This window comes from Streptomyces sp. NPDC057136, assembly GCF_042670885.1.
GTDB lineage: Bacteria > Actinomycetota > Actinomycetes > Streptomycetales > Streptomycetaceae > Streptomyces.
Genome location: NZ_JBHUUV010000008.1, coordinates 65,593 through 121,894 on the forward strand (window position 1 = coordinate 65,593; position 56,302 = coordinate 121,894).

A 56,302-nucleotide genomic window follows, 5' to 3' on the forward strand; every position below is an offset into this window, starting at 1 on the left:
GGGCGGGGGGGGGGGGGCCCCCGTTAACGGGTGCATAACGCCGTACATTGCGGGGGGGGGGGGGGGGGGGGGGCCGCGGGGGGCCCCCTGCTGGTCGGGCGGGGGGCGGGGCCCCCGGGGGGGGGGGCCCCCGGCGCAGTCGGCCCAGCCTCTTGAACAGCTCGTAACCCTGGAGGTTCAGCCCAGCTTCTTGAGCAGTTCAGCCGCGAGCGGGGCCGAGGAGGCGGGGTTCTGGCCGGTGACCAGATTGCGGTCTACGATCACGTACGGGACCCACGGCTCGCCCTCCTGGAAGTCCCCGCCGAACTCGACCAGGCGGTCCTGGAGCAGCCACTTCGCCTTGTCCGCGAATCCGGCTTGCATCTCTTCGGCGTTGGTGAAACCCGTCAGCCGGTATCCGGCGAACGGATTCGTGCCGTCCTCCTTTTGCGCCGCGAGCAGCGCGGCCGGGCCGTGACAGACCACGCCGAGGGGCTTGCCGGACTCCAGCGCCCGCGTCAGCAGACCGCCGGAGACCGGATCGACGGCCAGGTCCTCCATGGGGCCGTGTCCGCCGGGACAGAAGACCGCGGCGTAGTCGTCCAGATCCACGTCGCCCAGCGAGATCGGGCGCTGGAGCTCGGTGAAGGACTCGAGGGCACCCGCGACCCGGTCGGCGCCTTCCTGTCCGCCATTGAACTCGGGGGCCAGACTGCCCCGGTCCACGGTCGGTACGGTGCCGCCCGGGGTGGCGACGACGATCTCGTACCCCGCGGCCTTGAACGCCTCACACGGGGCCACGGCCTCCTCGGCCCAGAAGCCCGTCGGGTGCTTCGTGCCGTCCGCCAGGGTCCAGTGGTCCGCGCCCGTCACTACGAACAGAATCTTCGACATCTCACTCTTCTCCGAGGGGTGGGCCCGGCCGGGCCCGGAGGATGGTTCAGGTCCACCGGGCCCGGCCGGGCCCGGAGGATGGTTCAGGTCCACGATCACGGCCGCCAGTGCGGCGCTATGTCGACGGTAGGCCGATACCCCATACGCGACAAACCAGACATCGGCCGTTCGCCATCGGAAGCCTGAAACCGCCGCACAACCCTTATGCCCCCGGCGCGGTCAAACAGGACGCCAGGAAGGAACGGGCCCTTTCCGGCCACCCCCGCACTCGCCCGGCCATCCTTCGTCAGAGGAGCCGCTCGTGCGTACTCGTCGTTCGGCCGCCGTTGCCGCGGCCGCATTTCTCCTGCTGTCGGGAGCGGCCATCGCCGCTCCCTCCGCCTACGCCGGAACCTCCGGCGCAACCCACGCAATTGACCGCAACAGCGATTTCAACGACGACGGCTACGAGGACGTGCTCATCGGCGCGCCGGGCGGAACCGTCAACGGCAAGAAGGGCGCGGGGTACGTCACCGTGCAGTACGGCTCGTCGTCCGGGATCAGCACCAAGAGGTCCGCGGTCTTCAGCCAGTCCACCGCCGGCGTGGCCGGCGCGGCCGAGGCGGGCGACGGCTTCGGCCGGGCCGTGGCCACCGGCGACCTCAACGGCGACGGGTACGACGACGCGATCGTCGGCGTCCCGGGAGAGGACATCGGGACGGCGGTCGACGCGGGCGGCGTCACCGTGCTGTGGGGCGGGTCGACGGGTCTGTACGGGGCGAACAGCGTCTGGCTCGAGAACGAGGAGCCCGTGGCTTACGAGAAGTTCGGCAGCGCCCTGACCGCGGGCCATTTCAGCCCCGACAGCCCGGGGGACCAACTGGCGGTCCTCGACCGCGACTTCGTTCAGCTGTTCATGTACGACACCTCCCCCCGATTGCAGTCCGCGCCCCTGGAGCGCACCTCTCGCAGTCGCCTGTCCGCGGTCGCGGAGGAACGCGACATCCGGCCCGAGTCCCTGACCACGGGCGACTACGACAACAACGGCCTCGCCGATCTGATCGTCTCGGGCGTCACGGCGGGCGAGGAGCCCGGCCACGGCTGGTCGTCCTTCTTCTCCGGCCAGGTCGAGGGACTCGTGTACGAGCGCGATATGCGCGGCGGCCCGGTCGTGGCGTCCGGTGACATCAACGGCGACGGCTACGACGACCTCGTGACGGGTGAGCCGAAGAGTCCCGACGACGGTGGCGAGACGACGACCGGTGGTCTGGTCGGCGTCTACTACGGCAGCGCTGACGGGCCGCTCGGCGTCGACGGTGCGGACAGTCCGCCGCAGTGGTGGACGCAGGGCACGGCCGGGGTCCCCGGGGCGCCCGAGCGCGGTGACGGCTGGGGCACCGATCTCTCCGTCGCGGACACCAACGGCGACGGATACGCGGACGTGGCGATCGGAGCAGCCGGCGAGGACATCGGCACTGTCACGGACGCGGGCGCGGTGTGGGTGCTGCGCGGCGCGGCCGGCGGGCTGACGGCCACCGGCGTCAGGTCGTGGGACCAGAACTCCACGAATGTGCCGGGTTCCGCGGAGGCGGGCGACCGCTGGGGCGGTCAGGTCAAGCTGACCGACCCGAACAGGGACGGCCGCTACGGCCTGCTGGCCTCGGCGCCGGGCGAGAACACGAGCGACGGCGTCGTGTGGGTGCTCTCGGCCGGTTCGGGCGGGGTCACGGCCACCGGCTCGTGGACGTACGGCGGCGGCTCGCTCGGCGCTCCGGCGACGGACGCGGCGTACGGGGCATCGATCGACGAGTAGTCGGGAAGGGGCGCACCGCGGCAGGCCGACACGCCTGCCGCGGTGCGCTGTTCGTATGCCCTCGCGCACGGTCCGGACAGTTCATCAGGGCCGCTTTGCCACCCATACGGTGCGAGTCGTGCGCACGGTGAGGTCCTGGCGCCGCAGCAGGACCAGCTGGTGGAGTCCGTCGACGACGGGGACGTCGTGATCCGGCCGCATCAGGATGAGGCGCGCGGAACGACCACCTGGCTGCTGAGCCGCGAGGGCGGGCCGCAGGGCATGACCGTCGCCAAGATGCGCATCACCCACCAGGCCGACGCGAAGGGTGGTGACGAGTTGGGGGTGCATCCCGGAACGGACTGGTTCACCGTCCTGTCCGGAACGGTCCTCCTGCTCCTCGGGGAGCGGCGCATTCTCGTCGAGGCACTCTACTGAACATGATTGTCATAATGCTAGGGTCGCCGCATCGGCTTCACCCACCTTTCGCATCCCGTTGGGGACACCCTTGCGCCTGCTCGAAAACTCCCGCATACCCCGTCGGGGCCTCCTGTCCACGATCGGTCTGAGTACGGCGGCGGCGCTGCTCACGGGCTGCTTCGCCGCGGCCGACCCCTCCCCCGGCGGCGGTGACGCCCGCTTGCGCGTCGCGATGATGCAGCCGCCGCGCGCGGGCCTTTCACCACTGACGGACGACGCGTTCAAGCTGTCCCGCTGGTCCACCGCCGAGACCCTGACCCGTCTGGACACCGACGGCAACGCCCGGCCCGCCCTCGCCACCGCCTGGCAACAGCGCGGCAAGGACTGGACGTTCACCCTCCGCGAGGGCGTCACGTTCCACGACGGCACCGACCTCACCGCGCGGTCCGTCGTGAAGTCCCTGACCACGGCCGCCACCGCTTCGCCCAAGCCACGCATCCTCGACGGCGTCTCGCTCACCGTCCGCGCCACCGGCCCCCGCACGGTCACGGTCACCACCGCCACGGCCGATCCGCTGGTCCCCCAGCGACTCAGCTCCCCGCAGCTGTCGATCCTCGCCGCCAAGGCGTACCGGGGCAGGACCGTCAGCCCGGTGGGCGCGGGCACGGGCCCGTTCGAACTCGTCGCGGTGGGCGGTACGACCACGGCGACGCTCGACCGCTACGACCGCTACTGGGGCGGCCGGGCGAAGGCGACCGGTATCGACGTGAGGTTCGTCCCCGACGGCACCGCACGGGCCGCCGCGCTGCGCAGCGGCGAGGCCGACATCGTCGAGGCGGTACCCGTATCACAGGCACGACTCCTGGACGCGAAACTGATCCACGAGGTACCGATGCCGCGCACCAACACCCTTTATCTCAACACTGAGATGGGGCCGTTCAAGGACGCGCGCGTACGGGCGGCGGCACGCGCGGCCGTCGACGCGGAGCAGATCGTGAACAGTGTGTACGAGGACAGGGCCGATGTCGCCGAAGGGCTCCTCGGGCCGGCTCTTCCCTGGGCCGCGAAGCTGCGCGAGAAGCCCCTGCGGACCGCGGCGGGTGATCCGGAGGGCGCCGAGATCACGATCGGCACGTTCACCGACCGGGCCGAGCTGCCCGAGGTCGCCCAGATCCTGCAACAGCAGCTCCAGGCAGCGGGTTTCCGGGTGAAGCTGGAGGTCCGGGAGTACGCCAACATCGAAGCGGACGCCCTCGCGGGGAAGTTCGACGCGTTCATTCTCTCGCGGGCCACGATCCTGGACTCCGGGGACCCGGCGGCGTACCTGTACAGCGACTTCGCGGGCGAGGGCTCCTTCAACATCGCGCAGCTCGCCGACCCAGGCGTCGACAAGGCGCTGGCCAGCGCTTCGCGGACCGAGGCCGGTGATGCCCGGCGCAAGGCGGTCATGGCCGCCGAGGCAGCCGTACTCGCCACGGACGCCGCCGTGCCGATGCTGCACGAGCGGGTCATCCAGGGCGACGCGGCGGGCGTCACGGGCGCCGCCCACGACCCGCGCGAGCGCGAACTCGTCACGATCCACACGCACATCAAGTGAGGACGGCCCTCACACGGGCGGCCGGGCTGGCCGCCGTACTCGCTCTCGTCGGACTGCTGCCCTGGCTGTCCGGCAAGGACCCGGCGCTCAGTCTGCTGCGGGCCAGATCGGCGGAGCAGGAGCCGACCGCCGAGGCGCTGAACGCCATCCGCGACGACCTCGGGCTCGACGCGGGGCCGCTGGGGCTGCTGGGGCACTGGGCGGCCGGGCTGATCCGCGGCGACCTCGGTGTCTCGTGGGTGTCCGGCTCGGAGGTCCTGCCCTCGGTGACGGCCGGTCTCCAGGTGTCGCTGGCGCTGATGGGCGCGTCCCTCGCCGTCGCTCTCCTGGTGGGAACCGCTCTGGCCCTGCCGGTTCTGGTACGCGGCCGGGGCACCGCCGGGGCATTCGGCGCGATGCTCGCCGCCGTCCCCGAGTATCTGGTCGCGCTGATGCTTCTCGTTGTCGCCGGGGTGTGGCTGGGCTGGTTTCCGACCTCCGGCTGGGGCGGGCCCGCGCATATGGTCCTGCCCGCGCTCGCGCTCGGCATTCCGGCCGGCGCGCTCCTCGGCCGGCTGGTCGCCGACGCGCTGCCGGACGCGCTCGACGAACGCTGGGTGGAGCTGTGGCGCGGCGCGGGCGTCGGCCGGCGGACCATCACCGCTGCCGCTCTGCGTCGCGTTCTCCCGCCGCTGGTCCCGCAGTTCGGCATGGCCGCGGTCGGTCTGACCGGCGGCGCGGTCGCCGTCGAGACGGTCTTCGCGGTGCCGGGACTCGGCCGCACCGCCCTCGGCGCGGCCAGGTCCCAGGATCTGCCGCTGCTTCAGGGAGCGGTCCTGGCCCTGCTGGCACTCGGGCTCCTGGTGGGCGTGGTGTCGGCCGCCGTACGCGCACAGCTGCTCGGTCCGGCGCTGCGCGACGCGGCTCTGACCCTGCCCGCCGCCCGTCCGGTACGGGTCTCCCCCGCCGTACCGGTCGCGCTGGGCATGCTGCTGACCGGAGTGACCGGCTGGGGTCTGCTGCGTGATCCGTATGTCATCGACACCGCCGCCCGGCTGAGCGCGCCGTCCTGGTCGCACCCCCTGGGGACCGACGCCCTCGGCCGTGACGTACTGGCGCGGCTGGGGCACGGCGCCGGCTCGACGGTCGGCACGGCAGCGGCGGTCTGCCTCCTCGGCCTGGTCATCGGGCTCGCCCTCGGGTTCCTGCCGAACGCCGCGACCGGCCTGGCCGATATCGCCAACGCGCTTCCGCCGGTGATCGTCGGCATTCTGGTGGCAGAGTCGACGGGCCCCGGCGCAGGGGGCGCCGCGCTCGCCGTCGCCCTGATCTCCTGGCCGCCGCTGGCCGCGCACGCCGCCGCGCTCACCCAGGAGGTACGTGCCTCGTCGTTCCTGTCGGCGCAGAAGGCGATCGGGGCGAGCCCGGCCCGGATCATGGTCCGCCATGTCCTGCCTTCGGTGGCCGCCCCGGTCGCCCGGCACGCGGTCCTGCGTCTGCCCGGCATCGCGCTGGCCCTCGCCTCGCTCGGATTCCTCGGGCTTGGCGCCCAGCCGCCGTCACCCGACTGGGGTCTCCTGCTCGACGAGTCCGCCGACTACATCGAGCGGGCTCCTGTAGCGGCGCTCGCCCCCGCGGTCACGCTGGCGCTCCTCGCCGCGCTCGCCGTGTCCCTGTCGGCGTACACCCAGCGCGGCAGGGCACGCCGCGCACCCGTCCGGAAGGAAGCGGTTCCCGTTGCAGCCTGATCCTCTGCTGCCCGATCCCCTGCTGGCGGTCCGCGGTCTGAGCGTGGACTTCAGCGGCGTACCGGCCCTGAGCGACCTCTCGTTCGATGTCGGACCCGGTGAAGTCCTTGCCCTGGTGGGCGAGTCGGGGGCCGGGAAGTCGGTGACCGCTCGCGCCCTGCTCGGCATGACTCCGCGCGGGGCCACGGTCTCCGGGAGTGTGCTGCTGCACGGCGCACCGGTCACCGCGGCCGACTGGGGCCGGCGTATCGCGCTCGTCCCCCAGGACGCGTTGTCCGCGCTCTCGCCGGTCCACCCGGTCGGTGAGCAACTGGCCCTGGCCGTACGGTCCGTACAGGGTCTGTCCCGGAAGGACGCGCGGCTGCGGGCCCGTTCCGCCCTCGAGGAGGTCGGCATCCCGGCCGCCCAGTCGTCCGCCCACTCCCATGAGTTCTCGGGCGGCATGCGCCAACGTGCCGTGATCGCGATGGCCATGGTCAACCGTCCGGAACTGGTCGTCGCCGACGAACCGACAACGGCCCTCGATCCGGAGACACAGGACAAGATCCTCACGATCCTGCGCGAGCGGTGCGCGGCGACCGGAGCGTCCCTCGTGCTGGTCACCCATGACCTCGGTGCGGTCGGGGCGCATGCCGACCGCATGGCCGTCATGTACGCGGGGCGACTGGCCGAGTACGGCCCGGTGGACCGCATTCTGGTCCGGCCACTCGCCCCGTACACCGAAGGCCTGCTCGCCTGCCTGCCCACCGCCGGCACACCGCACAAATCCCGGCTGCCCACCATCCCGGGGCGGCCACCCGCACCCGGCGCCGTTGCGGCGGGCTGCGCCTTCGCGCCCCGCTGCCGGTACGCCACCGGCCGCTGCCACACCGAACGGCCCGCGCCGCGTGCCGTCGACGGGCGCGAGGTGGCCTGTCACCTCGATCACCTGGAGTCCGTATGAGCCCGCTGCTCGACGTCCGCGAGCTGGTCGTGCGGTACGGAACGACCACCGCGGTCGACGGAGTCTCCTTCCAGGTGGACGCGGGCGAGACGGTGGGGCTGATCGGTCCGTCCGGCTGCGGCAAGTCGTCCACCGCCGCCGCCGTCCTGCAACTGCGCCGGCCCCACAGCGGTGAAATCCGTTTCGGGGGAACGGAGTTGACCTCGCTGAGCGAACGGGAGCTGCGCGCGGTCCGGCCCCGCATCCAGCCGGTGTTCCAGGACCCGTACGGTTCGCTCAGTCCGCGTCGGCGGATTCGCGACCAGGTCGCCGAACCGCTCCGTGCCCAGGGCCGCTGGTCGGCCGCCACAGGTCCCGGCCGGGTCGCCGAACTTCTCTCCCTGGTCGGTCTGGACGACGCACACGCCCGACGGCTCCCCCACGAACTGTCCGGCGGACAGTGCCAGCGGGCAGGGATCGCCCGCGCGCTGGCGAGCGATCCCGAGCTCCTGATCCTGGACGAGCCGGTGTCCGCACTCGATCCGTCGATGCGCGCCGGCATTCTCAATCTCCTGCTCGAACTGCAGGAGACACGGGGGCTCGGATACCTCTTCATCTGCCACGACATGGCGGCGGTAGGGCACTTCAGCGACCGGATTCTGACCATGCGCGAAGGCAGGCTGACCGCGTCGTGACGACGCTCATGGGTCCGGAGGCGTAGGCCCGGGGACCACTGGCTCCGTCCCAGGTGTGGCCCGTGTGCCGATGCCGTGCGGGCACTCCTCACGGCACCGTGGGGTGGTGATCGAAGTCAACGAACTGACGAAGCGATACGGCGCCACCACCGCCGTCGACGGCCTGACCTTCACCGTCCGCCCCGGCCATGTCACCGGGTTCCTCGGCCCGAACGGCGCCGGAAAGTCCACCACGCTGCGGATGATCCTCGGCCTCAACGACCCCAGCAGCGGCACCGTCACCGTGGACGGGCAGCCGTTCCGCGGACGCCGGCGCGGGCTGCGGCACGTCGGAGCGCTGCTCGACGCCCACGACGTGCACGGCGGTCGCAGCGCCCGGGCGCATCTGTCCGCGCTGTCCCACAGCAACGGACTTCCCCGGCGCCGGGTCGACGAGGTCCTGGAGGAGGTCGGACTGGCCACCGCTGCCCGGCGCCGCATCGCGGGGTTCTCGCTGGGGATGAAGCAGCGGCTCGGCATCGCCGCCGCTCTCCTCGGTGACCCACCGGTCCTGCTGTTCGACGAGCCGCTCAACGGGCTGGATCCGGAGGGTGTGCTGTGGGTGCGCGGCCTCTTCCGCCGACTGGCCGCCGAGGACCGTACGGTGCTGGTTTCCAGCCATCTGATGGGCGAGATGGAGCACACCGCACAGGAACTGATCGTCATCGGCCGGGGCGAACTGATCGCGGCGGAGAGCCTGTCGGAGTTCGCGGCGCGCGGCACCCGGCTCAGCGTGACCGTCCGTACGCCCGCCGTCGACCGGCTGACGTCCGTCCTCACCGAGGAGGGTGCGGCCGTCCGCCGCGAGGACAACGGCTCGTGCACGGTGACCGGTCTGGCGGCCGACCGTATCGGTGAACTCGCCTTCCACCACCGCGTCCTGCTGCACGAACTCGCCCCACGGGCCGCCTCCCTGGAAGAGGCGTTCATGGGGCTCACCGCCGACAGCGTCGAATACAGCGCGGGAGAGGTCCGATGACCACACAGACGGTGTCCGGGCCGAAGACGTACACGCCCGCCCTCGACTCCCCCGCCCGGTTCCGCGACCTCCTCACCGCCGAGTGGATCAAGCTGTGGTCGCTGCGCTCCACGTACTGGGTCCTCGGAATCGGCCCCCTGGCCGTGCTCGGGATCAATGTGAACTCCGCCCTGTCCAATGCCGACCGGCTTGCGCACCAGCCCGAACTGCCACCCCCTCCGCCGCCCGGATTCCCCGCCAAGCCCGCCATGCTGTTCGACGCCATGTCGACCGCTTTCGTCGACCCGGCGTGGCAGCTCCTCATGGTCCTCGCCGGAACCGTCGGTGCCCTCGCGGTCTTCGGCGAATACACCACCGGGCTGATCCGCACCACCTTCGCCGCGGTCCCGGCCCGGCGTGCGGTGGTGGCGGCCAAGGTGAGCGTCCTGGCGGTGGTCATGCTCGTCCTCGGCACGGTCGTCGCGGGCGCCTCGTTCGGGGTGACCCAGGCGATCCTGCGGGATCATCACGGCCTGTCCATCGGCGATCCCGGGGCCCTGCGGGCCGTCGTCGCGTCCGCGCTGCTCGCCCCGGTGTGCGCTCTCGTCGGTATGGCCTTCGGCGCCCTCGTACGGCACGCCGCGGGCGCCGTCGTCGCGGTCGTCGGCGTACTCCTGCTGTTGCCGGCGCTCTTCCAGGGCGAGACCTATCGGTGGGTCAAGGAGATCGGCAACGCGATGCCGCTCACCTCGTGGCAGGCCCTCGTCCAGAATCCGGCCCGGGACTACAACCCGGACACGTACCCGGTGCCGGTCACCGAGGCGTGGATCGTGTTCGGGTCCTGGTCGTTCGTCGCGGTGATCGTCGCCGTGGCCGTCGTGCATCGCCGTGACCTGTGAGCTGCCTTTGCCGTGCTCGGTGCGATTCAGCCTTCCACCTGACGGGATGCCGATCGCCTGTGCGAGTCTGAACGCATGAAGATCAGACCGGGAGCAGCGGCTGACGGACCATGGATTGCCACGCTCCACACGGAGAGCTGGCGGGCTGCCTACTCGGGCATCATGCCCACCAGCTACCTGGACGGGCCGCTGCGCGAAGAACACGCCCGCCTGTGGCGCACGCGGCTCCTCGTCGAAGGGCCAGCTGCCGGCGGTACTGCGGGGAAGGCCCATCTACTGGTCGTGGTCGACGGCGCTGCCCCGCAGTTGGGCGGATTCGCCTACCTGATCCGGCAGGATGACGGCCGCGTCCTCTTGGACAATCTCCACGTCGAACCAGGGCTCGTCGGGACCGGAGTCGGTTGGCGTCTCCTGCGCCGAGCCTTCGCGTGGGCCTCGGTCGAACACCCGGGCCAGCCCGTGTATCTGGAAGTCCTCAAGGACAATGTCCGTGCGACCGCCTTCTACTCCCGCCAGGGAGGCCGTCCCACCGCAGAACGCACAGAGCGATTCCCAGCCGGGTTCGAACTGGCCGAGGTCGAGTACACCTGGACAGCTGCGGACGTGGCCGACCTCTCCGACCACTCCGGGCGATAGGCCGCACAGTTCTGCGCAGACGCGCCGCCCGGAGCACTTCCGGACGGCGCGTCACCTCACCACGGGGCGATGGGTGCCGGAGTTGGCACTGGAAGCGTTCCGTGTGCTCGGCCACCCACTGCGCGAACGTGCGCGGCGGCCGTCCGGTCACCTGCTCGACGGTGTCGACGACGGTCCTGGAAGGGGCGTCGGAAGTGGCGTACCAGCCGACGACATACTCGGCGTCCGCCCGGGAAACACCGGTGGCCGTCAGCCTGTCGATGGCCTGTTCGTGCGTGATCGGGACGAAGGCGATGTCACGGCCGGTGGCCCGCGCCAGGATCGCGATGCGTTCGCTGGAGGTGAGCAATTCGGGCCCGGTGAGGTTGTATGCGCGTCCCGCATGGCCGTCGTCGAGCAGCGCGACCGCCGCCACTGCCCCGATGTCGGCCTCGTGGACGAGCGCGCTGGGAAAGTCGTACGGCTCGCGCACGATCCCCTCGGCCCGGATCGATTCGATCCAGCCCAGGGTGTTGGACATGAACTCCTGCGGTTCCAGGCGGGTCCACTCCACACCCGAGTCCGCCACCGCCTTCTCTACCGGCCCCACGCCACCGCCCCACACCACGGTGATGCGCCGCACACCCGCTCCGACGGCCCGCCGCACCAGCTCGGGCCCGGCCTCGGCGAGCCCCGCCGTCACCGTGATGTGTAAACGGCTGACGCCGTCGAAGACGGCGTCCAGATCTTCCGGTGCCGTGTGCGTGCCGGCCACCAGTTCCACCTCGGCCGGAAGCCTTCCCGCGGCCGCGGCCGGATTCCGGGTGAGCGCCCGGACGTGTTCTCCCCGGCGGACCAGTTCTGCCACTACGTGCCTGCCGGTGTTCCCGGTGGCGCCCGTAACCAATGTCGTCACAGTTGTGTTCCCTTCGTCGTCGAGGACCGTAGAAGCTCAACTCGACTTGAGGTCAACCATCTCGCCCTGTCGCCCCGGCCGACCCCCGGGCGAGGACGGCGGTGCCCACGGCGACGGTGTTGGCGGCGACGATGACGGCGATGGCCAGCCAGGACGACAGCGCGAGGTGCTGGCCGAGCACGATCAGGCCGACCAGTGCGGCGAACACCGGGTTGACGCTCATGAAGATCCCGAAGAAACCGGCAGGTATCCGGCGCAGCGCGAGCAGGTCGGCCAGGAACGGCACGGCGGACGAGAGCACGCCCGCCGCCAGGGCGCACAGCAGCGCACCGGCCGTGGGCGGGTGGAGCCACAGCGCGGCCGCGCCGATCGGCAGGTAGAGCAGGCCGGAGACGGCTGCGGCGGCGGCCGACCCCTGGAGGCCGGGCAGCCGTTCGCCCACGGTGCGGTTGAGCAGGATGTAGCAGCCCCAGCAGACGGCAGCCAGCAGGGCCAGACCGATGCCGGCGTAGTCGGTGCTCGGCCGCGGGCGGGCAAGGACCACCACGGCCGCCGCTGCCGCGAGGGCGCAGATCAGATCGATGCGGCGGCGGGAGCCCGCCAGCGCCACGGTGAGGGGGCCGAGGAACTCCAGCGTGACCGCGAGGCCGAGGCCGACCCGGTCGATCGCGATGTAGAGCGACAGGTTCATGACCGCGAAGACCGCTGCCAGTCCCAGCACCGGACGCCACTGGGCCGTGGTGAACGAGCGCAGCCCGGGGCGGCCTGCGCCCAGCAGGACCGCGGCGGCCACCCATTGACGTACCGCCACCACCCCCACCGGTCCGATGACCGGGAAGGCGAGCGCGCCGACGGACGCCCCGACCTGGTTGGACAGGCCGCTGCCCACCATCAGCGCAGTCCCGGACCACCGGGCCGGCGTCCGGGCAGCGGTGGCTGTCGGCTCTGCGCGCACGTCGTTTGCCATCGCACGACCATCCGCCGGGCCCATCCATACGCAAAATGCATCCGATGGCGCACCTATACGCTGGACGCATGGATGGTCGTACGGAACTGGAGCTGCGGCACCTGCGCTGCCTGGTCGCGATCGTCGACACGGGCAGTTTCACCGATGCCGCGATCGAGCTGGGTCTCTCCCAGGCCTCGGTCTCGCGCACGCTGCTCGCGCTGGAGCGGATTCTCGGTGTGCGCGTGCTGCACCGCACCAGCCGCACCGTCACCCCCACCACCGCAGGTGTGCAGGTCCTCGCCCGCGCCCGCCACCTGCTCGCCGAGGCCGACGAGCTGGTCCACGAGGCGACGAGCGGGCACACCCGGCTGCGCATCGGCCATGCCTGGTCGGCGATGGGCCGGCACACCGCCGAGTTCCAGCGCCGCTGGCACACCCGTTACCCCGACATCGAACTCCATCTGATCCGGCACAACACCCCCACCGCCGGCCTGGCCGAGGGTCTGTGCGATCTGGCCGTGCTGCGCACCGCGGTCGACACCCGCCGCTACGCCCACGCCCTCGTCGGCAGTGAGCGCCGCTGCGTCGCACTCGCCTCCGACGACCCGTGGGCCCGGCGGCGCAGCATCCGCCTGGACGAACTCCGCACGCGCACCCTGGTCGTGGACCGTCGCACCGGCACCACCACGCCGGATCTGTGGCCCGAGGGCGTGCGCCCGGCCGTCGAGTACACCCATGACATCGACGACTGGCTCGCCGCCATCGCCACCGGTCGCTGCGTCGGCGTAACGCCGCAGGCCACGGCCACGCAGTACCGCCGCGACGGCATCACCTACCGCCCCCTGCGCGACGCCGACCCTGTCCCCGTCCACTTCATCTGGCGCCGTCCCGACCCGCACCCCGCAACCCACGCGGCCGTGGCCCTGCTCACCGAGCTCTACCGCGAAGGCACGTGAGGGCCCCGAGGACGCATCGTCACCGGCCCAGGAATGCCGAGATGGCATCCACGAAACGCTCGCCGTCGTCGAGCCAGGGGTAATGCCCTGTCTGTCGCTGCACGACGAGTGCGGCATCGGGGAACAGCCCCGCGAGTTCCGCCGTCGCGCGTGGCGGGCTGTTCAGGTCGAACTCTCCGGCGAGCACCAGCACAGGGGCCGCGCAGTCGCCGAGCGCCGCGCGGGTGGCCGCCGGGTCGAAGGCGCCGTCGGCGGCGAAGAGGGCGACGGCCTCCATGTTGTCCGGAGCGCTCGCGGCGTGGTGTGCCCGCGCCGCGTCGTCCCAACGACCGTAGAGGAAAGGCGCGATGGCGTCCCAGTCGCTGCCGGTGCCCTCGGTGATCGCCTTCAGGGCGGGGAACGCCCCGGGGAACCACGGCTCGTCGCGCCGCGCCTGCGCGAGTGCGCGGCGCGTCTCGCCGGTGATCTCGATGCCGACGGCGCGGGTGCCGGGGGCGATCAGGGCGAGCTTGGCGACACGGTCCGGGCAGCGGGCCGCGTACTGCGTCGCCAGGTTCGCGCCCGCGGAGTGCCCGAGCAGATCAAGCCGGGAAAGGCCGAGGTGGACGCGCAGTGCCTCGACGTCGCCGACCAGGCGGTCGCAGCGGTACGAGGAAGTGTCCTCGGGCACGGCGGAGCGGCCGGTGCCGCGCAGATCCAGGGCGATCAGCTGCCGGTGTTCCGAGAGACCACCGAGATCACCGAGGTACGCGGAGTCCGCGGGGCCTCCGGGGACGCAGACGACCGGAGGGCCTTCACCGGTGACGCGGTAGGCGAGCCGGGTTCCATCGGGTGCGGAGAAAGTAGGCATGCCCGGAACCATGCCAGTAATAACCGGGTTATACAACCCGGTTATGACAACAATCCGTGCCCGGGTGTATAACCGGGTCGTGGCAGGCGAAGAGCACGAGCACCCGAACCCCGACCCGCTGACCGAGGAGCAGGCCGAGCGGATGCTCGCCGGCATGAACGAGGTCATTCGCGCAGGCGAGGAGATGCGGAAGCTGCGCGCCGAGATGATCCAGGTGTTCGCCGGCCTCGGCTGGACCCAGGACCGGATCGCCCGGCTCACCGGGATGAGTCAGCCCGCCGTGTCCAAACAGGTGGCGAAGTACAGGGCGGGCGAGCTGTCACCCCCGATGGAACTCGCCCTCGACCAACAGGACATCCCGTGGCTCGAAGGCCGCTTGTGGGGTCTCGCGGAGGAGATCGCGGAGACCCTCGGCAACACCGCCCGGTGCGGCCACTACGTCTACACCCTCGCCAGGGGGCGGAAGCATTTCACGCCCCGGAACGTCGACGCACTGCGACGCCTCGTCGAAGAGGATCTGAGAGCGCACGCGACGACGCTTCCCGGCGCCTACCGGGATACGTACGACAGGATCAGCCGCGGCCTGGACCTCCCCGCAAAGGTCACCCTCACCGCAACGGCCTCCGTGCGCCGCACCCTCGCCTGCCGGCTCCAGCGCGCCCGGCTCCAGGGCGACGCAAACGAGAGGCCGCCGGACAGGCCCTAGGGTGAGAGGGCCAACGCGTGCCCTCAGTTCCGCATTACCTCGACCCTAAGGACAAGTCATGCACGAGCGCTTCGACGTCGTCGTACTCGGAGCCGGCCCCGGCGGCTACGTCGCCGCCATCCGCGCCGCCCAACTGGGCAAGCGGGTAGCGGTCGTCGAAGAGAAGTACTGGGGCGGTGTGTGCCTCAACGTCGGGTGCATCCCCACCAAGGCACTGCTGCGCAACGCCGAACTCGCCCACATCGTCAACCACGAGGCCAAGACCTTCGGCATCAAGGTCGACGGGACGATCTCGTTCGACTACGGCGAGGCGTTCCGCCGCAGCCGCACGGTCGCGGACGGCCGCGTCAAGGGCGTCCACTACCTGATGAAGAAGAACGGCATCACCGAGCTGGACGGGCGGGGCACGTTCCTCGACGCGAACACCCTCCAGGTGGCCGGGTCCGACGGCACCACGCAGACCATCACGTTCGACAACTGCGTCATCGCCACCGGCGCCACCCCGCGCCTGCTGCCCGGCACCGCCCGCAGCGAACGCGTGGTGACGTACGAGGAGCAGATTCTCGCGGACGGTGTGCCGCAGTCGATCGTCATCGCGGGCGCCGGCGCCATCGGCATCGAGTTCGCTTACGTCCTGCACAACTACGGCGTGAAGGTCACGATCGTCGAATTCCTGGACCGTGTCGCGCCGTTGGAGGACGAGGACGTCTCCAAGGAACTGGCGAAGCAGTACCGCAAGCTCGGCATCGAGGTCCTGACCTCCACCCGTGTCGAGGCGATCGACGAGTCGGGACCCCAGGTCCGCGTCACCGTCACCGGCAAGGACGGCTCGCAGAAGGTACTGGAGGCCGACAAGGTCCTCCAGGCCATCGGCTTCGCGCCGAACGTCACCGGTTACGGCCTGGAGGCGACCGGCGTCGCCCTCACCGAGCGCGGCGCGATCGACGTGGACGGCCGCTGCCGCACCAACGTGCCGCACATCTACGCCATCGGTGACGTGACCGCGAAGCTGATGCTCGCGCACGCCGCCGAGGCCATGGGGGTCATCGCCTCCGAAACCATCGCGGACGCCGAGACGATGGAGCTCGACTACACGATGATCCCCCGCGCCACGTACTGCCAGCCGCAGATCGCCAGCTTCGGCTGGACGGAGGCGCAGGCGCGGGAGCAGGGCTTCGACGTGAAGGTCGCCAAGTTCCCATTCACGGCGAACGGCAAGGCGCACGGCCTCGGCGACGCGACCGGCTTCGTGAAGATCCTCAGCGATGCGAGGTACGGCGAGATCATCGGCGCGCATCTGATCGGCCCCGATGTCACCGAGCTGCTGCCCGAGCTGACGCTGGCTCAGCAGTGGGACCTCACGGTCCACGAGGTGGCGCGGAACGTACACGCTCACCCGACCCTGGGCGAGGCCGTGAAGGAGGCCGTCCACGGTCTCGCCGGGCACATGATCAACTTCTGAGGCGGAGCGGGGCGGGGCGGGACGGGACGGAAGCGGGCTGAGGCGCGGGGGGCCGTGACGCGGCGGTCGGCTGATGCATCGTCAGGACCCGGGGTCTGGCCAAAGCCGGGCGTGTGCGCAATGATCACGCCCGCGCCACCCCCCGCTTCCGGCGTCACCCGCACCACAACGGGAGGATGTACATGGCTCGCCGCACACCCCGCGCGCTGATCGCCTCGGCCACCGCCATCGTGGCTCTGCTCACCACGGCAGGAGCGGCCTCGGCGGCCGGGGCGAACCCCGCCCCGGTCGCACCGCAGGCCAGCGTCTTCATGGTCAACCCCGTCCAGTCCTCGGGCGATCAGTCGCTCGCCGACGCCAAGGACTCGGCCGGCGCCGTGCCCGCCTCGGCCTATGCCTCGGCCGCGCTGCGCAATCTCGACGGCAGTGGCGGACTCTCCGGACGGTGGGCCTACATCAGGTCGGACACCGGCGCATCGGCGAAGACCGCCGACGCCGGCGCGTACACCCGGCAGGACGACCAGTTCGAGCAGGTCATGGCCTACTTCTGGACCAACGAGGCACAGGAGTACCTCCAGGGCCTCGGCTTCGGCAGCGAACTGCCCGGCGCCAACGACCGTGCGCAGCCGGTCCGTATCAACCAGTGGGGTGCGGACAACTCCTACTTCACCGACAAGAAGGCCGAAATCCGCTTCGGCAAGGGCGGGGTGGACGACGCCGAGGACGCCGAGGTGATCGTCCACGAGTACGGACACGCGGTGCACCACGCCCAGGTGCCCGGCTTCGGGACCTCGGTGGAGGCCGGGTCCATCGGTGAGGCGTTCGGTGACTACCTCGCGGTCGAGGTCGGCACCAACGCGGCCTCCCGGTACGGCTGGCCGCTGAAGGCCGACCCGGCCTGCGTGGCGGACTGGGACTCTGTCAGCTACAGCAGTGCTCCGCACTGTCTGCGCCGTATCGACCAGGACAAGGTGTACGGGGACCGGGTGGGCGAGGTGCACGCGGACGGCGAGATCTGGTCCCGCGCACTGCTCGACATCCGCAAGGCACTCGGGGCCCGGGTGGCCGACCGCATCATCATCAACGCCCAGTTCGGCTTCGCGCCCGACACCAGCTTCCAGGACGCGGCGCTGACGACGATCGCGACGGCGGAGCGCATGTACGGCAAGAACGCGGCGGACGCGGTCCGCGCCGGCTTCAAGGGGCGCGAGATCCCGGGCATCCAATAGCCGGAGGTCACGGGGACCGCCGCCGCGCGCGGGCGGTCCCCCTGTACCGGCCCGGAGTCCCGGAGCCTTCGGAGTGCCGCGCGAGCCACCATGGTGTCCGGGCAGCCGGATCGCGAGCAGCGCGATGTCGTCGCACGTCGCATGGGCCGGAGAGGTGAGAGCCGGGTCTGTCGCGGCCTCGTACCGCGGGTTTCGGTCACCGACCTGTTGCCCTGGTGTCCGCACCCCGCGGTACGGGGCAACGGAACCCGAGGAAGGAACGGCCATGGGACACGGCGGGAACGTGATCGCGGAGCTCACTGCCGACCATCGTGAGGTGGAGGAGATGTTCGCGCAGATCGAATCGCAGCCGGTGGGCCATCCGGAGCGGCGGCAGCTGGTCGACCAGCTGACCTCGGAGCTCGTACGGCATTCGGTGGCCGAGGAGATGCACCTGTACCCGTCCGTACGCAGGTACGTCCCGGACGGTGACGAGCTCGCGGACAAGGAGCTCGCCGACCACGGCAGGGTCGAGCGCATGCTCAAGAACCTCGAGGAGCGGGACGCCGGGGACCCGGAGTTCAACGACCTCGTCGCAAAGCTGAAATTCGAGGTGGCCTCCCACGTACGCGAGGAGGAGGCCGAGCTGTTCCCGAAGCTCACGGCCTCCTGCTCGCCCGAGGAGCTGGACACGCTCGGGCAGCTGGTCCGCCGGGCCAAGGAAACGGCGCCCACCCGGCCGCACCCGTCCCTGCCGGACACCCCGCCCGCCAACAAGCTGCTCGCACCGGGAGCGGGGCTGGTGGACCGGGTACGCGATCTGCTCAGCAGCCGGGATTCCTCGTCCTGAGCCGCGCCCGACCGCGGTGTGCGACCTTCAGACGCGCGCTCCGACCACCCGGCCGGCCGCGTGGCCTGCGTCCTCCTCGGCGGGGTCGCGGACCAGCAGGTCCAGGGTGAGCGCGGCCGTCCACCCGAAGTCGCGGGTGCCGCGGGCCTCCGCGGTGAACGGGTCCACGTACTCCGCGAAGTCGCAGGCCCCCGCGGCGGTGAGCATCGAGGTACGCAGCGTGTCCGCCGCGCCGGTCCTGCCGTGCAGGCGCAGGCCGCGTTCCAGCAGCCAGCTGGTGTTGAACCAGGCCGGTCCGCGCCAGTAGCGGGACGGGTCGAAGGCGGGGCCCGTGAGGTCGTACGACGGGACCATCGGGATCTCGCCGAGCCGGAAGCCCGGGCCCGCGGCCGTCCGGATCAGTGCGCCGACGAGGTCCTGCGGGAGCCCGGGCACGATGAGCGGGAGGAGTCCGGCGACGCTGTGTTCGGCGATCGGCTCGCCGCCCGCCAGGTCGCGGCAGAGGAACATGCCGTCGGCGGGCGACCAGAGCCGCTCCACCAGCGCGGCGGTGAGACGTGCGGCGCGCTCCTCGTGCGGCGTGGCATCGGCCCCGATCTCGGCGGCGATGCGCGCGAGTGCGTGCTCGGAGACGATCAGCAGGGCGTTGACACCGGGGTCCTCGACGGCGAATTCGTGCCGGGTGCCCGCGTCCGCGTATCCGCTGTCGCGGTAGTCACCGGCGAGACGCACGTACCGCCCGTAGTCGAGGTCCGTGGGACGCTCCGCTGCCGCTCCGTGGTCCAGGTCGGCGCGCCGGTAGGAGCCCGGTGCGGCCGGTTCGATCCGCCGCAGGGGCACGTCCCAGCACGGGCTGTTGTCCATGCCGGACTCCCACGGGTGCAGGACGGCGGCGAGGCCGCCGCCGCCCAGGTCGCGGGGGCCCGAGAGGTAGTCGTGCCACGCCGTCAGGGCTGCGTACGTCCGGGGCAGGAAGCGTCGGCGTCGCGAGGCCTCCGGGTCGGCCAGGTGGACGAGCCAGGCGGCGAGTGCGTGCACGGGGGGCTGCACGATCCCGGACGTCTCGATGCCCTCGGGGGCTCCGGCCTCCGCACCGTCGCGCGAGGAGCGCCAGAAGTCGGGGCTCGGGAAGTAGGCGTCAAGAGGGACCGCCGGATTGAAGACGATGTGCGGAACGCGTCCGTCGGCCCATTGGGCACCGAGCAGCGTCTCCAGTTCGCGCTGTGCGCGACGCGCGGACAGATGGCGCAGGCCGATGGCGATGAACGCCGAGTCCCAGCTCCACTGATGGGGATACAGACCGCGCGAGGGAACCGTGGAGGTGCCCGTCCAGTTGGCGTACAGGACCCGCGCGGCGCCGCGCCGAAGTGCCGGGTCGTCCGCAGCGGCGGGCACCGGGGAATCGAGGAGCGAGGTCATGCCCGCGACCTCCGCGCACCGTCGGCCTGCTCCAACTCGGGCTGCCGGTCCGGATACTGGAAGTCACCCGATCGTTCCTGGCAGGCGGTCTTCTCCATGGGTGCCTTTCGCGCCGGGGCCGAGACGCCGGGGCCCTGCTCGCTGACTTACGTTGAAGTTGTCCCACAGTTATGTCTCGCCAACAAGCAAAAGTGCGAGTGAGATGCCTAACGAACATGCGTAGAAGTGGCGTGGGACACACAGATGGCCGGTTCATTGGTTCTCACCGTCCCCGTGGTACTCCTGTTCTTCGCAGCGGCGCCACGGGCGGCTTCCGGGCACGGACGAAGAGGACGAGGACAGCGGGGATGGCAGGAAACCGGGCGAGTGCGGGACACCTGTTGCGGCTCATCCGCAGCGGCGAGGCCACCACACGCGGGGAGTTGCAGCAGGCGACTGGGCTGTCCCGGTCGACCGTCGGGCACCGCCTGGACCAGCTCTTCGGCGCCGGCTGGCTCCGGGGGTCCGCCGGCGCATCCACCGGAGGACGCCCCTCCGCCCGACTGGAGTTCGACCCGACGCACGCAGTCGTGCTCGTGGCCGACCTGGAGACGCGCCACGGCCGCGCCGCCGTCCTCGACCTCGCCGGCACGATCCTCGCGGAACGTGCGGGTGAGCTGGTGATATCGGACGGCCCCGACCTGATCCTGGACCGGCTGGCACGCTGGTTCGCCCCACTTCTCGACGAGGCGGGCGCGGGGCCCGACCGGGTCTGCGGGATCGGCCTCTCCGTACCCGGCCCGGTCGACCAGGAGTCCGCGCGGATCGTACAGCCGCCGATCATGCCCGGCTGGGACCGGTTCCCGGTGCAGGAGCGGATGCGTGAGGCCTTCGCCGAGCACATCGCTCCGCTGCCCGCCGCCGAGCCGCTCCCGGTCTTCCTCGACAACGACGCCAATCTGATGGCGCTGGCCGAGCAGCGCGAGAACCACCCCGGCTGCGGGGCGTTCGTCCTGGTGAAGGCGTCGACCGGCATCGGCGCCGGAGTCGTCGTCGGTGGTGAGGTCTACCGCGGGATCGACGGCGGAGCGGGCGACATCGGCCACATCCGGCTCCACGACCAGCCCGACGCCCTCTGTATGTGCGGCTCCTACGGCTGCCTGGCAGCCGTGGCCAGCGGACGCTCCATCGCGCAGCGACTCACCGCGGCCGGTGTCCCCACCGCCTCGGGGTCCGATGTGCGGGACCATCTCGCCGCGGGACAGCCCGACGCCGTACGGTTCGCCCGCGAGGCCGGACAGCGCATCGGCGAGGTCCTGGTCACAGTGGTGACCCTGCTCAACCCCGGTGTCCTGGTGCTCGCAGGAGACCTCGCCGGAACCCCGTTCCTCACCGGGGTCCGGGAACTCCTCTACCAGCGGGCGCTGCCCCGGACCACCGCCCATCTCTCGGTGACCGTCTCCGCCCTCGGCGACCGGGCGGCCCTGATCGGCGCCGCCACCATGGTCATCGACCACCTCTACGCCCCGGACCGGGCGGACGCCCGGCTCGCCGCACTGGCCGGCGGCGGCGGATGACCGTCGGGGGCCCGGCTCTCAGCCCCCCGCCGAGGACTGGACCTCGGCAGCCGCACGGTAGAGCCGACGCAGCCGGACCACGCCGAGGTCGTGCTGGTAGAGATTCTCCCGCTGGTCGGCATCGGCCGGCATGGCCTCCAGCATCACGCGGTCCTGCTCCAGGACATCCCAGTGACGCTTCTCGATCAGCGTCCGGTACAGGAAGCGCCAGGAGGCCCGCTGCCAGTCCTCGACCCTGCGGTAGCGCCAGAAGAAGACGCCGCAGCGCTGCTCATCCACCGGGCAGACCATGCCGACGATGCCGAACGGGCCGCCGGGGCCGGCCGACGGCGGATACGGGATGGAGAGGTCGACCCAGTCCACACCGGTGCGGCAGAGCTCGACCCAGTCGAAGTTGACGCCACGCTGGTCGGTCTTCTCGAAGAAGTAGCCCCGACCGGTCTCCCGGATGCGGAACTTCGCCGTCGTGTCACCGTCGAACATCGTGTGCGAGTCGTGGTGGAGGAACGCGCCGTGCATCGGGTCGAGGAGGTTCTCCACGGCGTAGCGCCACGGCGTCTCCCACTCGGCGTAGCACAGGAACGCGTCCACTCCGGGGTCCGTCAGCGGCTCCGGGAGCGTCAGTTCGGCGGGCTCGGGGTGCTCCTCGTCCCCGAAGTACGCGAGGATCGCGCCGGCGACCTCGCGTACCGGCAGCGAGGTGACCAGCTTCTTGCCCTCCAGGCTGCAGCCCGGCAGTCCGGGGACGGAGGAGACCGTCCCGTCGGACTCGACCTCGACGCCGTGGTACCAGCAGGCGACGCGGTCGCCGAGGTGTTTGCCGAGCGAGAGCGGCGCGCCGCGGTGCGGGCAGCGGTCGGCGAGCATGGACAGGGCGCCGTCGGAGCGGCGGAAGAGAAGCCACTGCTCGCCGAGCGCGGTCACCTTGCGCATCGCGCCGGGGGCCACGAAGTGCGAGGGGACGACCGCGTGCCACTGATTGCGCAGTCCGGTGGCATGGATGTGGTCCGCGGTGGCGGAGGACGACAGCGTCATGGTCAGGCTCCCAGTCGGTTCATCTCGGCGCGGAAGGATTCCTCGGTCCACGGGGCGCCGTCGCCGGCGTGGACCTGACGGCTATTCAGTCCGCGTACCACATCGGTCAGTTCGTGTCCCTCGTGGGTGAAGACCTCTTCGAGCGTCGCGGCGAGCTTGTACTCGTACGGGGTCGGCTCATGCGTACGGGACTGGTGGACGTCCAGGTAGGGCCAGGTGTCGGTCACGGTGATGTCTCCTGGGAGTGCGGTCGAGGGGGTCACAGGTCGAGGACGAGCCGGCTGCGGGAGGCGCACCGCGAGACGCAGATCATCATCGTGGCGCCTGCCGCGCGCTCGGCGTCGCTGAGCAGGAAGTCGCGGTGGTCGGGGGTGCCGTCGAGGACCCGCGTCTCGCAAGAGCCGCAGATCCCGTCGCGGCACGAGCTCTCCACGGTGAGTCCGGCGCCCTCCGCCGCGTCGAGGATGGAGGTGCCGGTACCGACGGTGAGCGTCACTCCGGAGGCTCGGCACTCGACCTCGAACGCCTCGTCCTCGCCGGTGCGTTCCACCACGGGTGCGGCGAACCGCTCCAGGCGCAGGCGGTCCCCGGGGCAGCGCTCCTCGACGGCGGTGAGCAGCGGTTCGGGGCCGCAGGAGTACACCAGCGTGCCGGGGGGCAGCCCGGCGAGTTCGGCGGCGAGGTCGATGTGGCCCTGTTCGTCCTGCGGGACGAGTGTGACCTCGCCGCCGAGTGCCGTGAGTTCCGCGGTGAACGCCATGGAGGCGCGGCTCCTGCCGCCGTAGACCATCCGCCACGCGTCTCCCCGGCGGGCCGACTCCCGGGCCATGGCCAGCAGCGGGGTGACGCCGATACCGCCGGCGACGAACACATAGCCGTCGGCGTCCTCCAGAGCGAAGTGGTTGCGGGGTTCGGAGACGGTGACCTGCTGTCCGGGGCGCAGCTGGGTGTGCACATAGCGCGAACCCCCGCGCGAGGCAGGCTCGTTGAGCACGCCGAAGCGGTAGACGTCACAGATGTGCGGGTCGCCGCACAGGCTGTACTGGCGGATCTGGCCGCCGACATGGACGTCGAGGTGCGCGCCGGGAGTCCAGGCGGGCAGGGGTTTACCGTCGGGATGAACCAGCTCGACGGACAGGACGCCCTCGGCCTCCCAGGTCATACGACGGACGATCAGCCGCAGCGAGTGTTCGCTCATGGCCTGTTGCCTCCTTACCGGCAGTACGGGCGGGACCGGGCTACTGGCCCGGAATCCTCACGGGCGGGGTGAACGGGGTCTTCATCGGGCCGAGTGCGCCGAGATCCACCTCGACGAGCGTCGGCCCCTCCGAGGCGACGGCCGCGGAGAGCACCGGGCCCGCGTGTTCCTCGGCGGAGATGCGGGCGTAGGGCAACCCGCAGGCCCGCGCGAGGAGTTCGAAGTCCGGGGTGACGAGGTCGACTCCGGAGCGGCGCTCGCTGTAGCGGTCCTGCATGTTGCGCAGTACGCCGTATCCGCCGTCGTTGAAGACGATCAGGGTCAGGCGGGGCCGCTCCTGGGCGAGGGTGAGGAGTTCGCCGAGGTGGACGGCGAGTCCGCCGTCCCCGGCGAGTACGACGGTGGGCGCGCCGGGCCTGGCGAGCGCCGCGCCGATGCCCATGCCGAGCCCCTGCCCGATGCCGCCGCCGCGCGGGAAGACGTTGTCCCGGGGGTCGTACATCTCCAGCAGCCGGTTGCCCCAGCTGCTGGAGGGGATGGTGACGTCGCGGGCGACGACGGCCTCGCGGGGCAGGGCGGCGCGGATGGCGTCGCAGATCGCGGCCTGCGGTCCGATGCCCGCGTGCAGGATCGCCCGGACCTCGGTGCGTACGGCGGCGACGCGGTCCGTCCAGCCGGGCTCCGCGGTCCCGGCGTGCGGCAGCAGGGCGCTCAGAGTGCCGGCCGCTTCGCCGTGCAGCGGGTGGGCGACCGGGTACACGCGGCCCAGTGCGGCGGCGTCGACGTCGATCTGGATGTGCTCCCCGGGGAGCTCCAGCGTGTAGTCGGCGGTCTCGTTGGAGCGGAAGTGGGTGCCGATGGTGAGCAGGACGTCCGCGTCGGCGAGCAGGGCGCGTACTGCGGGGGTGGTGGCGAAGTTGCCGATGACCTGCTCGTGGTCCTCGGGCACGGCACCGCGCCCGGAGTTCGAGGTGAGGAGCCCCGCGCCGGTGGCCTCCAGGAGCCGGGTCAGTTCGACGCGGGAGGTTGCCGCGCCGCCGCCGGCCCAGATGAGCGGACGGCGTGCCGAGGCCAGGAGGGCCCCGGCGGCTGCCAGTTCGCCTTCCGAAGGGGCGGGGGCGGTCACGGTGGGCGCGGTCGCGGCGGGCTCGTCGGTCTGGGGGGCGTACTGGAGGTCGATGGGCCACTCCACGCTGGCGGGGCCGCCCGGCGCTGCGAGCGCCGACCGGGCCGCCTCGCGCAGGATTCGGCCCGCCTGCGAGGCGTCCGGGACGCTTGCCGCGTAGGCGGAGACCGCTGTGAGCATGCCGAGCTGGTCCTTGGTCTCGTGGATGAATCCCCGTCCGCTGCCGAGGAATTCGCTCTCCACCTGCCCGGTGATGTGCAGCACGGAACTGCCCGCGCTGAGCGACTCGATCAGCGAGCCGGCCGCGTTGCCCGCGCCGGTGCCGGTGGAGGTCAGGGCGCAGCCGAGGGTGCCGCGGGCCCGGCCGTAGGCGTCGGCGGCGTTCACCGCGGATGCCTCGTGCCGCACGGGGACGAACCGCAGGTCACGGTCGACGGCCTCGACGAGCGGCAGGTTGTGCACGCTGACGATGCCGAAGACGGTGTCGATGCCGAGTTCGCGCAGGACGGTGACGAGGAGATCGCCTCCGTTGTCGTGTCGCATGGTGTCTCCTCAGAGGATGGAGCGGCCGACGCCGCCGCAGACGTCGATGCTGGTGCCGGTGATGTACGAGGCGCGGGGTGAGAGGAGGGCGACGACGGCGTACGCGACCTCTTCGGCGCGGCCGAGGCGGCCGAGCGCGATGCCCCGGTCGGCGGCGAGTTCGGCCTGCCAGTCCTCGTACGCCATGCCGGAGTCCGCGGCCGCGTGGCGCCTGGTCCACTGGCCGGTGTCGATGAGTCCGAGGCAGACGGAGTTGACCCGGATGCCGTCGGCGGCCAGTTCGACCGACAGGGACTTGGAGAGGTTGAGGATGCCGGCGCGGGCGGCGCTCGTGGTGATCAGCCGGGGTTCGGGCTGTTTGGCGAGGACCGCGTTGATGTTGACGACGCTCGCCGTGCCCGAGGCGGCGAGATGGGGGCGCGCCGCCTGGAGGGGGTTCAGCACCCCGGCGAACTTCAGCTCCAGCTCGTCGCGCCAGTCCTCGGCGGTGGAGTCGTCGAGTCCCTTCATGCGGGACTGTCCGGCGTTGTTGACGAGTCCGTCGATGGTGCCGAACTTCTCGGCGGTGCGGCGGACGAAGTCACGTACGGCGTCGGCGTCCCGTACGTCGCAGACGCCGGTCAGCAGGCGGTCGTGGCCGGCGCCGAGGCCGGCCGCGGCCTTGGCCAGCCGGTCGGCGTCACGCCCGCACGTCGCGACGCGGGCTCCCTCGTGCAGCAGGGCGCGGACCGTGGCCAGGCCGACGCCCGAGCTGCCGCCGGTGACCAGGATGGTGCGGTCGGCGAGGCCCAGATCCATAACTCGTGTCTCCTGGGGTTCAGTTCATGGTGAAGCCGCCGTTGACGGCGATCACCTGTCCGGTCAGATAGCGGGATTCCTCGGCCAGCAGGAAGGAGACGATCCCGGTGAGGTCGTCCGGCTGCTGGGGGCGGGAGATGGCCCGGTTCAAGCGGTAGAGGTCGTGGCGTTCGGCGGGCACCGTCTCGGTCGCCTCGCACTCGGTGAGCCCGGGGGCGACCACGTTCACGGTGATCCCCTTGTCGCCGAGCTCGCGCGCCATGGCCCGGGTGAGGGCGATGACCGCCCCCTTGGAGGCGATGTAGTGGGCGAGGCGCGGGGAGCCGTACAGGGCGGCGTCCGAGGCGATGTTGACGATCCGGCCCGGTGCTGCGAAGAGCGGGTACAGGGCCTTCGAGACCAGCCAGGGGCTGCGGGCATTGACCGTCATCAGCCGGTCCCACGTCTCGATGTCGAGGTCCTGGAACTCCTTGCCGCCGACGCCGTTGGCGAGGGCCGCGTTGTTGACCAGGCCGTACAGCGGGCCCAGCTCGCGCACGGTGGCCGCCAGGGCGTCCACCGAAGCGGGGTCGGCGACGTCGCAGCGTACGAAGTGGGCGTCAATGCCCTCCGCGCACAGGTCCGCGACGGCGCGCTCGCCCCGCTCCCTCTCCAGTTCGGCGACGACGACCCGGAAGCCGTCGGTGCCTGCCCGGCGGGCCATGGCCAGTCCGAGGCCACGGCCCGCACCGGTGACGACGACAGTGCGTATGTCGGCCGGGGGCTGGTCAGCCACGGGTTACGCCGTGCATCGGCGAGTACTCGGGGTAGGTCGGCACCTGCGGCTTCTGCGTGCCGATGACCACGCAGAACAGGGCGTCGGTGTCGCCCTCGTTCTTGAGCGACCGGGTCACACCTGCGGGGACGACGATCATGTCGCGGTAGCCCAGGGTGCGGTACTCGGCCTCGTCGGCGCCGCGGTGGATGCCGACCTTGACCTCGCCCTCCAGGACGAAGAAGGCCTCTTCGACGTCGTGGTGGGTGTGGGCCGGGCCCTCGGCGCCGGGCGGCAGAAGCATGTTGGAGAAGGTGAACCCGCCGGAGGGGAGGATCCGGCTGTCGCTCTCGTGGTTGCCGGTGGCGCCGGAGCCGACATAGCGGATCTGGCCGCGGCGGAACTGCGGGCCTGCCTTCTCCTGGAAGGACAGGGTGTCGAAGTCGGCGACCCGGGATGCCTTGGTCGCGATGAGGGAGTCGGTGTACGCGGAGAGGTCGTCGCCGTTGTCGTAGGCGTCGGTGGTCAGAGGCATGGCAGAGCTCCTACTCGGGGATGGAGGCGGTGATACGGAGGTGGGAGAGGACCCAGGCGTTGAAGTGCCCGGGCTGCTCCTGATTGGCCAGGTGACCGGCGTCCTTGACGATCACGTAGGCGGTCTTGTGGATGGCCCCGGCGATGGCCTGGCTCGCTTCGGTGCCGGTGACCCGGTCCTGTTCGCCGCAGAGGACGAGGGTGGGCGCGGCGATCGAGGGCAGTTCGGGGCGCAGATCGGCACAGGCCATGGATTCGGCGGCGTACGCGTAGCCCGGCAGCCGTACCGACGCGGCCATGTTCTCGACGACGGCGCGCACCAGTTGGTCCGGTGCGTCCGGTGACACCAGGCGGGGGCCGCGGGCTTCGGCGAAGGCCCGTGGGCCGAGCTCGGCCAGGTCGGCGGCGCGTGCCCGCATGCCCCGCGCCTTCTCCTCGTCCGTGCCCGAACCGGGGCTGGAGTCGGCGATGATCAGCGAGGCGACGAGCTCCGGGTGCCGGGTGGCGAGCCGCAGCGCGATCACCCCGCCCCAGGAGACGCCGAGGACGTGCGCGGTGGTGGCGCGCTCACGGATGACTGCGGCTGCCGCGTCCGCGTAGTCGTCGAGGCCGTAAGGGGCGGCCGGATCGGCGGACTTGGCGTATCCCGGGGCGTCCCAGGCCACGACCCTTACGTACGAGGAGAGTTCGGCGAGCTGCGGGGCGAAGGCGGCCGATGAGGAGCCGATGCCGTGGAGGCACAGCAGCAGGGGGCCCTGGTCACCGGCCTCCTCGACGTGGATCGCGGTGTCGGCGCCGCTCACAGGATCTGCCCGGTCCGGCCGGCGAGCGCGGCGAGGCTGCGCAGGACGGCGTACGGCACCACCTGGCTGGTGGCGGGGTTGCCCGGGTCGGGCAGGTGTGCGACCTCGAAGCGGTACGAACCGTACGCACCGGACGCCTCGATCACATGGCGGGTGCGGTGCGCCGCCGGGTCGGCGACGACCTGGACCCGCACAGTGTCCAGGTCGCCGACGGCCAGCGCGACCGAGGCGGCCACGTTCGTGGACTTGGGGAATTTCACCGGGACGTCGCGTGCGGTGCCGGACATGACCTCCACCGGTCCGGTCGCCGTCCGCATCCGGTGCAGCAACTCCTCGCCCATCCACGGCTGTTCGAGGGTGGAGGGCAGTTTGGTGGTGGTCAGCCTGACCTCGGTCAGCGGGCCGAGCGAGCGTGCCGCCTGGAGCAGGTCGAGACCGCCGACCGCGCCGCCGGTGAAGTACACCCGGCCCGGACCGGCCGCGAGCAGCCGCTTGGCGAGCTCGTCGTCGGTCAGCGCGCCGGTGGAGGCGATCAGCAGATCGGTGCCGGACTCCAGCACCCGTGTGCCCCATTCCCGTACGACGCCCTGGCCGGCCGCCTCCACGATCAGGTCGCAGGCGTCCAGGGCCTCTTCGAAGGAGGCCTGCCGGGCGGGCGCGGTCTCACCGAGCGGACGGTTGTCGACGACGCACACCAGTTCTGCGCCGTTCACCTGTCCTTCGGCGAGCGCGGTGCCGACCACCCGGCCGATGGCGCCCCAGCCGACGACGCCGACTTTGCGTACGGTGCTCATTCGCCGATCTCCTGGATGTCGAGGGGAGCGAGCGGGCCGGGGTCCGGCGCGCCCGCCATGTGGCAGCGGATCTCCTTCGACGGCGGCCCGGCCGTCCCCCACAGGTCCGAGAGGTCCGGCACCCGCCGCCACACACGGGCGATCCAGGCGTCCTCGACGATCTGGGCGACCTCGGAGGTGTACTCGCAGACGAGCCCGGACGGGTCGGTGAAGTAGGAGAAGGTGTTGTTTCCCGGGCCGTGCCGGCCGGGGCCCCACTGGGGAGTGATGCCGTGGTGGCGCAGCCGTCCCAGGCCCCGCATGAAGTGGTCGACCGAGGTCATCTCGTACGCCACGTGGTTCAGCGAGGTCCACTCGGCCTGGTTGAAGGCGATGCAGTGGTGGTCGGCATTGCAGCGCAGGAACGCCATCTGGTGTTCGGACCAGTCGGAGACGCGGAGACCGAGCACCTCGCAGTAGAAGGTGACGGCCGCGTCGATGTCGGTGGTGTTGAGCACGGCGTGCGTCACCCCGACCGGCACGGCGCCGTCCCGGCCTCGTGGGACGACCGCCTCGACCTGGGCACTGATCTCGATGAGACGCCCCTCGGGGTCGGTGAACCGCAGCCCGTAGCCGCCGCCCGTCTGTTCCAGCGGACCGGGGCCGGCGACGGGGACGATGGAGCGGGCTTCGAGGCGCCGCGCCGCTTCGTCGACCTCGGCGGGGGTGGCGACGGCGAAGGCGATCCTGCCCAGTGCGACCCGGTCCCGTTCGGTGAGGTGGAGGACGTGGTGCTCGTCGCCCGAACCGCGCAGCCAGCGGGCACCGGTGTCGGACTCGACGGTCTCGAGGCCCCAGACCTCTTCGTAGAAGTCGGCGGTCTCGGTGAAGGCCGGGGTGTGCAGCTCGACGTAACGCAGTGAGCGGAGCCGGGCGATCGGACCGGGGGGTGCTTGGTGCATCGGTCTCTCCAGACGGGCGGGCGTACGAGGGGGCGGGCGTGCGGGTCAGCCGGCCCAGGGAAGCGGGTGGCCGGAGGTGCCCCAGTACAGGGACTTCTGGCGCTGGTAGGCGCGGATCGCGTCGCGGCCCTTCTCGGTGCCGAGGCCGCTGTCCTTCCACCCGCTGAACGGGGTGGCGGCACTGAACTGCTTGTACGTGTTGATCCAGACGGTCCCCGCCTCGATCCGGCGGGCGAGCTGCCACGCGGCCCGCAGGTCCCGGGTCCAGATTCCGCAGGCCAGTCCGTAGACGGAGTCGTTGGCCTGACGGACCAGGTCGTCCTCGTCGTCGTAGGGCAGGGCGACCAGAACCGGGCCGAAGATCTCCTCCTGGCAGGTCCTGGAGGTGTTCGCGAGCCCGTCGAGAACCGTCGGCAGGTAGTACGCGCCGTCCGCGTACCGCTCCCCCTCGGGCGCCGACCCTCCGCACAGCACCCTGGCTCCCTCGGAGCGGGCGAGGTCCACGTAGGCGGCGACGGCGTCGCGGTGGCGGTGGTGCACCAGGGGGCCGACCTGGGTGGCCGGGTCCGTGCCGGGCCCGACGCGCAGTTTGGCCACGCGTGCGACGAGTTCACCCACGAAGGAGTCGTAGATCTCGCGTGCCACGAAGAGCCGGGAACCGGCGATGCAGGACTGGCCGCTGGACGAGAAGATCCCGAACAGGACGCCTGACAGGGCCTGTTCGACGTCCGCGTCGGCCCGCACGATCGTGGGGGACTTGCCGCCGAGCTCCAGCGAGGCGGGGATCAGTTTGTGGGCGGCGGCCTCGGCTATGGACCGCCCCGTCTCCGTACCGCCGGTGAATCCGATGCGGGCGACGAGCGGGTGGCGCACGATGGCGTCGCCGACCACCCGGCCGCTCCCCGGCAGCACCGACAGCAGGGCGGTGGGCAGGCGGAACTCGTCGAGTGCCCGGGTGATCAGCCGGCCGAGGGCCAGCGAGACGAGAGGGGTCCAGGCCGCGGGCTTGAGCAGGACGGCGTTCCCCGCGGCGAGGGCGGGGGCGATCTTCTGGGCGTCGCTCGCCACGGGCGAGTTCCAGGGGTTGATCGCACCGACGACACCGATCGGTTCGTGCACGCTCATCGTGACGTACGGGCCGCGGGAGGGTGTGAGCGCGTCCTCCGCCGTCTCCAGGGCGGCGCCCATGTAGCGGAAGGTGCCTGCCGCGCTGAGCGCGAGGGCCTTGGTCTCGGTGAGGGTCTTGCCGGTGTCGGCGGTCTGCAGCGCGGAGAGCTCGTCGGCCGCTTCTTCGGTCAGCTCGGCTATGCGGTACAGCAGCCGGGACCGTTCGTGGGCGAGCAGGTCGCGCCAGGCGGGGTCCGCCACCGCCTTCGCGGCGGCCTCGGCCGCTTCGGCGACCTCCTCGGCGGAGGCCGAGTGGACGGTGGCGAGCAGGCGCCCGGTCGCCGGGTCGACCGTGTCGACGGGATCGCCCGCACCACGTCGCCACTGGCCCGCGATCAGGATGTCGGTGGGGAACTGCAGCACGGGTGGACCTCCGGGCGAGGCGGCGGGAAGGGAACGGGCCCCGGATCTGGGACGCGCTCGGGGCGCTGTCACCATCCGGAACTGCCGAAGTGCTAGAAATCTAAGCGCTTAACTATCTCGACACAAGCCCCTCGGTCGAAATCGTTGCCTGCGATCCCTTGAGCTGAGCACCCATCGACACCGACGATGGGCATCGAGTTGCCTGAATCGAGGTTTCTAACCGCTTAACCATTGACCGCTTAGATAACTGACCCTACTGTCTCGGCAACTCCACTGCCCGCGGAAGGACCCCCTCCATGACGACTGTGGCCGGCAAGCCAGCCCTCGGCTCCATAGCCTCGAGACTTGAACGACTGCCGCACTCCCGCTGGCACATCAAGGTCCGGTTCCTGATCGGCGCCGTCACGTTCTTCGAGGCGTTCGACCAGCTGCTGGCCGCCTCCGCACTGCCCGTCCTGATGAAGGAGTGGAACCTGAGCACGGGGCAGGCCACCTTCGCGGTCACCTCGGCCTCCATCGGCATGCTGCTCGGAGCCCTGGTCGCCGGCTGGCTGGGCGACCGGATCGGCCGGGTGCGCACCGTCGCCCTGGGTGTCGCGGTCACTGGCCTTGCCAGCCTCGCCGTGGCCTTCTCCGGCGGCATCGAGACCTTCTCGATGTTCCGGTTCATGCAGGGACTGGGCATCGGCGGTGTCGTGCCCGTGGCGGCCACGTACATCAACGAGATCGCCCGCTCCGACAAGCGGGGCCGGTTCGTCCTGCTCTACGAGATGATCTTCCCGGCCGGACTCGCCGCCGCCACCCTGCTCGCCGTGTGGGTGGTTCCCAACTTCGGCTGGCGTGCCATGTTCGTCGTCGGCACGCTGCCCGTACTGATCGCCGCGCTGCTCCCCCGCCACGTCGAGGAGTCCCCGCGCTGGCTGCTGGCCCGGGGACGTACGGCGGAGGCGGAAGCGGCGATCGCCCGCATCGAGGCGGAGGTCGCCCGCGCCACCTCCGAGGAGCTGCCCGCGCCCGCCCCCACGTCGGACATCCCCGAGGAGACGCCCCAGGGCCGTCTCGCCGACCTGTTCCGGGGTCGCTATCTGCGGCGCACGGCGGTGCTGTCGGGTCTGTGGTTCGTCGCGTACTACGTCAACCACGGCATTTCCACCTGGCTGCCGTCGCTCTACACCAAGCAGTTCGGGCTGGACCTGACCACGGCGCTCGTCTACACGCTGCTCAGCAATGTCACCGGTCTGCTCGGCACCTTCGTCGTGGCCATGCTGGTCGACCGTATCGGCCGCAGGCCCGCGCTGATGGGCGCACTCGTCGGCACCACGCTCTCCCTGGGCGTGCTGGCACTGGCCGGGGCCACCTCGGGCGTACAGGTCGCGATCTTCGCGTCCTGTACGACCTTCTTCCTGTACGCGATCAACGCGGGGCTCTACCTGTACTCACCCGAGCTCTACCCGACGCACAACCGCGCCAAGGGTGCGGCGTTCGGCGGGCTGTGGAACCGGATCGGCGTGATCCTCGGCCCGGTGACCGTCGGCGCGATCATCGGCGCGGGCGGCAGCCTGACCCTGGTGTTCGCGCAACTCGCCGCGGTGGCCGCGGTGGGTGCCGTGATCGCCTGGTTCGCCGTGGAGACCAAGGGCAAGACGCTGGAGGAGCTCAACTCCTGACGTGACCAACCGGGTTGCTCGATCGGGGCCGGTGCACCAGAGCGGTGATCACTGCTCCGGGACACCGGCCCCGAGCGTGCGTCCGAGGGCGCCGAGCAGCCCCGCGAGTCTGCGCCGGTCTCCGGGCGCCAGCCCCTCCAGCAGCTCGCGCTCCTGGTCCGACCGTGCGGCGTGGACCCGGTCGGCCAGCTCCAGGCCCTCGGGCGTGAGGCAGAGCCGGACGACCCGGCGGTCCCCGGCGTCGCGTTCCCGCCGGATCAGGCCCGCCGCCTCCAGCCGGTCCGCGTGCTGGGTGAGGCCGCCCGCCCGGACCGTGCCGGCGTCCGCCACCTCCCCCATGGTCAGCCGGTAGGGCTCGCCCGCGTCACGGATCGCGGCGATGACCTCGTAGGCGGAGGAGCTGATGCCGTACGCGCGTACGGTCCGGCCGATGAGCTCCTGGTACCGCAGGGCGCACTCGTTCAGACCGGCGAAGAGCGAGGCGGCGGAGTCGTCCGCAACAGGGGGCGGGGCGGCGTCCGGGGCCGGTGTCGGGGGTACTGCCTCCTCCCCCGCGCCCGTCCGCAGCGGAGTGTCGCCGAAAGCGGTGGCCAGCACGTCCGCGAGGGCGGGGGCGAACTCCTCCGCCGGGACCGAGGCCGCCGGTTCGTGCGCGAAGACATAGCGCTCCATGATCACGCCGAAGAGCACACTGCGGATCATCGCGGCGCGTACGTCCGCCCCTGCCGAGTCGCCGAGCAACCGGGCCAGAGGCTCACCGACCTGCTTCTCCAGGATGTCGCGCAGCACCTCCGCGCTCGGCGGGTGGCTGACGGCCGAGCGGATCAGCGCCGGCCAGGGGTCGTCGGACGGCAGCCGGTCCCACCGGTCGAGGTAGGCCCGCGCGAGGGCAGCGGGCAGATCTCCGGCCGCACCGACGGCGAGCACGTCATGGGTGACGCCCGTCCCGCCCGCGACCGCCTCCCGGAACAGCCCGTCCTTCGTACCGAAGTAGGCCATCACCAGGCCGGGGGTCACCCCCGCCTCGGCCGCGATGGCGCGGACACCGACGCCCTTGTACCCGTGCGCCCCGAACAGCCGCCGGGCGGCGTCGAGTACGGCGCGGCGGTTGCCCTCCGGGTCGTGCGAGCCGGGGCGGCGTTGCGCGCTCGCCGACGGTCCGGTGTCGTCCCCGGCAGGTACAGAGTGTGTGGCTGCCCGAGAGCCGCTCTTGTCTTTTGGTTCCACACACGTCAGATTAAACGAGTGTTCAGAAAAACAGTCGTTCAAAATCAGTCACGAACGATGTACGGACCCGGCCAGTCCGGCGAGGGGCAGTCCGCTGCCGCCGCGCCGTGCGGCGATGATGCCCGCCATGATCGACACGGCGGTCTCCTCCGGTCCCCGGCCGCCGAGATCCAGCCCGATCGGCGAGTCCAGCCGTGCGAGGTCCCCCTCGCTCGCGCCCGCTTCCCGCAGTCGTTCGAGCCGGTCCGCGTGGGTACGACGGCTGCCCATCGCCCCCACGTAACCGGCCCGGCTGCGCAGCGCGAGCGCGAGGACGGGCACGTCGAAGCGGTCGTCGTGGGTGAGCACGCACACCGCGGTCGCCGCGTCGACCCGGTCCTCGTGGGCGCGGAACCAGCGGTCGGGCCGGTCGGTGACGACCTCGTCGGCACCCGGGAAGCGCTCGGCCACAGCGAACGCAGGCCGGGCGTCGCACACTGTCACCCGGTGTCCGAGCACCGCTCCGATACCGGCCAGCGGGCGGGCGAACTCGGCCGCGCCGAAGATCAGCAGCTGCGGGCGGGGCGCGAAGGACTGCACCAGCAGGAGCCGCCCCGGTGCGCATTCCGCCCCGCCGCCGTCCGCGTTTTCGCTGGTCACCAGCCCTGTGGCGGCCCGGCTCAACATGCCTTCGGCAGCCAAGGCCGCCGCCCGGTCCGCACCCGGGTCGCCCAGGGTTCCGGTCGCCTTCTCGCCGCCGATCGCCAGTCCCCCGCCGCCGTCGACGGGGGTGACCAGGGCCACCGGTACACCGGCCGCGAGTCCGGCAGCGATCCGGCCGAGGGGCACCTCCCGGCCGACCTCGCGGATCAACACCTCGATCGTGCCGCCGCAGGTGAGGCCTGCCGCGAAGGCGTCGTCGTCCGCGACTCCCCAGCGTTCGACCGCCGGCGCGGCGCCCGCGAGCACCCCCTCCGCGATCGCGCAGACGGCGGCTTCCACACAGCCGCCGGACACACTGCCGACGATGCGACCGTCCTCGGACACGAGCATGGACGCGCCGGGGCCGTGCGGCGCGGAGCCCCAGGTACGAACGACGGTCGCCATGGCGAAGCGGATTCCGGAGGACTGCCAGGCCGCAGCCTGGCCGATGACATGACGCACGTCTCTCACCTCGAACGGGAAAATTTCGGGCAGCCTCTTGCCAGAAGAAACTTTAGGGTAAATCATTTTAGGTACTAGATAGTTCTGCACGTGTCGAATGCCATGGCGCGACGACCAGAGAGGTCCGGTGGCAGCAGGTGAAACCCACATCGTTCGACTACATCGCCCCCAGCACCCTCGGCGAGGCGGTCGCCCTCCTCGCCGACGAGGAACGGGAGGCCAAGGTCGTGGCGGGCGGCCAGTCCCTGATTCCGATGCTGAACATGCGTCTCGCCAGACCCGAGGTGCTCGTGGACATCACGCGCATCCCCGAGCTCGGTGGTATCCACGTCGACGAGACGGGCAGCCTCCGCATCGGAGCCGCCGTACGCCAGGCCCGGGCAGCCGCCGACATCGCGGTGCGGGACGGCTGGCCGCTGCTGGCCGCCGCCGTCGAGCACATCGGACACCCGCAGATACGCAACCGGGGAACCGTCTGCGGCAGCCTCGCCCACCACGACCCGGCCGCCGAACTGCCCGCCGCCGCACTGGCGCTGGACGCCCGGTTCGTGATCACCGGCCCCCGTGGCACCCGTACGGTCGACGCCGGGGACTTCTTCGTCGCCACCTTCTCCACCGCGGTGGAGACGGACGAGCTCCTGACCGAGGTCGTGTTCCCGCCCCGCCCGGCCGGGCACGGCTGGGCCTTCGATGAACTGACCCGCAGGCACGGCGACTTCGCCACGGTCGGGGTGGCCGTCCTGCTGGAGCGGGACACCGGGTCGGACACCGTGCGCGACGCCCGTGTCGTCTTCAGCGGCGCCGCCCCCGTGCCCGTACGCCTGCCGTCCGCCGAGGCCGCGCTGGTGGGCAGCGACGCGGGCGAGCAGGCCCGCGCCGCGGCGGCCGGCGCCGCACTGGCCGGGCTCTCTCCCTCCGACGACATCCACGCCACCGCCGAGTACCGGCGGGAGGGCGCCGCCCATCTCCTCGTCCGCGCCTGCACCACCGCCTGGGAGCGTTGCTGATGACCCCCTCCGTCCCCACCCCGCTGACGGCCCGGACGCCGCCCCTCGCCGAGCCCTCCGCCTGGCACGAGATCGCCCTCACCGTGAACGGGCAGGCGGTCACCGCCCAGGTCGAGTCCCGTCTGCTGCTCAGCGACTTCCTGCGCGACCGCCTGGGGCTGACCGGCACGCACGTCGGCTGCGAACACGGCGTCTGCGGCGCCTGCACCGCCCTCGTCGACGACGAGCCGGTGCGCACCTGTCTCACCCTGGCCGTGCAGTGCGCGGGCACCGAGATCCGCACCGTCGAGGGCCTCACCACGGACGACGCCCCCCTGACCTCCGTACAGCGCGCCTTCCACGAATGCCACGGAATGCAGTGCGGCTTCTGCACCCCCGGGTTCGTGATGACGGCGACCGCGCTGACCGAGCGGTCCGACCGCCCGGACGAGACACAGGTCGCCGACGCCCTGAGCGGGCATCTGTGCCGGTGCACCGGCTACCGCAACATCCGCCGTGCCGTGTGCCAGGCACTCGACGAGCGCTTCGGAGAGTGACCCGTATGTCCCACGATTCCGACCCGCACCAGCAGGGCGAAGGCGGCTGGATCGGCCGTTCCGTCCCCCGCGTCGAGGACGACCGGCTGCTGCGCGGCAAGGGGCGGTACGTCGACGACATCGCCCTGCCCGGCGGTGTCGAGGCCGCCTTCCTGCGCAGCCCGCACGCCCACGCCCGTATCGAATCCGTCGATGTGACGGCCGCACTCGCCGCTCCGGGGGTCGTCGCGGTGTGGACCGGCGACGACGTGGCGGACCTCCCCGCGATGCTGAACAAGGAGGAGCTCCGCACCCCGCCGGGGCTCGCCGAACTCCTGGACCCGGTGGTCCGGATGACCCCGATGCCGCTGCTCGCCCGCGAGAAGGTCCTGTACGTCGGGCAGCCCGTCGCCGTCGTCTTCGCCGAGAACCGTTACCTCGCCGAGGACGCCCTGGAGCTCATCGAGGTGGGCTACGCCCCGCTGCCGGTGCTCGTCGACCCTGAGTCCTCCCTGTCCCCGGAAGCCCCGCTGCTGCACGAGCACCTGCCGGACAACACCGCGGTCGCCGTCGCCGCCCGGGTGGGCGACCCGGACGCGGCGTTCGCCGGCGCGCACGCGGTCGTGAGCGAACGCTTCGACGCCCACCGGTACGTGGCCTCGCCGATCGAGACCCGGGCGATCTCCGCCCAGGTGGACCCGTACAGCGGCCGGCTCACCGTGTGGGCGGGCACCCAGACCCCCCACCGGCTGCGGGACGCCATCGCCCACACCCTCGGCCTCGCAGCCGCGGCGGTCCACGTCATCGCCGCGGACGTCGGCGGCGGCTTCGGCCAGAAGGGCATCCTCTACGTCGAGGAGCTGCTGGTCCCCCACGCCGCCCGCCGGCTCGGCCGCCCCGTGCTGTGGCGCGAGGACCGCAACGAGAACCTCACCGCGTCCTCGCACGCCCGGGAGCAGATCCACCGCATCGAGCTGGCCGCGGACGCCGAAGGGCACATCCTCGCCGTACGCGACCGGATCACGGTGAACTTCGGCGCGTACAACATGACCGGTCTCGTCGTGCCGTACAACTCGCTCTGTCATCTGCTCGGCCCCTACCGGGTCCCGCACGTGGACATCGATGTGACCGGCGTGCTCACCAACACCACGTTCGCCACGCCGTACCGGGGAGCTGGCCGCCCGGAGACGGTGTTCGCCATGGAGCGGGCGATGGACCGGCTGGCCGCCGAACTCGGTATCGCTCCGGAGGAGTTGAGGGCGCGCAATCTCGTCGGTCCTGACGAGATGCCGTACGCGACCGGGTTGGTGGACCGCTCCGGCAGCCCGCAGTCCTACGACTCCGGGGACTTCCCCGAGCTGCTGCGCCGCGCCGTGGCCAAGGCGGACGTCGAAGGAATCCGCGCGCGCCAGCGCAAAGGCGCTCGCGACGGCAGGCGCATCGGTGTCGGATTCGCCATGTACATCGAGGCCACCGGACTCGGTCCGTTCGAGACCGCGCGGATCGACCTCGCCCCCGACGGCCGGGTGCGGCTCGCCATCGGCGCCCCGTCCCAGGGCCAGGGTCACCGCACGTCCATGGCGCAGATCGCCGCCGACGCCATCGGGGTGCCGCTCCGGATCATCGATGTGACGGGCGGCGACACCGAGGCCACCCCGTTCGGCGTGGGCACCATCGCGAGCCGCGCCCTGGTCAACGCCGGGAACGCCACCCACCGGGCCGGAAAGCTGGTCCGCGAGAAGATCATCGAAGCGGCGGCGCGCCGCCTCGGCGTCGCGGCGGACCATCTCGACCTCAGCGACGGCGTCGTGGCGGCGAAGGAGCCCGGCGGCCCGTCGATCGGCCTGGCCGAGCTGGCCGGACGGGCTCCGCTGCCCGGCACCCCCGAACCCACCGACGGCCGCCACGGCACCGAGATCAGCGAGACCGTGCACTTCAGGCCGCCGGGCTTCGCGGTCGCCAGCGGGGCGCACGCAGCCGTCGTCGAGGTCGACGAACACACCGGCGAGATCGAGATCCTGCACTACGTGGTCGTCCACGACGCGGGCAACATCGTCAACCCGATGATCGCGGAAGGGCAGGTCACCGGGGGTATCGCCCAGGGAATCGGCGGTGCGCTCTACGAGGAGATGATCTACGGCCCCGACGGCCAGCCCCGCACCGGCACGTACATGGACTATCTGGTGCCCACCTCCTCGGAGATTCCCGACCTCGACATGGACGAGATCTTCACGCCGAGCCCCATGAACGACCTCGGCGTCAAGGGCCTCGGCGAGGGCGGCGCGATCGCCCCGCAGGCGGTGCTGGCCGGCGCCGTCGAGGACGCACTGCGCCCCTTCGGCGTGGTCGTACGCCGAGGACCGCTCTCGCCGAGCCGGGTGCGGGAGCTGATCCGTACGGCCGACCGCACCTGAGCCCGACCCCCGAACGCGGCCGGTCCCGGCCGGCCGCTCGCCCGATTGGACAACGTATGCAGCTCGATCACTCCTTCACCGTCCCGGCGGCCCCCGACGACGCCTGGAAGCTCTTCCTCGACCTCGGCCGGGTCGCTCCCTGTATGCCCGGCGCCGTGCTGGACACCCTCGACGACGACGCGTTCACCGGGCGCGTCAAGGTCAAGGTCGGTGCGGTGCAGATGAGTTACCGGGGCGCGGGCGCCGTCACCCGCGACGAGGCCGCCCGCTCGATGCACCTCGATCTCAGCGGCAGCGAGACCCGGGGCGCGGGCACCGTGTCGGCCACGGTCACCGCGACGCTGGCCACCGACCCGGCCGGCACCCGGGTGCGGGTCCGTACGGACCTGGACATCACCGGCCGTCCCGCACAGTTCGGCCGCGGCATCATGTCCGAGGTCGGCGACCGCATCGTCCAGCAGTTCGCCACCCGCCTCGAAGCGCTGCTGCGGGACACCGGTCAGGGCGCCGCTTCCACGGCGCCGACCGGTGCGGGCACCCTGGGCGCCCTCCCGTCCGAGCCGGAGGCCGTGGACCTCGGAGCGGCGGCACTGCCCGTCCTGCTCAGGAAGGCTGCCGCACCGGTGGCGGCCGTGCTGGTCGCCGTCGTGGTGATCCAGGCACTGAGGCGGCGTTCGCGCACGTGAGGAGGGGCCGCGCGGCCCCTCCCCGGCTCTGCCTCATCCCCTCAGCAGTAAGATTCTCAGTGCCGTGAGAATCTGACGGATGCCGTACGAGGGGATGGGCATGGCTGCATCGAGGCCGGTGGACCGGGACGCCGTCGCGAGCGTGATCGAGGACTGGGCGCGCGAACGGCCGGAGCTGGACACCAGCCCGCTGGAGGTCCTCGCACGGCTGCACCGTTCCTTCCTGCGCTACAGCACCAGGCTCACCACGTCGATCGATCGTCACGGTCTGTCCGTGGCGGGCTTCGACGTACTGACCGCACTGCGGCGTTCGGGAGATCCGTACCGGCTGACGGCCGGGCAGCTCGCCGACTCCGGACTGGTGTCCTCGGCCGGTGTGACGCTGCGGATCGACCGTCTGGAGAAGGACGGCCTCATCGTGCGCGAACGGGACGCCGACGACCGCAGGGTCGTCTACTCGCGTCTCACCGAGAAGGGCCTCGCGATGGTGGACACCGTCTTCGCGGAGCATCTCGACAACGAACGCCGGATGCTCGGCGGGCTGTCGCCGTCCGAACGCCGCCAGCTCGCGCGACTGCTGCGCAAGCTCGAGGAGTCGATCGTCGACTCCGACGAGGAGCCGACCGCCACGACGGCGTAGGGACCCGGTGCCGCGGGGCGAGCGACGATTGACGGCAGGGTCGGGGGCGAGGTGGCTCGCTCGATCACGGCCGTGCACGGCCTGCTGCTGCGGGCGCTGCGGGACGGCGGTGCGATGGGCCCGGGCGATCTGACCCGCCTCATCGAGTGGTCCGCGCGCCGGGCCGAGGAACGCGTGCCCCTGGAAGCGGTGACCGCCGCCTATCTCATCGGCGCCGAAGCCTGGTGGCAGGTCCTGACCGAGACGGCGGAGCCCGAGGAGTTGGCCGGGGCGGGTGCGAAGCTGCTCGCCTGCCTGCACGCGGCCATGCCCGCGGTGGTGCTCGCCCACCTGAATGTCCAGGAGGACCTCCACAGCGAGGACAAGCGGGTACGACGGGCTCCGCTGACCGCTCTCCTGGCAGGCCGGCCGCACGAGGAACTGGCGGCGGCGGCGCGGGTCACGGTGGCCGGCGAGCACGAAGTCGTGGTCCTGGCCTTCGAGTCGAATCCGCCGGCCAGGCTGGTGCAGTCGTCGCTCGACGCCCAATCACCGGCGGCCGGATTCGTGCAAGTTGCCGCCAGGCGTGACATCGGCGCCCCGTGACCGCATGCCCGCGGTGCGATCGGCGCGCTCAGCTTCCGCCCGCGCGTCGGAGCCGCGCCGAGAGGTGGTGCTGCAGCGGCTGACCGACCGCCGCGAGGTCGTGGACGAAGTCGAGCGTGTCCTCGTCCGTCAGGGTGTAGCGGCGCCGGGTGGCGCCGACCTCCTTGGCGGTGGGCGTGCGGGCCACCTGCCGGGTGGCGAGGTCGACCGAGCCGTCGCCCGCACGGCCGGACGAGATCTCCGCGATGCCGGTGGGCTGCGTGATGAGTGCCTCGACGTGCCCGTCGGGCTGCAGTCGCCACCAGCCGCTCTCCCGGGCCGACGGCCGCAGCGGCGCCTCGTCCGCGTCGAGCAGCCAGGCGCGTGCCTCGTAGTGGAGGAAGGGCCGCCCGTCGTGGCTGAAGGTGACTTCCTGCTCGTACGCGAACTCCGCTTCCAGCGTCGGGTATCCGCCGCGGCCCCGGCCGGTCCAGGTGCCCAGGAACCCGAGCACCGGTGCGAGCAGCGGGTGCGGCGCAGGCGATTCGTCCGCTCGGAAGGCGTCGGGGAACGGGTACTTCTGAACAGGGTCGGACATGGTGTGCGCTCCTGGGTCGGGGCCGGTGCCGACTGGCAGCCTAGACCGACTCCGGTTTCGCCGAAGGCGCGTTGACCCTGTGTGGTTGACCGGGACGAATAGTTACGCGAAGGTAACTTACCGGCGAGTTACCTTCGGTACGCCATCGTTGCTAGCTTGCGCTCACCTGCATCGGAGCAGAGCGAGGAGTGAATTGTGAGCCGCAAGAGCACCCGTTCGCATTCCATTTTCGGCACCGTACGTCCGGCGGTCTCCCCCCGTCCGCTTCAAGGGCCGGGCACCCTGCGCGTACTTGCCGTCGCGGTGGCGGCCGCGGCCTGCGTGGGGACGCACGCCGTCCCGGCGTCCGCCGATTCCACGGGGTCGGAGCCCGTGGTGTCCAGGGGGGTGACCATTCCCGCCTTCTACAATCCACCCGCCGAACTCCCCACGGCCAACGGTGCGTTGATCCGGAGCGAGGCACTTCCGCTCGGTCTGGGCATTCCCGGTCTGAACGGCCGCCCGATGCCGGGCACGGCGACCCGGCTGATGTACAGGTCCACGGATTCGGGCGGGCAGCCCGTCGCGGTGACCGGTGCCTATATCGAGCCGTCCGCCGCCTGGAAGGGCACCGGCCCTCGCCCCCTGGTGGCGGTGGCCTCGGGCACCGTGGGCCAGGGCGACCAGTGCGCGCCCTCGCTGTCGCTCCAGTACCCGCTGCGCCTGACCGGCGAGACCCTCTCGGTCGGCTACGAAGCCCTGGCGATCTACCGCCTGCTCGCCACCGGAGCCGCGGTGGTGGTCACCGACTACGTCGGCCTCGGCGCCACCGACCGGCTCCACACCTACGTCAACCGTCTCGACCAGGGCCACGCCCTGCTCGACGCGGCCCGCGCCGCGCGCGCCGTCCCTGGAGCGTCGATCACCGCCGACTCGCGCGTCGGTCTGTACGGCTACAGCCAGGGCGGAGGGGCCAGCGCCTCGGCCGCCGAGCTCCAGCCCTCCTACGCACCCGACGTCAAGCTCGCCGGCACCTACGCCGGCGCGCCGCCCGCGGACCTGACGGCGGTCATGAAGGGGATCGACGGCAGCGCACTGGCCGGCGCCCTGGCCTGGTCGATCAACGGATTCGCGCAGGCCGATCCCGATCTCCGCGAGGTCGTCGAAGCGAACATCAACGCCACAGGACGGGCCGCGCTGAAGGACGCATCGACCATGTGCGTCGGCGATGCGATCTTCGGCTACGGCTTCACCAAGAGCACCAAATGGACCACGAGCGGCACGTCCCTCGGCGGCATCATCGCCGCGGAGCCCCGGGCGCAGGCGGCACTCGACAGGCAGCGCATCGGCGCTTCGAAGCCCACAGGCCCGGTACGGGTGGCGACCGGCGTCCAGGACGACATCGTTCCGCACGGCCAGGCCCGCCAACTGGCCGTGGACTGGTGCCGCAAGGGCGCGAGTGTCACGTACGACGCCATCGAGCTGCCCAACCTCGGCGACAAGCTCCTCACCAACCACTTGGTGCCTCTCGTCACCGACCAGGGCGAGGCGATCTCCTGGCTGACGGACCGCCTCTCGGGCAAGGCCGTCGCCTCCAACTGCTGGACGATGCCTTTCCAGCGCTGACCGCACGGGGACGGGGCGCATCGCGTGCATCACGCGCAGACCGTGCATCACGCGCAGACCGTGTATCCCGTGCAGACTGTGCAGACTGTGCGGAATGAACGACTATCCCCCGGTGGACCGGCTCCCGGCCCCTCAACGGTACGGAAGCCTGCGCGTGCAGACCTCGGATCTCGGCCCGGCCCGGTGGCTCACCGAACACGCCGCCGGTCAGGGCAACTTCGGGACGGTGGCAGGCGTCGCCGCGCCGGGGTTCGACGCCTACGCGCGGGTTCTGCACCCGGCCTCCCTCGATGAGCGGCCGGTGCGTTGGGCGGCGGTGGCTGCCGCGTACGGGTGCGAGGTGGGGCCGGGCACGCGCTGGCACGAGGTGGTCGGGATGGACCAGGGCTACAACAACGCCTCCGAGTACGGCCTGCCCGGCCTCTGGGACGAGCATCCGGCGGAGGGGCCGACCCCGCTCGCTGTCGCCCAGGCTCTGATCCCCGTCCTGGCCCGGCACACCGGGACGTCCGAGCGCTGCTGGTTCGGGCTGTGGCACGGCTACGGGCGGTGGGACTTCGGCCACGTACCGACTTTCGGGACTCCCGAACGGGATGAAGTGCTGCTCGCCGGCACACTGGCCGAAGCCGTCTCCCCCGTGTCCCTGGACGAGTTCGCCGAACTGCCGGACCTGTGGTGGCCGCAGGACCGCGCCTGGTGCCTGGGCGGTGACGTGGACCTGGTGAGCACGTACGTCGGCGGGTCCCGGGCACTGATCGCGGAACTGCTGGCCGCTCCCGAGCTGGAGACGTACCCGGTGGCGCCCGGCGACAGCGTCGGCTGAGGTCGGCCGTCGCTCCCCGGAGCACAACGAAAATGCCCGGTCCGCAATTGCGGACCGGGCATTTTCAAGAGTATATTGAGTGTTTCTGTGTGCCCACAGAAAAGGCCCCACACCGGGGGCCACTAAGCAACACCATATCCGCCAGGGAGCCATGTTGTCAACTCGGGAAAGCGCCGAATTGCAAGAGGAGCAGGAATTCATCGGCCGGCTCTATGACCGTGTCGACGTGCTGCGCGGAGTCGCCGCAGAGCACGTCGAGGACGCGCTGACGCCGGTGGGTACCGGTATGCAGGCCCGTCTCGAACGCGAGGTGCTCGTCGCCGAACGCTCAGGTCTGCTGGCTGCCCTGAATGCGGTGGACGGCTCACTGTGTTTTGGCCGTATCGATCTCTCCGACGGCACCGCGCACCATATCGGCCGTATCGGAATTCGTGAGGACGATGCCGCCCACACGCCTCTTCTGATCGATTGGCGCGCACCGGTCGCCCGCCCATTCTATCTGGCCACCGGTCACACGCCCATGGGTCTGCGCCGGCGCAGGCACCTCACCACCGAGGGCCGCGTCGTCACCGAGCTGCACGACGAGATCCTCGACCTCGGGGACCAGGAGCGCACCGGCTTCGAGGACCCGAGCGGTGACGCCGTGCTGCTGGCCGCCCTGAGCTCCGCCCGTACCGGCCGCATGGGCGACATCGTGCGGACCATCCAGGCGGAACAGGACCGCATCATCCGCGCCCCTCACCAGGGCGTCCTCGTCGTGGAGGGCGGTCCCGGTACCGGCAAGACGGCGGTGGCGCTGCACCGTGCGGCCTTCCTGCTGTACGAGCACCGCGAGCTGCTGGCCAAGCGCGCCGTCCTGATCGTGGGCCCTAATCCGGCGTTCCTGCGCTACATCGGCGAGGTGCTGCCGGCGCTCGGCGAAACCGGTGTCCTGCTCGCCACGCAGGGCGAACTCTTCCCCGGGGTCCACGCCCGTGGCACGGACACGCCCCGCGCCGCAGCCGTCAAGGGCGGAGAGCCGATGGCGGAGGCGCTCGCCCTCGCCGTACGCGACCGGCAGCGGCTGCCCGAGCCCGGCGCCCCGCTGGTCGTCCCGCACGACGACGGGGACCTCGTCCTCGACTGGGAGATCGCCTACGAGGCCCGGCAGGCGGCCCGCGACACGCGCCTTCCGTACAACCTCGCACGTCCCCACTTCGCCTTCCGGATCATCGACGCCCTCACCGCGCAGCTCACCGAGCGCATCGGTGCCGACCCCTACGGCGGCCCCAACTTCCTCGGGGTCGACGACATCGCCCAGCTCGGCAAGGGCGTCGCCGTCAGCAAGGAGGTGCACTCCGCCATCGACGAGCTGTGGCCGGCGCTCACCCCGGAGGGCTTCCTCACCGACTATCTCGCCGGCCCCGTGTACGTACCGGCCGAGGACGCGGAAGCCATCCGGCGTACGCCCGGTGAGGGAACGTGGACGCCCGCCGACGTTCCGCTGCTCGACGAGGCGGCGGAACTCCTCGGGGTCGACGACAGTGCCGAGCAGGCCGCCGCCGAGGCCGTGCGCCAGGAGCGGATCGCGTACGCGCAGGGCGTGCTGGAGCTGTCGAGGGGCTCGGAGACGTACGAGTTCGAGGACGAGGAGTCCGAGCGCCTCGCCGCCCACGACATCATCGACGCCGAACGGATGGCGGACCGGCAGGAGGAGGCCGATCACCGCAGTGCGGCCGAGCGCGCCGCCGCCGACCGGACCTGGGCGTTCGGGCACATCGTCGTCGACGAGGCGCAGGAGTTGTCGCCGATGGCGTGGCGGCTGCTGATGCGCCGTTCACCGACCCGCTCGCTGACCCTGGTGGGTGACCCCGCGCAGACCTCCGAGGAGGCCGGCGTCGGATCGTGGGAGAGGATCCTGGAGCCGTACGTCGGTGACCGATTCGAGCACGTGCGGCTCAAGGTCAACTACCGTACGCCCGCCGAGATCATGGAGCTGGCCGCCCGGGTCCTCCGTGCCGAGGACCCTTCCTTCGAGCCTCCCGGCTCGGTTCGGTCCACCGGCGAGGTGCCGTGGACGCGGGACGCCGGGGACGACCTGGCGGGCGCGGTGGCGCAGGCGGTCGCGGAGCTGACGCCCGCGGAGGGGCGCCTCGCGGTGATCGCACCGGCGCCGCTGCACGGGGAGATCGCGGCTCCGCTGGACGGAGTCACGGCCGGGGCCGAGCCGGATCTGACCCGCCCGGTGGTCCTGCTCGACCCGCGGCAGGCCAAGGGGCTGGAGTTCGACCATGTGCTGGTCGTGGAGCCCGCCGGGTTCGGGACCAGCGACCTGTACGTGGCGCTGACCCGTGCCACTCAGCGTCTGGGCATCGTCCACCGGGAGGAACTCCCCGAAGCGCTGCGCTGACAGCGGCCCGGGCGCGGCACCACGGCGGTTCCGGCCGGGGGTGCCGTCGTTCGCCCGGGCGCCACGCACGTTCGAGTCGTCGCTTCGGAGGGTGATCTGTCTCCGTTCGACGCCACCTCTGGCCCAAGCACGCGTTGGGGTAGCCGTGCCCTCACAGCAGTGACGGTTCTGCATCGCACGCCCGTACGGGGCGGCGACGGCGTCGACGGGACCGTACGGGGAGCAGCAGAGTGCCGAAGAATGCTGGTGCACCACCGGCCGACAGTGGGAAGCCGATCGGTGGGCCGATCGGCCGTGAGGCGGATACGGCAGCGTTGCGCCGCCTGCTCCTTGACCATCGGCTGGTCACCGTGGCCGGGCAGGTCGGTGTGGGCAAGAGTTCCCTGGCCGGCTTCGTCACCACCGGGCTGCACGGCCGGCGGACCCAGGTCCTGCGGGTCCGGTGGCCACGGACGCGGCCCGGTCGGCGCGGCGAGCTGACCGCGGCGGTCCTGCACGCTGCGACGGGCACCGCACGGCGGCCGGACGCGGGTGCGGCGGATCTGATCAAGGCGTTGCGCGCACGCAAGCTGCTCCTGTACCTCGACGATATCGATCCGGTCCGCGACGAGGGTGTGGGGCTGGTTCAGACGCTGCTCCAGCACCTGCCGAAGCTGCGGGTCCTGGTCACCTCGCGACAGCCTCTGGGGCTCGGCGACGAAGCCGTGCTGCGTATGAAGCCGCTGAGTACCGCCCCGGTGGAGGGTGACCACGGACTCGCCCCGGCGGTACGGCTGTTCGAGAGCAGTGCGCGGGCCGTACGGGAGGATTTCGGCGCCGCGGGCGGGGATCTGGACGCCGTCAGAGACATCTGCCGCGACCTGGGTGGACTGCCTCTCGCCATCGAACTGGCCGCACACCAGCTGGCCCACCACGATGTACGCGATCTGGCGGAGCTGGTGCACCGCCGCCAGGGCTGGCTGGCCGGCCCCGGGATGCCGCTGCCACGCCACCGGTCCCTGCGCCGTGCCATCGGCTCGGCCTATGTGCTCTGCGACAGGACGGACCGGATCGTATGGGCACGTACCAGTGTGTTCGCGGCCTCCTTCGACTCCGCGGCGGCCGAGTTCGTCTGTGTGGGCGGCAGTGTCGCCCCGCATCAGGTGGCGGTCTGCCTCACCCGCCTTGCGGCGGCCGGAATCCTCGAACCCGAAGGCGATCCGGGAGGTCCGAACCGGCCCCGGTACCGGATGACACCGGCCGCACGGGACTTCGGCGCCGAACGGCTCCGCGAGGCCGACGAGTTCGGGGTCGCCGCCGAACGGCACGTGATGCACTGTCAGCGTGTGGCGGAAGCGGCCGAGGAACTGTGGAACACCGGAAGCCAGACACAGGCCGTGCAACTCGTCCACGACGAGGGGGAAGAGCTCGCCATCATGCTGGGGCACCTGCCGCAGCACCCGGAACACGCGGCGCAGCTCCTGAAGGCCGTGGTCAACCTCTGGTTCTGGTGGGCCGTCCATGACGGCGGCGCCGACCTAGGACTCCGCTGCCTGCACCACCTGCGGCCGGCCTCCCGGCCGGATCACCCCGCGGCGCTGGCGGGAGGATGGCTGGCAGCGTGGCTCACCGCACCCGACGACCCGCAGGCCGCGGGCGAGCTGCTGCGCACCACCTGGCTGGAGGCCGTCGTGGCGGGCGACGACGCCGCGCTCGGCCGTATCGCCCATGTCCACGGAGTGCTCGCCCTGTACCGGGGCGATCTGCCGGCCGCGGCCGAGCACTTCCACGAGGCGGCGGACACCACCCCCGTGGACGCACCCGCGGGCCCGTCCACGGCGGTGAGTCTCGCGGCCCTGGCCGTCGCACAGGCCGGTCTGGGTGCCACGGCCGCCCGGCGTACCGCCCGACGCGCTCTCAGCCAGCCGGGCCTGCGCGGCGACACCTGGGCCAGCCTCATCGCACGGTACGCACTGGCCCTCGCGGACTATCAGCAGGGCCGCAGCGGCAGCGCGCTGCGCCGCGCTCGCCGCACGCTGGCGTCCCTCCACCACCATTGGCCGGTCCCGCACGCGGCCCCTGCTCTGGAGCAGCTGATCCACGACATCGAAACCGGCCGGCAGGCACGGATCTATCTCCCCGCCACCGCAACGAACCGGACAGACGTTCCGCCCAAGCACCTCATCGTGTGCCTGCCCTGCCCGTAGGCCGGGAACGCGCCTTTCGCGGAACGGAGTTGGGCACTGAACATCCGGAGCCGACGAGGTCATCCGGGGTTCACCGTGACGTTCCGCAGTCCACACCGAACCCCCATAGCGTCTCGCAGGTCCGCAACGCTACTGAGGAGTATCGTGAGCGCTTCCGCTCTGACAGCTTTGGCCGCCTCCCTCGTGATGGTCACCGGGGCTTCCGCGTCCGGCCCGGTTTCCGTCAACGCGCAGGTGGAGACGCCCGCCGTGTACGACGACGAGGCCGGCGGCAACGCCAATGCCGACGACCCCGCGGTCTGGGTCGACCCCGACAACCCGGGGCGCAGCATCGCGATCGGGACGCTCAAGGAAGCCGGGCTCGACGTCTACGGCCTCGACGGCAGGAGGCTCCAGCACATCGCCGCTCCGGCGGTGCCCGGCGAGGATGCCTCCCCCGGCCGGTTCAACAACGTCGACATCGTCTACGGCTTCGAACTGGGCGGAAAGAAGCGGGACCTGGCGCTCGTGAGCGACCGGGGCCGCGACCGGATACGTGCCTACGTGATCGACCCTGCCGCCGTATCGGCGGGGAGGGCGCCCCTCAAGGACATGACCGCTCCCGGTGTGAAGCCGGTCTTCGCCGCGAGCGAGTCCGAGGTGGACGACCAGCGCACGTCCTACGGCCTTGCCGCGTTCAGTGACGACGGCGACGCCTATGTCGTGGTGTCGCAGCGCGAGGAGAGCCGGCTCCGGCTGCTCGAACTGGAGGACATCGGCGGCCGGGTGGGTTACAGGACCGAGGACACCCTGGATCTCCCCGGCGCCTTCACGCTGCCCGACGGCACCGACTGGACGCCCTGCGCGGACCCCGGCGAGCGCCCGCAGGTCGAGGGCATGGCCGTCGACCAGGAGGAGCACGTGCTCTACGCCGCCCAGGAGGCCGTGGGGCTGTGGCGTATCGAGCTCGACGACGAGGAGTTCGAGACCCCCGAGATGATGGACCGCGTCCGTGAGTACGGCACTCCCTGGACGTACGACGCCGCGGAGGAGGAGTGCGTCCTCGACACCGCCGACGACCCCGGCTTCGGTGGTGAGAACCTGAGCGCGGACGCCGAGGGTGTCACCGTGTACCACGCCGCCGACGGCGCGGGTTATGTGCTCGCCTCCAGCCAGGGGGACAACGCCTTCGCCGTCTACGAGCGGCAGGGCGGCAACGGCTATGTCGGTTCCTTCACCGTCGCCGACAGCGCGGCCACCGACGGTGTGCAGCACTCGGACGGCTCCACCGTCGTCAACGTCCCCCTGGGTGCGGCCTTCCCGAAGGGCCTGCTGATCACCCATGACGGCGAGGCCACCCCGGCGGACGGAGACAGGGAGGGCACCAACTTCAAGTTCACCCGCTGGGACGCCGTCGCCAGCGCGTTTCCCGAGCCGCTGACGACCGACACCAAGTCGTTCGACCCGCGCGACACCGACTGATCGGCCAAGGGCGGCTGGAGGTCAGGCGCGCGGGTACTGGGCGGCGCGAACCGTGATCAACGCGATGCGGCGGGCGGACTCCTCCGGAGAGGCACCGGGCTGCACAATGTGGCTGACCGTCAGCCGCACGATCGTCTCCACCGCGAGGCTGCGGGACTCCGCCGCCGGTGCAGGGCCGGTCGCGGTTGACCGACCAGAACGTCAGCCGCGCCAGGTGACGTTGCTGGGCACAGCCGTAAATGGTCCGGAAGTCGTCGACGCGACGTCGACGCACTTTCCGCCGAGCCCGGTGATCTGCCCGGTGGCCGCCGCCGCGCCGCTCGCGGGGGCACCGGTCAGCCCGGTGAGGAATGCCGCGGCGACCGCTGTGCCCAGTACGCCGCGGACCACGGGCCCACTCAGGAGCCTCGTGGTCATCGGGTCACCGTCCACTTCTGGTTGGCGGCACCGGTGCAGGTCCAGATCTGCAGCCGGGTGCCGTTGGCTGAGCTGCCGCCGCTGGCGTCGAGGCACTTGTCGGCCTGGGGGTTGACGATGTCGCGGGCCGCGGGCACGGCCCACTGCTGAGCGGCGCTCCCGTTGCACTCCCACAACTGGGTACGCGTGCCGTCGGCCGTACCGCCCGATGCCACGTCCAGACACTTGCCGAGCGCGCGGACCGTGCCGTCGCCTCCGACGCTCCACTGCTGCGCGGCGGAGCCGTTGCAGTCGTAGAGCTGCACGGGCGTGCCGTTGGCGCTGTCGGCGTCGGCCACATCCACGCACTTGCCGCCGATGCCGGTAATGGGGCCGCTGCCGCCCGGAACGGCGGTGTCGGTGCTCACGCGGACGTAGTCGACCAGGAGTTGCTGGGGGAAGACCGTGCTGCCGTCGGGGTCGCCCGGCCAGTAGCCGCCGACCGCGAGATTGAGGATCAGGAAGAACGGCTTGTCGAAGACCCACTGGCGCCCACCGAGGTCGGCGGGGGTACGGCGCTGGTAGACGGTGCCGTCGACGTACCAGGTGATCGCGTTCGGGCTCCAGTCGACGGTGAAGGTGTGGAAGGCGTCCGCGAACGCCTGGCCGCCGGGCAGGGTGTAGCCGGCGCCGATGCCGCCCGAGCCGGAGTAGCCGGGGCCGTGGAGCGTGCCATGGACGGTGGACGGCTCGAAGCCGACGTTCTCCATGATGTCGATCTCGCCCGAGTTCGGCCACCCCACCTGCCCGATGTCGTTGCCCAGCATCCAGAACGCCGGCCAGATGCCCTGCCCGCGCGGAATCTTCATCCGGGCCTCGACGCGGCCGTACGTCGTGGTGAACTTTCCGGCCGTGTTCAGCCGGGCGGAGGTGTACTCGCAACGCCCGTACCAGCACTGGTAGTTGTCCGGGTTCTCCCGGCGGGCGGTGATGACCAGATGACCCTGCCCGTCCAGGGCGGCGTTGCGGTTGCCTGCGGTGTAGAACTGCCGCTCGTGGTTGGCAACGTTGTCGCCCGTCTCGATCTGCCACTTTCCACCGTCGACGGCGGAACCGGCGGCCCCGTCGAACTCGTCGGAGAACGTCACGGCGGCCGCTGCGGCCGTACGCGCGGAGGGTTCCGTCACGGGCGGGGGTGCGCCCTGGGCCAGCCCGGTGGACAGCGATGCGAGGGCGAGGACCGAGATGAGCGACACCAGCAGACGCCGGGATGGACGCGGGGAATCCATGGCTGTCCCTTCATGAAACATGGTGGGGGAAAGGGTATGCATGTCATGCATATGACAGGTCCGAGAGATGGCGGGTAGCGAACTCGCCCCAGGGGGCGCTTACTTCACTACGTGATTTACGGAGTGAGTGATAGCCCTGTCAAGGGTTTGGTACGGACCAGCGCCATCACACCGCGCAGTCCAGCACCTTCACTCCCCGCAGCTGAAGTCCTCCGGCGAGGTCCGCAGCTTGCCGAGCAGGCCCCGCAGAGCGGCGAGTTCACGTTCGGACAGGTCCGCGAGCAGCTCTCGCTCCACGGTGTCGAGTGCGACATCCGACGCCCGGAGGCGTGAGGACCCTTCAGGGGTGATCTCCACGATGTGCCGACGACGATCGGCGGGGTCGCGCATGCGGCGTACGAGATCGTCGCCCTCGAGATCGTTGAGCAGGGCGACCAGCACGCTCGGGTCCACGTCGAGCTTCTCGATGAGCGCCTTCTGTGTGACCGGCCCATCGGCGAGCTGAAGGAGGGCCATCACATGCCTGGGCGTGAGCCCGGTCGTGGCGAGGGCCTTGCGGATCAGCGTCTCGGTGATGCCGCCGTGGTAGGCGAGCAGGAATCCGAGGCGGTAGTCCGGGTCGCCGGGGGACGCGGCGGAGCCCGCCGATCGCTGGGTGACCCTGCCCTGAGCTGCCATACCCATACCGTATCAGGGCCTCTATTGTGAACCCAGGCAAATCATTGATAGCCTTCAACGATATAGAGTCATCCATCATTGAAGACCTTGGGGTAACCATGTTCGTCGCCTACGCGATAGTCGGCATCCTTCTCGCTCTCGCCCTCAGCGCCTCGGCCACGCTGACCTTCACCCGCCACGAGGCCATCACCGCCTCGATGAGCAAGGTGGGCGTGCCCGGGTCCTGGTTCCCCCGACTTGCCGCGCTCAAGGCCGCGGGCGCCGTCGGACTCGTGGTGGGCCTCGCGGTGCCGGTGATCGGGTCGGCGGCCGCGATCGGCGTCGTCCTCTACTTCATCGGCGCGGTCATCACCCATCTCCGCGCGAAGGACTTCGAGATCGCCGCGCCGGTGATCCTCGCCCTGCTGGCCGCTGCCGCACTCGTGCTGCGGGTGATGTCGGCCTGAGCCCTCGGCGAAGCCTCTTGCGGCGGCCCGGCCCGGTGCCCCGGTGAGGCCCCGGGGCACCGAGTACGGCTTCAAATCCGGCCGAGGTCCGAACTGACCCAGCGCTGCGGCCGCATCCGGATCACCACCTGCTCACCGTGGTTCTCCCAGGCGAAGTCGACGTAGCCGGCGACCTTTTCGGCGGGCAGATAGCGCGCCGACACCTCTTCCAGGTCGCCGCGCGTCGCGTCGCGGGTCTCGGTGACGGGTCCCTCGACGGACACGTACCGGATCGTCGGCTCCACCCGGTCGACGAGCAGCGAGAACCGGCCTGCCGCGCCGATCAGTTCGGCCTTGCGCGAGGTGCGCCCGGTCAGGACCCAGATGTCGCCGCCCGCCGCGTACTGGTACCAGACCGGCACGCTGAGCGGAGCCCGGTCACTGTCCTGCGTCGCCACGGCCAGGGCGGCGACATGGGGCTCGGCGAGGAATTGTTCGCGCTCTTCACGGGTGAGTGCCACTGCAAACTCCTTCGTACGGGAATCGGGGGCGCAGGCCCTCTCATATGACCGCCCAGTGTGCCGCCACCCCCCGCACCCGACCGTTTGCCCGCCCGGAGGGCGTGTCGTGTCTCCAGCCCGGCCCACCTGGTGGGAACGGTCAGCCGAAGCGATGGAAGAGCTCCTCGACGTACTCCTCCAGCCTGCTGGTGAGCAGGGCCGGAGTCAGGTCGTCGCGTCCCAGGTCCCGCCAGGGCTCCGCGACCTTGTCGGCATCCGGAGCGAACGCGAGCGCATCCAGGACACGCCAGTACAGGTGAGCCGCGGGGTCCTCGCTCAGCGTGCCGCCGGAAGCCAGGTAGCGATCGGCCAGCCGCATTCCCTCCTGGACGCCGTACAGCAGCGCCAGGGCTGTCGAACAGTGGGCCACGTCCGGTTCGGCCGGTCCCCAGGACGTTCTCCACGCAGTCGACGCCGCACGCTGCCGGGCAGCAGCGACATCAGCAACGACGGGTGGCCGCAATGCACCGCCGTCGCGTCAACTCCCCTGAACCCGGCCACCGGTACGCCGGTCGGACCGAGCAGGCGCAGGATGTCCGCTTCTCGGGTGAGCAGTCCCTGCGCGTGCCGCACATAGAAGGGTTTGACGAATGACCTCAGCACGAGCCACTGCGGCTCTCCCGTTCCGCTGAGGCGCAGACGCCGCATCTCCGACGTCCATCCACCACGCAGCCGTTCGGTGGTGTCGATGCGGCACCCTCCGCCAACAAGCCGCTCCACCCAAGCGCGCGTACGGTCATCAACGTCCTCGCCCAGCAACGCCACACCCTCATCCGCAACCATGTGCCCGCCCGAACTCGAAATGACCTGGTCACGAACCATAGACCACGACACGAACGTTGAGTTTCGTGGACCTTAACGGGAAACTGCGGAAGCAATAATGCAGCACGACGGTTTGTCGAGACTCCCCGAAATACCGTCAATTCATTGCCGTACATAACCTCCCGCCCTTACGCTGAGGCCGCTTCGCCGAGTGGCGCAGCGACTGCCGAAGCACCCAGGGAGGGGTGCTGACCGCAGTTTTCGGGGGTGCGGAGAAATTCGGGTATGGCTCCGCCATGCGCAAGAAATGGTTGTCGGCGTGCGTGAAGCAGCTGGTGACGGCGTGTCGTTAATTTCCTGAGGAAGCGACCGGAAGCCCCTCGCGGTCCCGATATCGCAATGCCCCCGAAATCCGTTTGACGAAAGGTAAGGAATACCTGTGCGACGCATAACCTCCGTCCTTCTTTCTCTGAGCGCCCTGCTGGCGGCCTCCGCGTCGACCGCGCCCATGGCCGGAGCCGCCCCGCAGGCCGACCGGCCGGCCGCGGTGCCCAGCGGGTGGGAAGCGGTGGACGGCGCAGAACTGGCGCGGATCACCGGGGAGACAGACGCTCTGAGGGCTCCGTCCGCCACCGCTGACGGGCTCTCCGCCACGGCCGAGGAGCCCGATCTCCTGGCCATGCAGTCGGTCCGCAACGGACAGTTCGTCGCGACCGAGCTCAACTACACCGCCCCGAACACCGGTGTGCTGCGGGCTCGTTCCGCCGAGTACGGCGGCGCCTGGGAGGGCTTCGCCTTCGAGTGGGACGCGCTCACCGAGACGTACGCCCTGAGATCCCTGGCGAACAACCGCTACGTGGCCGTCGAGAAGAACTTCACCGGCAGCGCCCAGAACGTGCTGCGCGCCCGTTCCACAAGTGTGAGCGGCTGGGAGCGGTTCACCGTGTTCCACAACGAGGAACTGGGCCACTGGGCGCTCCAGTCCACGCTGAACGGGCTCTTCGTCACCATGGAGAACAGCTACACCGGATCGCTCCAGTACGCGCTGCGCGCTCGCTCCACCGCCATCACCGGCGCCTGGGAGGAGTTCGTCCTCTACGACATCAGCGCCTGACGCCCGTCCCCCACCCACCGGTGCTCGCGCGCCGGTGGGTGGACGTGACGGACCGCCGTAATGAATCGGTATGCCGCGACAGAGGCAGAACGATGGCACGTGCGAGGCGCCTGTTCAGCAGACCGGTATTCCAAGGGGTCTTGATCGTGGCCGCACTGGCGGTGGGCGCGGGGCTCTACCTGTTCCAGCCCTGGAAGGCATGGCAGGACGAGACCGTCCGGGAGGAGTTCCCCACAGCTGCCGGTACGCCCGCGGCGGAGGAGCCGCGAACGGCCGGCTGGGGTGTCTTCGACGACGGAGAGCACATGAGCCTCGGCAAGCTCAAGGGCAACATGGGCTATCAGAACTACGCCCTGCCCTCCGGCATCGACCTGGACCGTTTCAGCAGCGTCACCATCTGGTGCGACCGCTTCAACGTCTCCTTCGGGGCGGCCCAGCTCTCTCGTGTCTGAGTGACGGTGGCCGTGGGCGGGACGGCATGCGGACCGGGTTCATGAAGCCAACTTCCTCAGCTCCGCGGCCAGCGAGCTGATGGCCGCGGGGTTGCGCGGGCTCTCCACCAGGTCCACGTAGTCGAGGACGACGATCCGGTCGTTCTTGATCGCCGAGACGTTGGCGAGCGGCTTGTAGGACTTCAGGAACTTCCGCTTCTGGTCCGCGCCGGTGTCTCCGTAGTTGTTGATCACGATGACCTCGGGGTCACGGTCGA

Annotated in this window: 54 protein-coding genes and 2 pseudogenes (1 of these 56 cut by a window edge); 30 read left to right on the plus strand and 26 right to left on the minus strand. The window is 71.1% G+C overall.

Annotated elements, in window-relative coordinates; translation table 11 throughout:
• Positions 1-177: 177 nt before the first annotated feature.
• Positions 178-873, minus strand: coding sequence for a type 1 glutamine amidotransferase domain-containing protein (locus ACFT7S_RS12695; RefSeq protein WP_382730392.1), 696 nt, complete (start codon positions 871-873; stop codon positions 178-180).
• Between the two features lie 301 nt (positions 874-1,174).
• On the opposite strand from ACFT7S_RS12695, the gene ACFT7S_RS12700 reads away from it, so the two are divergent.
• The 9 genes and pseudogenes from ACFT7S_RS12700 to ACFT7S_RS12740 all read left to right on the plus strand — a co-directional run.
• A complete protein-coding gene (locus ACFT7S_RS12700) occupies positions 1,175-2,665 on the plus strand; it encodes an esterase (RefSeq protein ID WP_382730393.1) in 1,491 nt (496 codons plus the stop codon).
• Between the two features lie 159 nt (positions 2,666-2,824).
• Positions 2,825-3,082: a hypothetical protein gene (locus tag ACFT7S_RS12705; protein WP_382730396.1), complete on the plus strand. Its 258-nt coding sequence runs from the start codon at positions 2,825-2,827 to the stop codon at positions 3,080-3,082.
• A 76-nt stretch (positions 3,083-3,158) separates the two neighbouring features.
• On the plus strand, positions 3,159-4,661 hold the full coding sequence (locus ACFT7S_RS12710) for an ABC transporter substrate-binding protein (RefSeq protein WP_382730838.1): 1,503 nt from the start codon (positions 3,159-3,161) through the stop codon (positions 4,659-4,661).
• Entirely contained in the window at positions 4,658-6,388 is a 1,731-nt protein-coding gene (locus ACFT7S_RS12715) for an ABC transporter permease subunit (protein ID WP_382730398.1), read from the plus strand. Before ACFT7S_RS12710 ends, ACFT7S_RS12715 begins: the two co-directional genes overlap by 4 nt.
• The gene (locus ACFT7S_RS12720; RefSeq protein WP_382730401.1) at positions 6,378-7,331 is read left to right on the plus strand and encodes an ABC transporter ATP-binding protein; all 954 of its coding nucleotides are present in this window, start codon (positions 6,378-6,380) and stop codon (positions 7,329-7,331) included. The genes ACFT7S_RS12715 and ACFT7S_RS12720 overlap by 11 nt, the downstream gene beginning before the upstream one ends.
• Positions 7,328-8,005, plus strand: coding sequence for an ATP-binding cassette domain-containing protein (locus ACFT7S_RS12725; RefSeq protein WP_382730404.1), 678 nt, complete (start codon positions 7,328-7,330; stop codon positions 8,003-8,005). The genes ACFT7S_RS12720 and ACFT7S_RS12725 overlap by 4 nt, the downstream gene beginning before the upstream one ends.
• 106 nt (positions 8,006-8,111) lie before the next feature.
• Entirely contained in the window at positions 8,112-9,023 is a 912-nt protein-coding gene (locus ACFT7S_RS12730; RefSeq protein WP_382730406.1) for an ABC transporter ATP-binding protein, read from the plus strand.
• Positions 9,020-9,901, plus strand: a complete 882-nt coding sequence (locus ACFT7S_RS12735; RefSeq protein WP_382730409.1) for an ABC transporter permease subunit — start codon at positions 9,020-9,022, stop codon at positions 9,899-9,901. The genes ACFT7S_RS12730 and ACFT7S_RS12735 overlap by 4 nt, the downstream gene beginning before the upstream one ends.
• Positions 9,902-10,228: 327 nt before the next feature.
• A pseudogene (locus ACFT7S_RS12740) lies at positions 10,229-10,360 on the plus strand (hypothetical protein); the annotation flags it as partial.
• A gap of 16 nt (positions 10,361-10,376) precedes the next feature.
• Here ACFT7S_RS12740 and ACFT7S_RS12745 read toward each other — a convergent pair.
• Positions 10,377-11,432, minus strand: a complete 1,056-nt coding sequence (locus tag ACFT7S_RS12745) for an NmrA family NAD(P)-binding protein (protein ID WP_382730412.1) — start codon at positions 11,430-11,432, stop codon at positions 10,377-10,379.
• A 52-nt stretch (positions 11,433-11,484) separates the two neighbouring features.
• Positions 11,485-12,324, minus strand: a complete 840-nt coding sequence (locus ACFT7S_RS12750) for a DMT family transporter (protein WP_382730840.1) — start codon at positions 12,322-12,324, stop codon at positions 11,485-11,487.
• Positions 12,325-12,467: 143 nt separating this feature from the next.
• On the opposite strand from ACFT7S_RS12750, the gene ACFT7S_RS12755 reads away from it, so the two are divergent.
• On the plus strand, positions 12,468-13,337 hold the full coding sequence (locus ACFT7S_RS12755) for a LysR family transcriptional regulator (RefSeq protein ID WP_382730415.1): 870 nt from the start codon (positions 12,468-12,470) through the stop codon (positions 13,335-13,337).
• Positions 13,338-13,356: 19 nt separating this feature from the next.
• Here ACFT7S_RS12755 and ACFT7S_RS12760 read toward each other — a convergent pair whose 3' ends face one another.
• Complete coding sequence (locus ACFT7S_RS12760) at positions 13,357-14,187, minus strand: alpha/beta fold hydrolase (RefSeq protein ID WP_382730418.1); 831 nt, start codon at positions 14,185-14,187, stop codon at positions 13,357-13,359.
• Between the two features lie 79 nt (positions 14,188-14,266).
• Here ACFT7S_RS12760 and ACFT7S_RS12765 point away from each other — a divergent pair, with 79 nt between their 5' ends.
• The 4 genes from ACFT7S_RS12765 to ACFT7S_RS12780 all read left to right on the plus strand — a co-directional run bounded on the left by ACFT7S_RS12765 (position 14,267) and on the right by ACFT7S_RS12780 (position 18,413).
• The gene (locus tag ACFT7S_RS12765) at positions 14,267-14,893 is read left to right on the plus strand and encodes a sigma-70 family RNA polymerase sigma factor (RefSeq protein ID WP_382730420.1); all 627 of its coding nucleotides are present in this window, start codon (positions 14,267-14,269) and stop codon (positions 14,891-14,893) included.
• Between the two features lie 58 nt (positions 14,894-14,951).
• Positions 14,952-16,355, plus strand: coding sequence for a dihydrolipoyl dehydrogenase (gene lpdA, locus ACFT7S_RS12770; protein WP_382730423.1), 1,404 nt, complete (start codon positions 14,952-14,954; stop codon positions 16,353-16,355).
• 182 nt (positions 16,356-16,537) lie between these two features.
• A complete protein-coding gene (locus tag ACFT7S_RS12775) occupies positions 16,538-17,584 on the plus strand; it encodes a M36 family metallopeptidase (protein WP_382730426.1) in 1,047 nt (348 codons plus the stop codon).
• 265 nt (positions 17,585-17,849) lie between these two features.
• Positions 17,850-18,413, plus strand: coding sequence for a hemerythrin domain-containing protein (locus ACFT7S_RS12780; RefSeq protein WP_382730429.1), 564 nt, complete (start codon positions 17,850-17,852; stop codon positions 18,411-18,413).
• A gap of 27 nt (positions 18,414-18,440) precedes the next feature.
• Here the strand turns inward: ACFT7S_RS12780 and ACFT7S_RS12785 are convergent, their stop codons facing one another.
• Positions 18,441-19,832, minus strand: a complete 1,392-nt coding sequence (locus tag ACFT7S_RS12785; protein ID WP_382730432.1) for a trehalase family glycosidase — start codon at positions 19,830-19,832, stop codon at positions 18,441-18,443.
• Positions 19,833-20,179: 347 nt separating this feature from the next.
• Between ACFT7S_RS12785 and ACFT7S_RS12790 the strand changes: the two genes are divergently transcribed.
• Positions 20,180-21,388, plus strand: a complete 1,209-nt coding sequence (locus ACFT7S_RS12790; protein ID WP_382730435.1) for an ROK family transcriptional regulator — start codon at positions 20,180-20,182, stop codon at positions 21,386-21,388.
• A gap of 18 nt (positions 21,389-21,406) precedes the next feature.
• Here ACFT7S_RS12790 and ACFT7S_RS12795 read toward each other — a convergent pair whose 3' ends face one another.
• From ACFT7S_RS12795 to ACFT7S_RS12845, 11 genes are read right to left on the minus strand one after another with little or no spacing between them, the layout of a single operon-like run.
• A complete protein-coding gene (locus ACFT7S_RS12795; RefSeq protein WP_382730437.1) occupies positions 21,407-22,423 on the minus strand; it encodes a Rieske 2Fe-2S domain-containing protein in 1,017 nt (338 codons plus the stop codon).
• 2 nt (positions 22,424-22,425) lie between these two features.
• On the minus strand, positions 22,426-22,656 hold the full coding sequence (locus ACFT7S_RS12800) for a recombinase-like helix-turn-helix domain-containing protein (RefSeq protein WP_382730843.1): 231 nt from the start codon (positions 22,654-22,656) through the stop codon (positions 22,426-22,428).
• Between the two features lie 26 nt (positions 22,657-22,682).
• Positions 22,683-23,621 (minus strand): PDR/VanB family oxidoreductase, encoded by a 939-nt coding sequence (locus ACFT7S_RS12805; RefSeq protein WP_382730440.1) that lies wholly within the window; start codon positions 23,619-23,621, stop codon positions 22,683-22,685.
• A 40-nt stretch (positions 23,622-23,661) separates the two neighbouring features.
• The gene (locus tag ACFT7S_RS12810) at positions 23,662-25,290 is read right to left on the minus strand and encodes a thiamine pyrophosphate-binding protein (RefSeq protein WP_382730442.1); all 1,629 of its coding nucleotides are present in this window, start codon (positions 25,288-25,290) and stop codon (positions 23,662-23,664) included.
• A 9-nt stretch (positions 25,291-25,299) separates the two neighbouring features.
• Positions 25,300-26,088, minus strand: coding sequence for an SDR family oxidoreductase (locus ACFT7S_RS12815; RefSeq protein ID WP_382730444.1), 789 nt, complete (start codon positions 26,086-26,088; stop codon positions 25,300-25,302).
• Between the two features lie 19 nt (positions 26,089-26,107).
• The gene (locus tag ACFT7S_RS12820; RefSeq protein ID WP_382730447.1) at positions 26,108-26,863 is read right to left on the minus strand and encodes an SDR family oxidoreductase; all 756 of its coding nucleotides are present in this window, start codon (positions 26,861-26,863) and stop codon (positions 26,108-26,110) included.
• Positions 26,856-27,377, minus strand: coding sequence for a cupin domain-containing protein (locus ACFT7S_RS12825; protein WP_073749699.1), 522 nt, complete (start codon positions 27,375-27,377; stop codon positions 26,856-26,858). Before ACFT7S_RS12825 ends, ACFT7S_RS12820 begins: the two co-directional genes overlap by 8 nt.
• A 10-nt stretch (positions 27,378-27,387) precedes the next feature.
• The gene (locus ACFT7S_RS12830) at positions 27,388-28,179 is read right to left on the minus strand and encodes an alpha/beta fold hydrolase (protein WP_382730450.1); all 792 of its coding nucleotides are present in this window, start codon (positions 28,177-28,179) and stop codon (positions 27,388-27,390) included.
• Positions 28,176-28,973: an aspartate dehydrogenase domain-containing protein gene (locus tag ACFT7S_RS12835; protein ID WP_382730453.1), complete on the minus strand. Its 798-nt coding sequence runs from the start codon at positions 28,971-28,973 to the stop codon at positions 28,176-28,178. The genes ACFT7S_RS12830 and ACFT7S_RS12835 overlap by 4 nt, the downstream gene beginning before the upstream one ends.
• Positions 28,970-29,914, minus strand: coding sequence for a VOC family protein (locus ACFT7S_RS12840; RefSeq protein WP_382730456.1), 945 nt, complete (start codon positions 29,912-29,914; stop codon positions 28,970-28,972). The genes ACFT7S_RS12835 and ACFT7S_RS12840 overlap by 4 nt, the downstream gene beginning before the upstream one ends.
• Positions 29,915-29,959: 45 nt before the next feature.
• On the minus strand, positions 29,960-31,444 hold the full coding sequence (locus ACFT7S_RS12845; protein WP_382730458.1) for an aldehyde dehydrogenase family protein: 1,485 nt from the start codon (positions 31,442-31,444) through the stop codon (positions 29,960-29,962).
• A 296-nt stretch (positions 31,445-31,740) separates the two neighbouring features.
• Between ACFT7S_RS12845 and ACFT7S_RS12850 the strand changes: the two genes are divergently transcribed.
• Complete coding sequence (locus ACFT7S_RS12850) at positions 31,741-33,111, plus strand: MFS transporter (RefSeq protein WP_382730460.1); 1,371 nt, start codon at positions 31,741-31,743, stop codon at positions 33,109-33,111.
• A gap of 48 nt (positions 33,112-33,159) precedes the next feature.
• Here the strand turns inward: ACFT7S_RS12850 and ACFT7S_RS12855 are convergent, their stop codons facing one another.
• Both ACFT7S_RS12855 and ACFT7S_RS12860 read right to left on the minus strand, forming a co-directional pair.
• Positions 33,160-34,338, minus strand: coding sequence for a TetR family transcriptional regulator (locus tag ACFT7S_RS12855; protein WP_382730463.1), 1,179 nt, complete (start codon positions 34,336-34,338; stop codon positions 33,160-33,162).
• Between the two features lie 48 nt (positions 34,339-34,386).
• The gene (locus ACFT7S_RS12860; protein WP_382730466.1) at positions 34,387-35,481 is read right to left on the minus strand and encodes an XdhC family protein; all 1,095 of its coding nucleotides are present in this window, start codon (positions 35,479-35,481) and stop codon (positions 34,387-34,389) included.
• A 137-nt stretch (positions 35,482-35,618) separates the two neighbouring features.
• Here ACFT7S_RS12860 and ACFT7S_RS12865 point away from each other — a divergent pair, with 137 nt between their 5' ends.
• The 6 genes from ACFT7S_RS12865 to ACFT7S_RS12890 all read left to right on the plus strand — a co-directional run bounded on the left by ACFT7S_RS12865 (position 35,619) and on the right by ACFT7S_RS12890 (position 41,328).
• Positions 35,619-36,488, plus strand: coding sequence for an FAD binding domain-containing protein (locus ACFT7S_RS12865; protein WP_382730468.1), 870 nt, complete (start codon positions 35,619-35,621; stop codon positions 36,486-36,488).
• Positions 36,488-37,024 carry a (2Fe-2S)-binding protein gene (locus ACFT7S_RS12870; RefSeq protein ID WP_382730470.1) on the plus strand — a complete coding sequence of 179 codons (537 nt, stop codon included), beginning with the start codon at positions 36,488-36,490 and terminating at the stop codon, positions 37,022-37,024. Before ACFT7S_RS12865 ends, ACFT7S_RS12870 begins: the two co-directional genes overlap by 1 nt.
• A gap of 5 nt (positions 37,025-37,029) precedes the next feature.
• Positions 37,030-39,417: a xanthine dehydrogenase family protein molybdopterin-binding subunit gene (locus ACFT7S_RS12875; protein ID WP_382730473.1), complete on the plus strand. Its 2,388-nt coding sequence runs from the start codon at positions 37,030-37,032 to the stop codon at positions 39,415-39,417.
• 56 nt (positions 39,418-39,473) lie between these two features.
• Positions 39,474-40,103, plus strand: a complete 630-nt coding sequence (locus ACFT7S_RS12880; RefSeq protein ID WP_382730475.1) for an SRPBCC family protein — start codon at positions 39,474-39,476, stop codon at positions 40,101-40,103.
• A gap of 94 nt (positions 40,104-40,197) precedes the next feature.
• Entirely contained in the window at positions 40,198-40,743 is a 546-nt protein-coding gene (locus ACFT7S_RS12885; protein WP_382730846.1) for a MarR family winged helix-turn-helix transcriptional regulator, read from the plus strand.
• 51 nt (positions 40,744-40,794) lie between these two features.
• Positions 40,795-41,328, plus strand: a complete 534-nt coding sequence (locus ACFT7S_RS12890; protein WP_382730478.1) for a hypothetical protein — start codon at positions 40,795-40,797, stop codon at positions 41,326-41,328.
• 28 nt (positions 41,329-41,356) lie between these two features.
• On the opposite strand, the gene ACFT7S_RS12895 is transcribed toward ACFT7S_RS12890, so the two are convergent.
• On the minus strand, positions 41,357-41,905 hold the full coding sequence (locus ACFT7S_RS12895; RefSeq protein WP_382730480.1) for an FABP family protein: 549 nt from the start codon (positions 41,903-41,905) through the stop codon (positions 41,357-41,359).
• A 195-nt stretch (positions 41,906-42,100) separates the two neighbouring features.
• Here ACFT7S_RS12895 and ACFT7S_RS12900 point away from each other — a divergent pair, with 195 nt between their 5' ends.
• The 5 genes from ACFT7S_RS12900 (at position 42,101) to ACFT7S_RS12920 (ending at position 50,369) form a co-directional block, all read left to right on the plus strand.
• The gene (locus tag ACFT7S_RS12900; protein WP_382730483.1) at positions 42,101-43,510 is read left to right on the plus strand and encodes a lipase family protein; all 1,410 of its coding nucleotides are present in this window, start codon (positions 42,101-42,103) and stop codon (positions 43,508-43,510) included.
• A 94-nt stretch (positions 43,511-43,604) separates the two neighbouring features.
• Positions 43,605-44,333, plus strand: coding sequence for a hypothetical protein (locus ACFT7S_RS12905; RefSeq protein ID WP_382730486.1), 729 nt, complete (start codon positions 43,605-43,607; stop codon positions 44,331-44,333).
• A 178-nt stretch (positions 44,334-44,511) separates the two neighbouring features.
• Positions 44,512-46,722 carry a HelD family protein gene (locus ACFT7S_RS12910; RefSeq protein ID WP_382730849.1) on the plus strand — a complete coding sequence of 737 codons (2,211 nt, stop codon included), beginning with the start codon at positions 44,512-44,514 and terminating at the stop codon, positions 46,720-46,722.
• Positions 46,723-46,952: 230 nt separating this feature from the next.
• The gene (locus tag ACFT7S_RS12915) at positions 46,953-48,908 is read left to right on the plus strand and encodes an ATP-binding protein (RefSeq protein WP_382730488.1); all 1,956 of its coding nucleotides are present in this window, start codon (positions 46,953-46,955) and stop codon (positions 48,906-48,908) included.
• 144 nt (positions 48,909-49,052) lie between these two features.
• Positions 49,053-50,369 carry a phytase gene (locus ACFT7S_RS12920; protein WP_382730491.1) on the plus strand — a complete coding sequence of 439 codons (1,317 nt, stop codon included), beginning with the start codon at positions 49,053-49,055 and terminating at the stop codon, positions 50,367-50,369.
• A gap of 21 nt (positions 50,370-50,390) precedes the next feature.
• Here the strand turns inward: ACFT7S_RS12920 and ACFT7S_RS12925 are convergent, their stop codons facing one another.
• The 4 genes from ACFT7S_RS12925 to ACFT7S_RS12940 form a co-directional block, all read right to left on the minus strand.
• Positions 50,391-50,510 carry a hypothetical protein gene (locus ACFT7S_RS12925; RefSeq protein WP_382730494.1) on the minus strand — a complete coding sequence of 40 codons (120 nt, stop codon included), beginning with the start codon at positions 50,508-50,510 and terminating at the stop codon, positions 50,391-50,393.
• A gap of 60 nt (positions 50,511-50,570) precedes the next feature.
• Positions 50,571-50,786: a hypothetical protein gene (locus ACFT7S_RS12930; protein ID WP_382730496.1), complete on the minus strand. Its 216-nt coding sequence runs from the start codon at positions 50,784-50,786 to the stop codon at positions 50,571-50,573.
• Positions 50,783-52,054, minus strand: a complete 1,272-nt coding sequence (locus tag ACFT7S_RS12935) for a ricin-type beta-trefoil lectin domain protein (RefSeq protein ID WP_382730499.1) — start codon at positions 52,052-52,054, stop codon at positions 50,783-50,785. The genes ACFT7S_RS12930 and ACFT7S_RS12935 overlap by 4 nt, the downstream gene beginning before the upstream one ends.
• Before the next feature lie 189 nt (positions 52,055-52,243).
• Positions 52,244-52,732, minus strand: coding sequence for a MarR family winged helix-turn-helix transcriptional regulator (locus ACFT7S_RS12940; protein WP_382730500.1), 489 nt, complete (start codon positions 52,730-52,732; stop codon positions 52,244-52,246).
• Positions 52,733-52,830: 98 nt separating this feature from the next.
• Between ACFT7S_RS12940 and ACFT7S_RS12945 the strand changes: the two genes are divergently transcribed.
• Positions 52,831-53,178: a DoxX family protein gene (locus ACFT7S_RS12945; RefSeq protein WP_382730502.1), complete on the plus strand. Its 348-nt coding sequence runs from the start codon at positions 52,831-52,833 to the stop codon at positions 53,176-53,178.
• Between the two features lie 71 nt (positions 53,179-53,249).
• Here ACFT7S_RS12945 and ACFT7S_RS12950 read toward each other — a convergent pair whose 3' ends face one another.
• Both ACFT7S_RS12950 and ACFT7S_RS12955 read right to left on the minus strand, forming a co-directional pair.
• Positions 53,250-53,678, minus strand: a complete 429-nt coding sequence (locus tag ACFT7S_RS12950) for a pyridoxamine 5'-phosphate oxidase family protein (protein WP_382730505.1) — start codon at positions 53,676-53,678, stop codon at positions 53,250-53,252.
• A gap of 139 nt (positions 53,679-53,817) precedes the next feature.
• Positions 53,818-54,500 (minus strand): annotated as a pseudogene (locus tag ACFT7S_RS12955) (hypothetical protein).
• Between the two features lie 427 nt (positions 54,501-54,927).
• On the opposite strand from ACFT7S_RS12955, the gene ACFT7S_RS12960 reads away from it, so the two are divergent.
• Positions 54,928-55,593 carry a hypothetical protein gene (locus ACFT7S_RS12960; protein WP_382730852.1) on the plus strand — a complete coding sequence of 222 codons (666 nt, stop codon included), beginning with the start codon at positions 54,928-54,930 and terminating at the stop codon, positions 55,591-55,593.
• 92 nt (positions 55,594-55,685) lie between these two features.
• Positions 55,686-56,045, plus strand: coding sequence for a DM13 domain-containing protein (locus ACFT7S_RS12965; RefSeq protein WP_382730508.1), 360 nt, complete (start codon positions 55,686-55,688; stop codon positions 56,043-56,045).
• A 39-nt stretch (positions 56,046-56,084) separates the two neighbouring features.
• Here ACFT7S_RS12965 and ACFT7S_RS12970 read toward each other — a convergent pair whose 3' ends face one another.
• Positions 56,085-56,302, minus strand: the end of a protein-coding gene (locus tag ACFT7S_RS12970; RefSeq protein ID WP_382730510.1) for an ABC transporter substrate-binding protein. The gene runs 805 nt beyond the window's last position; the window shows 218 of its 1,023 coding nt (coding positions 806-1,023); its start codon lies off the right edge, out of view — the gene reads right to left on this strand; the stop codon is at positions 56,085-56,087.

Excerpts from the sequence above, each read along its gene's own strand:
- ACFT7S_RS12760 (WP_382730418.1), bottom strand. The coding sequence starts at position 14,187 with ATGCCTACTTTCTCCGCACCCGATGGAACCCGGCTCGCCTACCGCGTC.
- ACFT7S_RS12785 (WP_382730432.1), bottom strand. The coding sequence starts at position 19,832 with ATGACCTCGCTCCTCGATTCCCCGGTGCCCGCCGCTGCGGACGACCCG.
- ACFT7S_RS12835 (WP_382730453.1), bottom strand. The coding sequence starts at position 28,973 with ATGAGCACCGTACGCAAAGTCGGCGTCGTCGGCTGGGGCGCCATCGGC.
- ACFT7S_RS12815 (WP_382730444.1), bottom strand. The coding sequence starts at position 26,088 with ATGGATCTGGGCCTCGCCGACCGCACCATCCTGGTCACCGGCGGCAGC.
- ACFT7S_RS12940 (WP_382730500.1), bottom strand. The coding sequence starts at position 52,732 with ATGGCAGCTCAGGGCAGGGTCACCCAGCGATCGGCGGGCTCCGCCGCG.
- ACFT7S_RS12750 (WP_382730840.1), bottom strand. The coding sequence starts at position 12,324 with ATGGTGGGCAGCGGCCTGTCCAACCAGGTCGGGGCGTCCGTCGGCGCG.
- ACFT7S_RS12945 (WP_382730502.1), top strand. The coding sequence starts at position 52,831 with ATGTTCGTCGCCTACGCGATAGTCGGCATCCTTCTCGCTCTCGCCCTC.
- ACFT7S_RS12695 (WP_382730392.1), bottom strand. The coding sequence starts at position 873 with ATGTCGAAGATTCTGTTCGTAGTGACGGGCGCGGACCACTGGACCCTG.
- ACFT7S_RS12870 (WP_382730470.1), top strand. The coding sequence starts at position 36,488 with ATGACCCCCTCCGTCCCCACCCCGCTGACGGCCCGGACGCCGCCCCTC.
- ACFT7S_RS12965 (WP_382730508.1), top strand. The coding sequence starts at position 55,686 with ATGGCACGTGCGAGGCGCCTGTTCAGCAGACCGGTATTCCAAGGGGTC.
- ACFT7S_RS12810 (WP_382730442.1), bottom strand. The coding sequence starts at position 25,290 with ATGCGACACGACAACGGAGGCGATCTCCTCGTCACCGTCCTGCGCGAA.
- ACFT7S_RS12755 (WP_382730415.1), top strand. The coding sequence starts at position 12,468 with ATGGATGGTCGTACGGAACTGGAGCTGCGGCACCTGCGCTGCCTGGTC.
- ACFT7S_RS12880 (WP_382730475.1), top strand. The coding sequence starts at position 39,474 with ATGCAGCTCGATCACTCCTTCACCGTCCCGGCGGCCCCCGACGACGCC.
- ACFT7S_RS12735 (WP_382730409.1), top strand. The coding sequence starts at position 9,020 with ATGACCACACAGACGGTGTCCGGGCCGAAGACGTACACGCCCGCCCTC.
- ACFT7S_RS12875 (WP_382730473.1), top strand. The coding sequence starts at position 37,030 with ATGTCCCACGATTCCGACCCGCACCAGCAGGGCGAAGGCGGCTGGATC.
- ACFT7S_RS12840 (WP_382730456.1), bottom strand. The coding sequence starts at position 29,914 with ATGCACCAAGCACCCCCCGGTCCGATCGCCCGGCTCCGCTCACTGCGT.
- ACFT7S_RS12930 (WP_382730496.1), bottom strand. The coding sequence starts at position 50,786 with ATGACCACGAGGCTCCTGAGTGGGCCCGTGGTCCGCGGCGTACTGGGC.
- ACFT7S_RS12850 (WP_382730460.1), top strand. The coding sequence starts at position 31,741 with ATGACGACTGTGGCCGGCAAGCCAGCCCTCGGCTCCATAGCCTCGAGA.
- ACFT7S_RS12805 (WP_382730440.1), bottom strand. The coding sequence starts at position 23,621 with ATGAGCGAACACTCGCTGCGGCTGATCGTCCGTCGTATGACCTGGGAG.
- ACFT7S_RS12885 (WP_382730846.1), top strand. The coding sequence starts at position 40,198 with ATGGGCATGGCTGCATCGAGGCCGGTGGACCGGGACGCCGTCGCGAGC.
- ACFT7S_RS12825 (WP_073749699.1), bottom strand. The coding sequence starts at position 27,377 with ATGCCTCTGACCACCGACGCCTACGACAACGGCGACGACCTCTCCGCG.
- ACFT7S_RS12795 (WP_382730437.1), bottom strand. The coding sequence starts at position 22,423 with ATGACGCTGTCGTCCTCCGCCACCGCGGACCACATCCATGCCACCGGA.
- ACFT7S_RS12905 (WP_382730486.1), top strand. The coding sequence starts at position 43,605 with ATGAACGACTATCCCCCGGTGGACCGGCTCCCGGCCCCTCAACGGTAC.
- ACFT7S_RS12725 (WP_382730404.1), top strand. The coding sequence starts at position 7,328 with ATGAGCCCGCTGCTCGACGTCCGCGAGCTGGTCGTGCGGTACGGAACG.
- ACFT7S_RS12895 (WP_382730480.1), bottom strand. The coding sequence starts at position 41,905 with ATGTCCGACCCTGTTCAGAAGTACCCGTTCCCCGACGCCTTCCGAGCG.
- ACFT7S_RS12790 (WP_382730435.1), top strand. The coding sequence starts at position 20,180 with ATGGCAGGAAACCGGGCGAGTGCGGGACACCTGTTGCGGCTCATCCGC.
- ACFT7S_RS12935 (WP_382730499.1), bottom strand. The coding sequence starts at position 52,054 with ATGGATTCCCCGCGTCCATCCCGGCGTCTGCTGGTGTCGCTCATCTCG.
- lpdA (WP_382730423.1), top strand. The coding sequence starts at position 14,952 with ATGCACGAGCGCTTCGACGTCGTCGTACTCGGAGCCGGCCCCGGCGGC.
- ACFT7S_RS12780 (WP_382730429.1), top strand. The coding sequence starts at position 17,850 with ATGGGACACGGCGGGAACGTGATCGCGGAGCTCACTGCCGACCATCGT.
- ACFT7S_RS12775 (WP_382730426.1), top strand. The coding sequence starts at position 16,538 with ATGGCTCGCCGCACACCCCGCGCGCTGATCGCCTCGGCCACCGCCATC.